The sequence below is a fragment of the Undibacterium sp. Ji49W genome (genome assembly GCF_049340205.1).
Classification (GTDB): domain Bacteria; phylum Pseudomonadota; class Gammaproteobacteria; order Burkholderiales; family Burkholderiaceae_D; genus Undibacterium.
Map to the genome: position 1 here is coordinate 55,270 of NZ_JBMPOW010000025.1, position 41,063 is coordinate 96,332.

Annotated in this window: 44 protein-coding genes (1 of these 44 running past the window's edge); 33 read left to right on the forward strand and 11 right to left on the reverse strand. The window is 51.2% G+C overall.

Annotation, left to right across the window (positions count from 1 at the left end):
* The 9 genes from ACO0LK_RS24480 to ACO0LK_RS24520 all read left to right on the forward strand — a co-directional run.
* Positions 1-1,244: the 3' portion of a hypothetical protein gene (locus tag ACO0LK_RS24480; protein ID WP_422979757.1), read on the forward strand. It extends 1,390 nt beyond the left edge of the window; 1,244 of the gene's 2,634 nt are visible here — the last part of the coding sequence; the start codon falls outside the window, past its left edge; its stop codon occupies positions 1,242-1,244.
* Positions 1,241-1,675, forward strand: coding sequence for a hypothetical protein (locus ACO0LK_RS24485; protein ID WP_422979759.1), 435 nt, complete (start codon positions 1,241-1,243; stop codon positions 1,673-1,675). The genes ACO0LK_RS24480 and ACO0LK_RS24485 overlap by 4 nt, the downstream gene beginning before the upstream one ends.
* 1 nt (position 1,676) lies before the next feature.
* A complete protein-coding gene (locus ACO0LK_RS24490) occupies positions 1,677-2,690 on the forward strand; it encodes a hypothetical protein (RefSeq protein WP_422979761.1) in 1,014 nt (337 codons plus the stop codon).
* Positions 2,690-3,157: a hypothetical protein gene (locus tag ACO0LK_RS24495; RefSeq protein WP_186948412.1), complete on the forward strand. Its 468-nt coding sequence runs from the start codon at positions 2,690-2,692 to the stop codon at positions 3,155-3,157. The genes ACO0LK_RS24490 and ACO0LK_RS24495 overlap by 1 nt, the downstream gene beginning before the upstream one ends.
* Before the next feature lie 381 nt (positions 3,158-3,538).
* The gene (locus tag ACO0LK_RS24500; RefSeq protein WP_422979763.1) at positions 3,539-4,834 is read left to right on the forward strand and encodes a transglycosylase SLT domain-containing protein; all 1,296 of its coding nucleotides are present in this window, start codon (positions 3,539-3,541) and stop codon (positions 4,832-4,834) included.
* Positions 4,835-5,154: 320 nt separating this feature from the next.
* Positions 5,155-5,307: a hypothetical protein gene (locus tag ACO0LK_RS24505; RefSeq protein WP_422979765.1), complete on the forward strand. Its 153-nt coding sequence runs from the start codon at positions 5,155-5,157 to the stop codon at positions 5,305-5,307.
* A 31-nt stretch (positions 5,308-5,338) separates the two neighbouring features.
* Positions 5,339-7,198, forward strand: coding sequence for a hypothetical protein (locus ACO0LK_RS24510; RefSeq protein WP_422979767.1), 1,860 nt, complete (start codon positions 5,339-5,341; stop codon positions 7,196-7,198).
* 3 nt (positions 7,199-7,201) lie between these two features.
* Positions 7,202-7,588 carry a hypothetical protein gene (locus ACO0LK_RS24515; RefSeq protein ID WP_422979769.1) on the forward strand — a complete coding sequence of 129 codons (387 nt, stop codon included), beginning with the start codon at positions 7,202-7,204 and terminating at the stop codon, positions 7,586-7,588.
* A 270-nt stretch (positions 7,589-7,858) separates the two neighbouring features.
* A complete protein-coding gene (locus ACO0LK_RS24520) occupies positions 7,859-8,284 on the forward strand; it encodes a hypothetical protein (protein WP_422979771.1) in 426 nt (141 codons plus the stop codon).
* A gap of 2 nt (positions 8,285-8,286) precedes the next feature.
* Here the strand turns inward: ACO0LK_RS24520 and ACO0LK_RS24525 are convergent, their stop codons facing one another.
* Positions 8,287-8,559, reverse strand: coding sequence for an RNA 2'-phosphotransferase (locus ACO0LK_RS24525; protein WP_422979772.1), 273 nt, complete (start codon positions 8,557-8,559; stop codon positions 8,287-8,289).
* 115 nt (positions 8,560-8,674) lie between these two features.
* Between ACO0LK_RS24525 and ACO0LK_RS24530 the strand changes: the two genes are divergently transcribed.
* The 3 genes from ACO0LK_RS24530 to ACO0LK_RS24540 all read left to right on the forward strand — a co-directional run bounded on the left by ACO0LK_RS24530 (position 8,675) and on the right by ACO0LK_RS24540 (position 10,812).
* Positions 8,675-9,103, forward strand: coding sequence for a hypothetical protein (locus ACO0LK_RS24530; protein WP_422979774.1), 429 nt, complete (start codon positions 8,675-8,677; stop codon positions 9,101-9,103).
* A gap of 259 nt (positions 9,104-9,362) precedes the next feature.
* Complete coding sequence (locus tag ACO0LK_RS24535) at positions 9,363-10,052, forward strand: hypothetical protein (RefSeq protein ID WP_422979776.1); 690 nt, start codon at positions 9,363-9,365, stop codon at positions 10,050-10,052.
* Complete coding sequence (locus ACO0LK_RS24540; RefSeq protein WP_422979778.1) at positions 10,045-10,812, forward strand: hypothetical protein; 768 nt, start codon at positions 10,045-10,047, stop codon at positions 10,810-10,812. The genes ACO0LK_RS24535 and ACO0LK_RS24540 overlap by 8 nt, the downstream gene beginning before the upstream one ends.
* A gap of 68 nt (positions 10,813-10,880) precedes the next feature.
* On the opposite strand, the gene kynA is transcribed toward ACO0LK_RS24540, so the two are convergent.
* The 3 genes from kynA to kynB are packed head-to-tail and all read right to left on the reverse strand — an operon-like array spanning position 10,881 to position 13,664.
* Positions 10,881-11,732 (reverse strand): tryptophan 2,3-dioxygenase, encoded by an 852-nt coding sequence (gene kynA, locus ACO0LK_RS24545; RefSeq protein ID WP_422979780.1) that lies wholly within the window; start codon positions 11,730-11,732, stop codon positions 10,881-10,883.
* Positions 11,733-11,763: 31 nt separating this feature from the next.
* Positions 11,764-13,017 carry a kynureninase gene (kynU, locus tag ACO0LK_RS24550; protein ID WP_422979782.1) on the reverse strand — a complete coding sequence of 418 codons (1,254 nt, stop codon included), beginning with the start codon at positions 13,015-13,017 and terminating at the stop codon, positions 11,764-11,766.
* Entirely contained in the window at positions 13,017-13,664 is a 648-nt protein-coding gene (gene kynB / locus ACO0LK_RS24555) for an arylformamidase (protein ID WP_422979784.1), read from the reverse strand. The genes kynU and kynB overlap by 1 nt, the downstream gene beginning before the upstream one ends.
* Before the next feature lie 371 nt (positions 13,665-14,035).
* Here kynB and ACO0LK_RS24560 point away from each other — a divergent pair, with 371 nt between their 5' ends.
* The 3 genes from ACO0LK_RS24560 to ACO0LK_RS24570 all read left to right on the forward strand — a co-directional run bounded on the left by ACO0LK_RS24560 (position 14,036) and on the right by ACO0LK_RS24570 (position 16,515).
* On the forward strand, positions 14,036-14,515 hold the full coding sequence (locus ACO0LK_RS24560; protein WP_422979786.1) for an Lrp/AsnC family transcriptional regulator: 480 nt from the start codon (positions 14,036-14,038) through the stop codon (positions 14,513-14,515).
* 211 nt (positions 14,516-14,726) lie between these two features.
* Positions 14,727-15,485 carry a hypothetical protein gene (locus ACO0LK_RS24565; RefSeq protein ID WP_422979788.1) on the forward strand — a complete coding sequence of 253 codons (759 nt, stop codon included), beginning with the start codon at positions 14,727-14,729 and terminating at the stop codon, positions 15,483-15,485.
* A gap of 76 nt (positions 15,486-15,561) precedes the next feature.
* Positions 15,562-16,515, forward strand: a complete 954-nt coding sequence (locus tag ACO0LK_RS24570) for an MBL fold metallo-hydrolase (protein WP_422979790.1) — start codon at positions 15,562-15,564, stop codon at positions 16,513-16,515.
* Between the two features lie 173 nt (positions 16,516-16,688).
* On the opposite strand, the gene ACO0LK_RS24575 is transcribed toward ACO0LK_RS24570, so the two are convergent.
* Positions 16,689-17,687: a type II secretion system F family protein gene (locus ACO0LK_RS24575; RefSeq protein ID WP_422979792.1), complete on the reverse strand. Its 999-nt coding sequence runs from the start codon at positions 17,685-17,687 to the stop codon at positions 16,689-16,691.
* A gap of 390 nt (positions 17,688-18,077) precedes the next feature.
* Here ACO0LK_RS24575 and ACO0LK_RS24580 point away from each other — a divergent pair, with 390 nt between their 5' ends.
* The 10 genes from ACO0LK_RS24580 to ACO0LK_RS24625 all read left to right on the forward strand — a co-directional run bounded on the left by ACO0LK_RS24580 (position 18,078) and on the right by ACO0LK_RS24625 (position 26,971).
* Complete coding sequence (locus tag ACO0LK_RS24580) at positions 18,078-18,797, forward strand: hypothetical protein (RefSeq protein ID WP_422979794.1); 720 nt, start codon at positions 18,078-18,080, stop codon at positions 18,795-18,797.
* Positions 18,798-19,020: 223 nt separating this feature from the next.
* Complete coding sequence (locus tag ACO0LK_RS24585; RefSeq protein ID WP_422979796.1) at positions 19,021-19,542, forward strand: glycine zipper 2TM domain-containing protein; 522 nt, start codon at positions 19,021-19,023, stop codon at positions 19,540-19,542.
* Between the two features lie 467 nt (positions 19,543-20,009).
* Positions 20,010-21,077 carry a ribosome small subunit-dependent GTPase A gene (gene rsgA, locus ACO0LK_RS24590; protein ID WP_422979798.1) on the forward strand — a complete coding sequence of 356 codons (1,068 nt, stop codon included), beginning with the start codon at positions 20,010-20,012 and terminating at the stop codon, positions 21,075-21,077.
* Positions 21,078-21,220: 143 nt separating this feature from the next.
* On the forward strand, positions 21,221-21,982 hold the full coding sequence (locus ACO0LK_RS24595) for a polysaccharide deacetylase family protein (protein ID WP_422979800.1): 762 nt from the start codon (positions 21,221-21,223) through the stop codon (positions 21,980-21,982).
* A gap of 175 nt (positions 21,983-22,157) precedes the next feature.
* A complete protein-coding gene (locus ACO0LK_RS24600; RefSeq protein ID WP_422979802.1) occupies positions 22,158-22,553 on the forward strand; it encodes a hypothetical protein in 396 nt (131 codons plus the stop codon).
* Between the two features lie 369 nt (positions 22,554-22,922).
* Positions 22,923-23,756 (forward strand): helix-turn-helix transcriptional regulator, encoded by an 834-nt coding sequence (locus tag ACO0LK_RS24605; RefSeq protein ID WP_422979804.1) that lies wholly within the window; start codon positions 22,923-22,925, stop codon positions 23,754-23,756.
* A gap of 52 nt (positions 23,757-23,808) precedes the next feature.
* Positions 23,809-24,876: a serine hydrolase domain-containing protein gene (locus tag ACO0LK_RS24610; protein ID WP_422979806.1), complete on the forward strand. Its 1,068-nt coding sequence runs from the start codon at positions 23,809-23,811 to the stop codon at positions 24,874-24,876.
* Positions 24,877-24,941: 65 nt separating this feature from the next.
* Positions 24,942-26,069, forward strand: coding sequence for a serine hydrolase domain-containing protein (locus ACO0LK_RS24615; protein ID WP_422979808.1), 1,128 nt, complete (start codon positions 24,942-24,944; stop codon positions 26,067-26,069).
* A gap of 36 nt (positions 26,070-26,105) precedes the next feature.
* Positions 26,106-26,534 carry a YeeE/YedE family protein gene (locus tag ACO0LK_RS24620; protein ID WP_422979810.1) on the forward strand — a complete coding sequence of 143 codons (429 nt, stop codon included), beginning with the start codon at positions 26,106-26,108 and terminating at the stop codon, positions 26,532-26,534.
* Complete coding sequence (locus tag ACO0LK_RS24625) at positions 26,534-26,971, forward strand: DUF6691 family protein (protein ID WP_422979812.1); 438 nt, start codon at positions 26,534-26,536, stop codon at positions 26,969-26,971. Before ACO0LK_RS24620 ends, ACO0LK_RS24625 begins: the two co-directional genes overlap by 1 nt.
* A 71-nt stretch (positions 26,972-27,042) precedes the next feature.
* Here the strand turns inward: ACO0LK_RS24625 and ACO0LK_RS24630 are convergent, their stop codons facing one another.
* Positions 27,043-27,237 carry a hypothetical protein gene (locus ACO0LK_RS24630; protein ID WP_422979814.1) on the reverse strand — a complete coding sequence of 65 codons (195 nt, stop codon included), beginning with the start codon at positions 27,235-27,237 and terminating at the stop codon, positions 27,043-27,045.
* Positions 27,238-27,548: 311 nt separating this feature from the next.
* Here ACO0LK_RS24630 and ACO0LK_RS24635 point away from each other — a divergent pair, with 311 nt between their 5' ends.
* From ACO0LK_RS24635 to ACO0LK_RS24645, 3 genes are all read left to right on the forward strand, one after another.
* The gene (locus tag ACO0LK_RS24635; protein ID WP_422979816.1) at positions 27,549-28,076 is read left to right on the forward strand and encodes a hypothetical protein; all 528 of its coding nucleotides are present in this window, start codon (positions 27,549-27,551) and stop codon (positions 28,074-28,076) included.
* 102 nt (positions 28,077-28,178) lie between these two features.
* Positions 28,179-28,301, forward strand: a complete 123-nt coding sequence (locus tag ACO0LK_RS24640) for a hypothetical protein (protein WP_422979818.1) — start codon at positions 28,179-28,181, stop codon at positions 28,299-28,301.
* A 9-nt stretch (positions 28,302-28,310) separates the two neighbouring features.
* Positions 28,311-28,700, forward strand: a complete 390-nt coding sequence (locus ACO0LK_RS24645; protein WP_422979820.1) for a hypothetical protein — start codon at positions 28,311-28,313, stop codon at positions 28,698-28,700.
* A gap of 86 nt (positions 28,701-28,786) precedes the next feature.
* Here ACO0LK_RS24645 and ACO0LK_RS24650 read toward each other — a convergent pair whose 3' ends face one another.
* The 4 genes from ACO0LK_RS24650 to ACO0LK_RS24665 all read right to left on the reverse strand — a co-directional run bounded on the left by ACO0LK_RS24650 (position 28,787) and on the right by ACO0LK_RS24665 (position 32,033).
* Positions 28,787-29,560: a hypothetical protein gene (locus ACO0LK_RS24650; RefSeq protein WP_422979821.1), complete on the reverse strand. Its 774-nt coding sequence runs from the start codon at positions 29,558-29,560 to the stop codon at positions 28,787-28,789.
* A gap of 23 nt (positions 29,561-29,583) precedes the next feature.
* The gene (locus ACO0LK_RS24655; RefSeq protein ID WP_422979823.1) at positions 29,584-30,147 is read right to left on the reverse strand and encodes a hypothetical protein; all 564 of its coding nucleotides are present in this window, start codon (positions 30,145-30,147) and stop codon (positions 29,584-29,586) included.
* 277 nt (positions 30,148-30,424) lie between these two features.
* The gene (locus tag ACO0LK_RS24660) at positions 30,425-30,874 is read right to left on the reverse strand and encodes a DUF5675 family protein (RefSeq protein ID WP_422979825.1); all 450 of its coding nucleotides are present in this window, start codon (positions 30,872-30,874) and stop codon (positions 30,425-30,427) included.
* A gap of 28 nt (positions 30,875-30,902) precedes the next feature.
* The gene (locus ACO0LK_RS24665; RefSeq protein ID WP_422979827.1) at positions 30,903-32,033 is read right to left on the reverse strand and encodes a hypothetical protein; all 1,131 of its coding nucleotides are present in this window, start codon (positions 32,031-32,033) and stop codon (positions 30,903-30,905) included.
* Between the two features lie 580 nt (positions 32,034-32,613).
* Between ACO0LK_RS24665 and ACO0LK_RS24670 the strand changes: the two genes are divergently transcribed.
* The 5 genes from ACO0LK_RS24670 to ACO0LK_RS24690 all read left to right on the forward strand — a co-directional run bounded on the left by ACO0LK_RS24670 (position 32,614) and on the right by ACO0LK_RS24690 (position 40,510).
* On the forward strand, positions 32,614-33,147 hold the full coding sequence (locus ACO0LK_RS24670) for an NUDIX hydrolase (protein ID WP_422979829.1): 534 nt from the start codon (positions 32,614-32,616) through the stop codon (positions 33,145-33,147).
* A gap of 704 nt (positions 33,148-33,851) precedes the next feature.
* Positions 33,852-36,164 (forward strand): hypothetical protein, encoded by a 2,313-nt coding sequence (locus tag ACO0LK_RS24675; RefSeq protein ID WP_422979831.1) that lies wholly within the window; start codon positions 33,852-33,854, stop codon positions 36,162-36,164.
* Complete coding sequence (locus ACO0LK_RS24680; protein ID WP_422979833.1) at positions 36,161-37,627, forward strand: hypothetical protein; 1,467 nt, start codon at positions 36,161-36,163, stop codon at positions 37,625-37,627. The genes ACO0LK_RS24675 and ACO0LK_RS24680 overlap by 4 nt, the downstream gene beginning before the upstream one ends.
* Before the next feature lie 55 nt (positions 37,628-37,682).
* Positions 37,683-39,986 (forward strand): RHS repeat-associated core domain-containing protein, encoded by a 2,304-nt coding sequence (locus ACO0LK_RS24685; RefSeq protein ID WP_422979835.1) that lies wholly within the window; start codon positions 37,683-37,685, stop codon positions 39,984-39,986.
* Complete coding sequence (locus tag ACO0LK_RS24690) at positions 39,968-40,510, forward strand: hypothetical protein (protein ID WP_422979837.1); 543 nt, start codon at positions 39,968-39,970, stop codon at positions 40,508-40,510. Before ACO0LK_RS24685 ends, ACO0LK_RS24690 begins: the two co-directional genes overlap by 19 nt.
* Before the next feature lie 233 nt (positions 40,511-40,743).
* Here ACO0LK_RS24690 and ACO0LK_RS24695 read toward each other — a convergent pair whose 3' ends face one another.
* Positions 40,744-40,950 carry a hypothetical protein gene (locus tag ACO0LK_RS24695; protein ID WP_422979839.1) on the reverse strand — a complete coding sequence of 69 codons (207 nt, stop codon included), beginning with the start codon at positions 40,948-40,950 and terminating at the stop codon, positions 40,744-40,746.
* Between the last annotated feature and the right edge of the window lie 113 nt (positions 40,951-41,063).

Below are 41,063 nucleotides of genomic sequence, written 5' to 3' on the forward strand. Positions count from 1 at the left end.
GTGGCAGTAGCGCAAACGGGACAGCCGGAACTTCTGCTGGTGCTGCTGGTACCACTGGTGCTGCCAGTTCAAGTGGCAGTGGCATCATTAACCGGGCTACCGGCAGTGCGACGCCCCCACCATCGGTAGGCCTGGGCGGCAATGGCACATCCAATGTGTATCAGGGTGCAAGCGGCGCGTATCAATACAATCCTGCGTCACTCGCCAACCCTGCAAACTGGAACATCACTACTGACCAGACCACGCAAGGGCAAATGAGCAAGATGATAGACCCGAACAATCCCTATTATCAGGTCTGGGCCAATGCCGGCGCACAAGATGCGGCCGCCAGAGGTTTTACCGGCAATAGTACGATACGTGACAGTGCGATCCTGGATGCCGTCATGCGCAATGCCACCCCGATCGCATCGGCTGATGCAGCAACCTATGCCAAGGCGGCAGGCTACAACACTGATCAGTTGAACCAGAATGCATTGCAGAACTTCAATGCAGCCAATGTGGCGAATCAGTTCAATGCCGGTCAGAGCAATACACTGCTGAACAATATTCTGGGCATCAATTCCAACCAGTCCATTGCCAGGCTCAATTCTGATACGACCCTGGGTGTCGCTGGTATCAATGCCGCCACGTCCAAATACAACACTGACAGCAATGCAGCCACATCCAAATACAACACCGACAGCAATTCGGCGGCCCAGAAATACAGTAGCGACAGCAGCGCCAATACATCGTTGGCAACGGCCAATCTGTCTGCCGCAACACAAAAATATATTGCCGAGGTCAGTGCAGCCAGTCAGAAGACCATTGCAGGCATGAACAACGCCAGCCAGCAAACCTTGAACGCTGCACATGATGCCAATTCTGCCGCGATTGCTACAAGCCAAAGCACAGCAACAGCCTGGAATAATTACCTTAATGGTATCGCGAATATTCAAATGCAGCCGAATATGGATGCAGCCGCAAAACTTGCTGCGGTGGCAAATCTGACAGACACAGCACGTGCAGCAGGCTTAAATGTGACGCTTACGCAAGATCAGAAAAACGCTTTGTCTGGAACGGGAAATTACACCGGTATTGATGGGCTTACTACATCAACTGGTGGAACATCTGGCGGCACATCAGGAGGAAGCAACGTAACGGGTCCTACTGGGCCATTTGGTCCAGTAACACCGACGCCAATCCAGCAACAGGCAATCTCTCAAGCAGGTGTTGATGTCAGTCACTTGGTGAACTTTCAACCATGAACGATATCTTAGACCACAAGCCAATCACCCGGCAGAAGGTCAATGACCTTGAAGCTGTCATGAAGAAACTGCCGCAGGTGGAATTGAAAGTGATTAACCATTTCGCCCGCGGCGTCTATGCACGTGAATTGCATATCCCTGCCGGCATCACCCTCACTGGCCGCATCCACAAATACGACAACCTCAACATCCTGTCGCAAGGCGAAATGCTGGTCACGACCGAGGCCGGTCTGGTACATGTCAAGGCGCCGTTCACCGTCGTGTCACCGGCAGGCACCAAACGCATTGCCACCACGCTGACAGACTGCATCTGGACCAGCATACACGGTACCGATGAAACCAACATCGACAAGATAGAACAACACTTCACCGCTGGGGACGAACAGGAATATCTGGCCCACTGTGAAACATTAACACTGGAAGGAAAATAATATGGCATGGGTTGTAACAGCCGTCGTAGCGGCATTTGAAGTAACAACCGTCGCCACCGTCTTGACAGCGATATCCGCCGTTGGCATGGCCACCACTGTCGTGGGGGCTGTCACCGGCAATAAAAACCTGATGAAGATAGGCGGCGAGATCAGCATGGTTGGTGGCATTGGCAGCCTGGTCAATGCCGGGATAGGTGCTCTGGGGGCAGCCGGGGCAGATGTGGCTGCCGGGCAGATAGCGACAGATGTGGCCAGTCAGACAGCGGGGGATGCAGTGGCAGACGCTGCGGGTGATGCGGTAAGTAATGTAGCGACCGATGGTCTTGTTGCTGATAGTGTCCCCGGCCTTGCAGGTACCGTAAGCGATGCAAGCACGATGGCAGGTGGAACGCCGGCATGGACATCGGCCGGCACGGGAAGTGGTGGTGGCTTTGGTCTGAGTTCGGATGTGGCGGGCAGTGACTGGATCGGAAGTCAGCAAAACAGCATGGGCATGAGCACGGATATTACTGGTGCGGTAAATCCGCCGAATAATTTTATGCAGCCGGTATCACAGACGGTGCCAATGCAGGGGTACGCAACAAATGCCGTTGAAAACAGCATTCCCACAACGGGATTTGATACTCGATACGATACTGGAATTGTGTTCAATCCTGACAACTCAATCGACACGACAACCGGTAACAAGTTTGCTGTGGCTGCGGAAGATGTTGGTGCTGGGCTGGATAAAGAAGGCATTGTTCCTGCAAATGATTTGGGAAAATTCATGGGGTCATCAACATCGTCCTCATCAGCTTCTTCGTCGTTTCTCGACAAACTCGGCAGCAAATGGGACAGCCTCACCGATGCCCAAAAACTGGAATTTACCAAGACAGGTCTGGCACTTCCGTTCAACATCCTCAATCAGCGCAACCAGCAGGCGGCGCTTGAATTGCAACGTCAGAAACAGGCTCAGACCAGCTACGGCAGTGACGTGCCACGTTTCGGCATCATCAACTCAGTACGGAGAACATAATGCTCGGCCAAGCTTCCAATTCCATGCTCGCACAGGCCGAGCAAGGTATTCAGTCCAAAGTACCACCACAATTTCAAAGCGCACTGTCCAAAGTCGTCAATGCCGGCTTGACGATCATGTATGCACCACAGAATAAAGAAATGCGTCTGCAACGTATGGCACAGGCCGGCAACCCAGCCAGAGATGCCGGTGCAGGGGCCGCCCGCATGATCAGCAACCTCTATGCCCAAAGCAACAAACAGATGCCGCTGGAAGTCGTCGTCCCGGCCTCCATGATCTTTGCGTTTGAATACCTCGATCTGCTGGTCAAAGTCAAACGCCTGGCGATCACACCCGACCTGATCGCTGCCACCACCCAGGCCGTGGCAGACGCCGTGCTGCCAATGTTTGGCGTCAGCAAAGACCACATGACACAACTGGTTGCTTATGCCAAACAGCAGCGGGCCAGACAGAACAGGGCACGCTAGTTCCCATTTAGCAAACGCAAGAGGAAACACACCATGTACACAAACTACAGAAGCCCATATTCGAACGACCCCTATGCGAATGACCCTAATGCCGACGATGAAAATGGGGATACAGATCAAATGCCCGACCAGTCGCAGGATGCAGATCCACAATACGACACAGAAGGGCAGGGTCAGCAAGATCCACTGACGCAAAACAAAACAAATGCCATCGACGAATTGATGCGCACGCTTGCCCTGAACATTCCAGTTGGTGAAGGCATTATTTCCCGGGCTCCGGGCACTAATTTGCTGTCACTGGTCAATGACAGTGACAGCAGCTATCCATCATCTTCCGATACTGGCTATGACAGTCCCGACGATGCGCAAAACACTGATCCTGTGCCTGAATCGCAACAGCCGAGTGAGCCGCGCGCCATCAGCCCGGCCATGCAGAAAGAAATTGAACAGGTAAAAGGAGCATCCTCTGCCTCGCTGAAAGACAGATACGCGGCTTATCTGTTGGCGACCAGAAACCAGGATGAAATCAATCATATGCAGTCCGCAGGCATACCAGATGACGAATTGCAGAACGATGTTAATACGCCAGGGTTTGCCGCCTTCAATCGCCAGCTTGACGCCGGCAATGTGAATATCAGTGGCCTGTATGACAAAGCCAAAAAAATCGCTGATCGCCTGAATGCGCCACCAGACTCCAGAGAATTTACAGATTCCCGCTACGAAGCAGCTCAACAACGTACGCCGGAAGAAGCCCAGGCATTCAAAGAAGAAATTGCTGCTGCAACAGCCCGACACTTCTTTGATCTTTTGAAGCCAGAGACGCCAAGAGATACGGATTTTAACGACAGGCGTTATGACAGCCGGGGTGAACCTGATGCCGAAGAACTGGACAGAAGAAATACGAGAAAGCTGCATGACGACATCAGTAAAACTGTCCAGAAAATTGATCAATTGTCGTTGCCCAAGAATGATAACGCGAAGCCGCTACCGTCAATTGAACTAAGTAAATTACCTAATTCCAATGGAGACGGCTTTAAAATAATTGACGGATATAGATCTTATTTTGACTCTGCCGTAGAAAAAACTGACGTTGACGGAGCGAGTCTTAGAGCCATGGCCAAGGTAGAGTCAGGAGGAACGAACGATCCTGCCACATCCCGCGCAGGGTCAAGCCCAGGCGCAGCGAGTGGAGTCATGCAGGTGATAGGAGATACATGGAAAGGGACTGTAAAAAAACACAAGGAGCTGAGTCAATACAGCGACTTTGCCAAATACAGATCAGACCCAGAGGTGAATATCCTGGTTGGTGCCTATGCTTTCCAGGACATCCGAAAAGCAATCAATATTTCAAGCAGTGATCCGAATTTTGAAAAATTATCTTTTGCTGCCTATAACGCCGGCCCGGGCACGATCAACAAAGCCATTGCCAATGCGAAAGAAGACAATCAAAGTGACCCGGCAGCAACTGCACTGAATCCCAAATATCTTGCGCCAGCTATAGAGGATACCGGCATATACAGCTATTACCTGAAAGGTGGGGGTAGTAAATATAATCCCTATCTCCCTGGCAAGCCTGGTGCTTCAGCAGAAAAAGCGGAACAGTGGGCAATTGATGCCAAGTTGAAAGAAGTTTCTGAATATGCGAAGAAGGTGCTGGGCTATAGAGAAAAAGAGTAATAGCCCTTTTCCCTTGCTCAATTAGACTGCTGTGAACCCCTTTCTTCAACATCTTACCAAACAAGTATTTTCATGATTATATGAAGCCCTCGCTCCCCATGCCCGTATCATCGGGCAGGGGAGTAGTCACCCAGACTTCATACCGATCTCCCTACCACCACAGGCTTGCATTGCCTCGTTTGTTCATAGGCGCGCTGGTGGGTATATCCATGCATCACTCGCTGACATCACTCGCTGCAACAATAGCGACTACCCATTAAACCGCGCCAGACAAAGCAAGCTGCGGTAGTCACCGGTTGAGAAAACGCTAGAGAAAACACATGATGCACGCAAACCACAGCGTCCCTTATTTCATTGACCCTTATGCCTTCGATGACAACGTCGGTACTGAACAAATGCCAGAACACGCCTATCCACAAACAGATGTCAATGCGCAAGACCAGCAAGAGGCACTAGTGGACTGTAACAATTGAAAACAGAGTGTCTGCCACGTGCGCGCCGACCATGGCTGTGTTGCAAATGCTCGCGATAGTCCCACTATCGCTGTGCTTTGCGCCTTGCCCTGATCGCCGGGCACGCGCCATTCACTTCTTTTTCAACTGTTACAGTCCACTGACCCAGAAAACAAATGTTATCGACGATTTTCTACGTCAGCTTGCCATGCACATTGCGGGCGGTACCGGTATTATTTCACGCCCATCGGGTGCAGATCTGCTGATCCGCGACTATGCAAGTCCTGGCACCTCCCTCACTTCATCCGAAGATGATTCTGAAGATGCGGGTGACAGGCATAACGCCTCTGAAGATAAACAAACACCAGAGGAAATATCTGACACTCCGCAGGCAAATAGAGCACGCATCATCAGCCCAGAGCTACGCAATGAAATCGACAGAGTAAAGGGAATCAAGCCTGATGAGATGAATATCTACAATGGGGCTAGCGTTGACGAGGTACTGAACAGTTTGCCAGCTATCAATGCGGCCAACGGTGACAGTAATGTTGCCACGACCAAAGATGATCTGATGCGTTCAGAAAAAGCGTCCGACCAGGCTGGCAACTTTGATGGCCGCGATGTCACCGAATCAGGCGATACCCTGACCGACTTATTCAAACGCAATTACGGCTACACCCCAAGTGAAGATGAACTGATCCAATACGCCAATTACAACAACCTCAGCAGCGCGCACGACCTGTCGGTCAATCGCGTTATCGAGAGCCCCAGTCTGGATATACTCAGACAGGCAGACATGACAGACCAGCAGAAGAATAATTACCTGGCAAGGGATGCACAATATCAAGCATTGTATGCATCAAAGGCAGAAGAAGCAGCACGCCAGTCCCGCACCGTGAGCCAGGAAGAAGTCGACGGGTCGCGCAAAAAGATGGGTGGTCGCAATTCAGAAGCAACAGGACCAATTACTTACCGTCCTGACGGAGGGAATGATACCCCAGCAATGGCATCGCGCCCAATCTATGATGCGATGGGTAACTATTCAGGTACTGAGTGGGTACCGGTAGACAATACCCCTGTGCGTGATCCGGTTGGCGAAGCCATCGTGCGCGCATCCAGGGCCGCTGGTAAGGCCCCACTGGAAGCGGGTAAGGGATCGTTGAAAAGCATCTTGAATGTAGGTCCTGGTCTAATTAATTTGCCCATCGCGGGTACCAAGTTGGCTACCGAAGGATATCTGGCAATTGGCAATCAATTCGGACTGGTACCAAATGACATCTATCAAACCTTCCGCGATTCGCAACCATGGCAAATGCATACCTGGACGCCAAGCAATGATGCGCAACGCTTCGGGCAGTATGGGACCGATGCAACCATGGCAGCAGCAGGGGGGGCTAATGCGTGGAGTAATGCTGGTAAAATAAGTGCTGTGCGTGATGCGGTGCAATTGGCAACCCTTGAGCAACAAGCAGCAGACTTAACTATGTTTAATCAAAAGTCTACAGCACCGGCTAGTGGGTCAGTTCAATTTGGGCAAATTGGTGTTTCACCTGAATTCAGTAATGCCGGTCGTTTTAAAGGGGCGTTAGTTAGTGATGTCGCTAAATCCATCCGATCTGGAGAGATTGCCGTTAGCGATATTCAAATCAATACCATTCGGTGGGGTGGACAGAGGGTAGCTGTCAACAATCGCTCACTTACTGCTTTAAGTGAAGCGGGTCATTCGCCTACAAATATAGTTGATATTACGAGCACGATCAGCAAAGATTTGGGAAATCCAGATAGTATTTTTGCAGTGATACAAAGGTTACGTGAAATGAATTTCAAACCATCCCCGCAGATTGGAGTAAGACCTCTTGGTAGTACGCGGCAAACACCTCCCGCCTATATCGTGAAAATTCTTGGAGAATAAATAATGAACGAAATCACATATCCATTTGAATTGATTCCGAGTGCTTATGGAACAAAATTGAAATTTTATGGTGAAGAAGAAGGGCGGTGGACTATTGACTTAAATGTACAAATGCAGAAAGATGTTTCCGAAAAACGGATTCAGCTTACATTTATCGGAGTGACGCAAGCTAGGGTAAACGATGATTCTGATCGACGTACTTCAGGTAAATACTTACTTATGCAGATTGGCAATAGCTCATGGGTGGACTGTTTTCTGGATTCTTATGTTCAAGAATTCGGAAAGAGCCTTCTTCCTGTCGTCAAGAACATGCAACACTTCATTGTACGGGGTCATGAGTCATCCATTGGTATTTTAGCTAGAAAAGTTGAGTGTACGACCATCAATTGATAGGATGTAGAATTTGAACCGATATATTTCTTTGATAATGCAGAAGATGTAAATCGTTTGTTGAATGAGGAATTAAATAAAAAATAAACGGCCCAAACACCCGAAGCACTGAGGCGTACTGTCAATAGCGGATACTCATGTTCTAAGCTGTCTGAGATTGCTGATTGAAATTTCAGCAATCAAGGCTGGCGATAGATTGCCAAGACGCGAGTGACGCACTGCAAATCCACACGGTTCCCCTAATTCGCCTCGCATTAAAGGAAAACCATAATGAGTCAGTTATTTTTTTACGATTCACCTATTCTCCCCGCCGGATTCAGTTTTCCGAAGCATTATTTGGAGTTGGCTCAAGGTCATGATATTCCCGATCTTGAGCCATGGGGATTTTTGTTCTTGAATATGCCTGGTTCACTAAATTACTATGGTGCTATGCTTCAGAAATATCCGGATAATCCATTGATCCCCTTCGCAATCATCAATGATAAGAGCGGTTTTTATAACGGCGGGTACGTGGTGTTGGCGTGTTTTGACGGCGATGACAAAAGCGGGAATCCGAAGGTCTATTTCCACGATTATTCAAATCCAAAACGAGTTGATTGGGCTGATAGGTATTTTCTGCCCAATTTTTCCGAGTGGCTGCGCGTTGCGGGAGAGGAATCCGCACGTTACAAAGCGGAACGCGCGGAGGAAGATTAATTTTATTCGATGATAAAGAGAGTTGGTACGGCATTGGTTAGCCAAACATCATTCTCAGCCTGAAAAAAATGAAGGCCTTGTTCATACTTGAGTAGGGCTTTAATTTTTAGCACCACTGATTTGCCATGCCTCTGGCCAACGGCAAGCGCGGTCTGTTCGTCTTGCGACAGATGCACGTACTGGCGAGAGCCGGGCAGCAGTCCGACTTTTTGAATAGATTCCATAAAACGCGTGGCGGTGCCATGGTAAAGAAATTCGGGTGGCAGCTTCGCCACCGAACGGTGAAAGATATTTATACGATGCCCAAACTGGTAAGACGATGAGTTGGGAAGAAATGCTTAAGACTTATAGTGGCGGTGCCAAAACATTTCTTCTTAAGGGGAGTTAAGTATGAAAATAATTTGTGATATTTTTGGTAAATATTCAAAAAGCGATATGACCTGCACAAATTGCGGTAGTGTAATTGTTTCTGAAGACGAAATTCCTCACTTAGCGTTACCTGTCCGATGGGGGTGGGCATCTTTTAGATTTGATATGGACAGCTTATTACTCAAAGAGGAAGCAATAAATTATTTGCGCGAAAAATGGATTGCACTCGAAGAGTTTACGGTGATGCATCTTTTAAATTCACAGGTTTCGAGATTTCGTTCTGATGTTAATGAGATCAAAGTTATGGTGAGAGAGGATTTTTTTTCTTCAATATCGCAAAACGTTTCAAATAAGTTTGAAGGCGTATCTGCAGAATTTGAACCGACATATTTCTTTGATAATGCAGAAGATGTAAATCGTTTGTTGAATGAGGAATTAAATAAAAAATAAACGGCCCAAACACCCGAAGCACTGAGGTGTACTGTCAATAGCGGATACTCATGTTCTAAGCTGTCTGAGATTGCTGATTGAAATTTCAGCAATCAAGGCTGACGGTAGATTGCCAAGACGCGAGTGACGCACTGAGTTTTTGATACCTTGCATCTTGCCAAAAAAGTATTTTCATGATTACATGAAGACCTTGTTCTTCATGCCTGCGTAGTCATGGCGGGGAGCAGCAAACCTGTTCACTTTATTTTGCCCGGACTTCATGCGCCCCATCCCTCATATCAGGATTTTCCTGTCCCATTTATTCGCCAGCTTGCTGGCGGGCATATCCGTGCCATCAGTCGCTGACAATAGCAGCAGTGATCAGGCCAACGTTCCAACTCCCATTACTCCGCATTTGCGCCATCTGGTGACAGGTTCACTCACACGTGACCATATCGCCGCGCTCGATGCTGCCCTGGCCGCACATCCTGATTTGAAAGAAATTGAACTCATCGACATCCCCGGTGCATCCGACATCGCACCAGAGATCGCTTACCAGTTTCAGTGGCGCATCAATCAGCATCAGTTGCACACCTTTGCCCGTGGCGAATGCGCATCCACCTGCGCCTATATTTTTCTGATGGGGCATGAACGCACCTTATTACCCGCCAGGATTGGGGGCGAAACCGTGTTGCTCATGCATTCCATCCATTCTGCTGCCACAGGTGCCTTTGTACGCACCTACAATGATGATTTGATTTCCATCGTGCATCAGCGCAGCCAGGGCAAACTGCCTTTGGATTTGCTCAATAAAATGTATGACACCACTGACAGAAGCGGCGGCATTTATATTTACCGCAAACCCATCAGTACTGGCGGCCACGTCTTCTTTCAAGCGCAATACGGTGCCAAACGCATCAAGATCAGTGATGCCACACCCGCAGATTTAGGAATCAAGGTCGATGAATAAGCATACGCATATTTCCAGCCATCAGGAACATCACCTGTCTAAACATATTGCCAGCCTATGTCTGGCAGTCAGCATGTTCATATTCAGTAGTGGCGCTTTCTCGCAAACACCATCGCCTGTATTGGCATCAAAAAACTCAGAAAATACTGCACAAACTACGACGCCTGCCCCAGTGTCATCAGTGATATCATTGACACCGGCGACGACCCAGCGCTTTCGCATAGAAAACAAAATCGACCAGGCCGTGCTGGAAAAATTCGATGTTGCCATCAAAGCCAATCCTGCCATAACGGTACTTGAATTCGATGGAGTGATGGATTTCTCTGGCATTGATATCGACGCCATCATGGGTTTGCATGACAGAATAAAACAACATCATCTGTCCACCACTGCCCGCGGTTTGTGTGTTGGCTCCTGCGCATTACTATTCATGACCGGGTACACGCGCACGATATTGCCCGCAGCGAATAATCGTTCCACCCGAGTGGTGTTGCGGCCCATTACCAACCAATATCATGAATTTCTTGTTGAACAGACCGACACACTGATAGAAGAAATCATCACACGCAGCGACGGTAAAGTTACTAAAGACTTCATCCGTAAAATATACCTTGTCCGTGATGACGTTGCCAGCATCATGATTCAATACCTTGCCGGCAAGAACGATATTCATGTCAGTTTTCTTGAACGTGCAGGTGAAAAAACACAAGCGCTAGAACTATCAACGGCAGAAGGGTTGGGGTTGAAGATAGGGGAATGAATTATTCCTATACAGATTGACGCCACGTGCAATAAAGGCTGACGTCAATACTCTATTTGATCATTCGCTTACAACGCCGTCCTCAAAGCAAACAATTCCGGGAACAGGACTACGTCCAGCATCTTGCGCAGGTAGCTGACGCCGGCGGTGCCGCCGGTGCCGGTTTTGAAGCCGATGATGCGTTCTACTGTGGTGACGTGGCGGAAGCGCCAGATGCGGAAGGCGGTTTCCATGTCCACCAGTTTTTCTGCCAGCTCATACAATGACCAATATTGTTCTGGTGTTTGATACACCTTCAGCCAGGCAGCCTTGACGGATTCATTGGCGGCGACGCCTTGTGACCAGTCGGCTTGCAGGCGTTCTGCGTCTATCGCAAAACCCTGACGTGCCATCAGCATGATGGCTTCATCGTAGATGGATGGTGTGCGCAGTGCGGCGTCCAGTGTGGCGTGGATGTCGGGTTTGTTTTCATGTACCGCCATCAGGGTGGCTTGTTTATTGCCCAGCAGGTATTCCAGCTCGCGGTATTGATGTGACTGAAAACCGGATGACGCCCCCAGGTAAGGGCGTATGGCCGTGTATTCGCTCGGTGTCATGGTGGACAGGACATCCCATGCATGCACTAGTTGATCCATGATGCGGGCCACGCGTGACAGCATCTTGAATGCCGGCGGCAAGTCATTGTTGCGGATGTGCTGGCGCACGGCATGCAGTTCATGCAGCATCAGTTTGATCCACAGTTCACTGGTCTGATGCTGGATGATGAACAGCATTTCATTGTGGTTGGGCGAACGCGGGTGCTGGGCTGTCAAAATCTGGTCCAGACCCAGATAATCGCCATAGCTCATGGATTCGCTGAAATCCAGTTGCGCACCATGCCAGGACATAGGACATTTACCAGCTTGCTCGTTATTACTCATGATGTTTCCTTAAAATTCTTTGCATATCAAATCAAGTCACCGCATTCCGTTGCGCCGTCGTATCGTAATCCTTGCTGTCGAGAATATCGCGCAGGCCTTCGGCGGCGTCCCAGACATCGACGTAGCGGGTGTAAAGAGGCGTAAAACCAAAGCGCATGATGGCGGGTTCACGGTAATCGCCAATGATGCCGCGCTGTATCAGCGCCTGTATCACGGCATAGGCATGCGGATGTTTGAAGCTGGCCTGGCTGCCGCGTTGCTGGTGCGGGCGGGGTGTCACCAGTTCCAGCGGATGCGTGGCGCAGCGGGTTTCTACCAGGCTGATGAACAAGTCAGTCAGTGCCAGTGATTTTTTGCGTATGGCTTGCATGTCGGTCTTGCCGAAGGTATCCAGACCACAGCCTACCATCGCCAGCGAAGTAATTGGCTGGGTGCCGCACAGGGCACGGCGTATGCCTGGGGTGGGGGTAAAGCCGGGGTTCATGGCAAAGGGGCTGGCATGGCCCCACCAGCCGGATAATGGGTGGTGAAACGCCTCCTGATTGCGTGCCGGGACCCAGATAAACGCGGGTGAACCGGGGCCACCATTCAGGTATTTATAGGTGCAGCCGACGGCAAAGTCGGCATTCGCCGCATTCAACTGCACAGGTACGGCACCGGCAGAATGCGCCAAATCCCACAATATCAATGCGCCATGCTGATGAGCGAGGGCGGTGACGGCAGTCATGTCATGCAGATAGCCGGTGCGGTAATTGACATGGGTGAGCATTACCAGCGCTGTGCTGTCATTGATGACTTGCGGCAGTTCATCTGGCGAATCGATCAGGTGAATCTGGTAGCCACGATCCAGCCAGCGGGTAATGCCTTCCGCCATATAAATATCGGTAGGGAAGTTACTGCGCTCGGTAATGATGGTCTTGCGCCGGGTCTGTGGCGCCTGTATCTGCAAGGCCGCAGCAATGGCCTTGAACAGGTTGACCGATGTGGTATCCGTTACCACGACTTCATTTGCTTCGGCACCGATCAGTGGTGCCAACTGGTTGCCAAGTGTAGATGGCAAGTCAAACCAGCCAGCGGTGTTCCAGCTCTTGATCAGGTCGGTGCCCCATTCTTTGGTGATGACATCCTGTGCTCTTTGCAGTGCCGCTTTGGGGCGGGCACCCAGCGAATTACCGTCCAGGTAAATCACACCGGTGGGTAAATCAAATTCTTCACGCAGGGCGGCCAGCGGGTCTTGCTGATCCAGTTTTTCGCAATCGCTACGGGTGATGGTGGCTTGTGTCATTACGGCAGACTCCTCAGTATGGCGCGTACCGGGCTGGCATCCAGGCCGGCAAGTTTTAGTGGCAGGCAAATCAATTCATAATCCCCGGCGGCGATGTCATCGAGGACGATACCTTCCAGTATCGCCATCTCATGCGCTTTCACGCGCAGATGGGCATCCAGGGTCTTGGATTCTTGCGGGTCCAGCGAGGGGCTGTCTATGCCTATCAGACGCACGCCGTGCCGGGCCAGCAAATCAATGGTAGCTGCCGCCACGCTGGGGAAATCGCTATCCCATGCCATCTGCGGTGCCTGCGTGTAAGTGCGGAACAATACTCGCTGAGGTAAGGGCGTCAACTGCGCTAAAAATGGCTGCACATGTTCCGGCAAGACCTGGGCCACGCCTATGCAATGGATGACGCGGCAAGGGCCGATATAGGTGCTGATCGCCACTTCATCGATGGATTTGCCAGCCGCATCGTAATGTGATGGGGCATCGCAATGCGCGCCGGTATGGGTTGACATGGTGATCTTGCTGACCTTGACCGGGCAACCATCGGCAATTTGCCAGGTGGTTTCGGCGCTATAGGCACTGTCACCCGGCCAGACTGGTATGCCAGGCTGTATGGGCGGGGTGATATCCCAGATTTGTGGGGCGGGTAGAGACATGCTGACTCCTGTAAAAACATGCAGAGATTTTATGCCGTTTTGCCTGAATAGTTCTTGCAAATTGCCAGTTTAAAAACTATATTTGTAGAATAAACTGCGTAAAAATAGTGAAATATTGGTGAATAATGCAGGATTGTCTTTGTGCATTGCGCTAAAGCACCATATTGTTTATGTTTTTGTAATTATTGGGCAGACTGATATCTGGTAATCATAATAATAGAAAAAACCTCTCACCACAGAGGCACGGAGGAAGGAAAGGCTGCTTGCAAGCAGCCTTTCCTCTTTGCTTTTCTCTGTGACCCTCTGTGCCACCTCTGTGTCTCTGTGTTGAGAGGTCTTGCACTTAAATCCCCAAATAACAGGAGACACTGATGCAACTCGACGCAACCGACTTGAAAATCCTCCAGCAATTGCAGGCTGATGGCCGTATCAGCAATCAGGATCTGGCTGACAAGGTTTTCCTGTCACCTTCGTCTTGCCTGCGCCGCGTGCGTATGCTGGAAGAGGGCGGCATCATTCATCACTATTGTGCCGTGATAGATGCCGCTGCCGTTGGGTTGGAAGTGGATGCCTTTGTCCAGGTCACCATGCGGCGCGATGTCGAACAATGGCATGAGAATTTTTCGCAGGCCCTGCAACAGTGGCCGGAAGTCGTCGGTTCTTACATCATCACCGGCGACGCCAATTACCTCTTGCGTGTGCGGGCACGTAATCTCAAACATTATTCTGCCTTTGTGCTGGAACGTCTGTACAAAACCACAGGCGTACTTGATATACGTTCCAACATCGTCTTGCAGACGCTCAAGGATACGCAGCAGATCGCCACCAGCCTGCTGGTAGTGGCAGAGTAATTTCAGGCAGCAAAAAGCAAGTAAATAGAACTCATTTCATCAATAGGGATGAATAGGGATGAATTCTGGATATTCGTCCTTCTGTTTTTGCCTGTGCCTGGGCGGGCTTACTACACTATCCGCAATCTGAGAATGAACACACCGCGTAACATATTGTGCGCCGCGAAGCTGAATGATACCCTTTCTATAATTCAAAAAGGGTGAGGTAGGGATGGTCATCGTCTGGGGGAAAAAACATGTTTTCAGCAAGCTTGGCTATGTGGCTGATTTTTGTCCCATCTGCCGCAAGCCCAGGGCATTTGAAGTCAGGCGGGTGGGTCTGGCCGGGCATGTGTATTACATCACCGTCAGTCAGGGTGATTTGATCGGCTATGAGCGTACCTGCCTGAAATGCAAGACCATCCTCAATGCGGAGCCTACGGACTATGCAAGCATTCCCAAGAAGAATGAACCCTTGCCCGCCCTGGTCAAGAAGTCGAACCCGCACATGCTTGAAGTATTGAAGGACAGATTGGCGCTCGAAGAACGCATACGTAAAGCACCTGAATCCTTAAGGGACGAAGACCGGTTTGCACTCATCAAGACGCCTTTCTATCTCTTGTCCCCGATGGTCGAGAGGCGACTTGCCAAGGTCACGCTCGATCTCGAATTCTGTCTTGCGGTTGGTGCCAGCATTGTGCTCTTCAAGACCGTGCCCAATCTGGCAGAGAGGTACATTCCGCAATATGCCGACAAGGCGCTGCTGGTAACCATGGCGGTCAGTCTGCTGCTGGTGTTTTGGCAGATACTGACATCCGGTAGCCGCTATGTGCGAAAACAGATCGTTCCCGTGTTGGCGATATCGCTGAAACCTTTGCGTCCCAAAGTCAGCGAATTGAATGTCATCGTGCGTGAAATGAAAGCGCAGAAACACAAGTTGGGGCGCAAGATCAGGGTGGCGGATTTACAGCACTATCTGAAGCAAAATTAAGGGCTGATAAAACAGGGCAAAGAGCGACTCCATGGCAATCTGATGGCAAGCATTTGCTGCGACAAGGGATAAAAAAATGCGTCGAAAAAATGGATTGCAAAAAGCGGGCATTGCCCTGGTCATTGCCTGTAGTTTGTTGGGCTTCGGTTCGGCTGTCATGGCAGCCGTCTGTCAGCCAGGCAAACTTGTAGTACAGGTATTGGGCTCGGGCGGGCCAGAACTGAGTGACCAGCGTGCTTCCACTTCTTACCTGGTCTGGGTCGATCAAAAGGCCAGGATACTGATCGATTTTGGTAGTGGTGCAGCACTGAATTATGAAAAATCCGGGGCCAATCCGGCTGATCTGGATGTGGTCTTGTTTTCGCATTTTCATGTGGATCACACGGCGGATTTTCCGGCCCTGGTCAAGGGTTTGCCATTTACAGGCTATAACAAGGAATTGCGCGTCTTTGGCCCCGCCAAACGCGGCGTTTTTCCCGGCGTCAAAGAGTTTGTCCATGCACTGTTCAACCGCGACAGCGGTGCCTATGCCTATCTGGCAGACTATGCTGACCCCGATGTCAGCAGCCAGTTCAAGATGGAGCTGGAAGAAGTCGTTGCCAAAGACAAGGAAGTCAAACGCTATACTATTGGCGACGACGTGCGTGTCAGTGCGGTCGCGGTCTTGCATGGCCCGGTGCCGTCACTGGCCTGGCGCGTAGATAGCAAGGATTGCAGTGTCACCTTCAGTGGCGACACCAGCAATAGCGACCAGGCGCTGGATCAACTGGCGCTGGGCACTGACGTACTGGTTGCCCACAACGCCGCCCGCGAAAATGATCCCGATGAAGTCGCCCGCCTGCTGCACATGATGCCAACAGAAATCGGCCGCATTGCCGCTGCCGCCAGGCCAGGCAAGCTGGTCCTGTCACACCGCATGAAGCGTACGCTGGGTCATGAAATGGAAAGTACCGCCGCCATACGCAAGAATTATGCAGGCACTATCTTGTTTGCGAATGATATGCAACGCATTATCGTTGGTGGTAAATAAATCCTTCAGCGAAGAACCTGTTTACGATCTGCAGCGAGCAAGCATCAGCGGGGTCAGGGTAACCAAGCACAGCGCAAAAAGCGGACTGTACTTGTAGTACATGAGCATTTTTAGCAGGACATGAGCCCCGCGTGGAATCCAATCGCGCTCGCGCTTAAGATCGTAAGCAGGTTCTAAGGATTCAAAGGCGCATGCGGCATGAATGCCCCGCTTTTGAAAATGCTGTAGGCAATCATTGCGGCGATCATGCTGTAGATGACGCGCGGTATCCATTCTGCCACCAGCCTTTGCTGCTGTTCCAGTTGGATGCTTTCTGTTTTTGCATAGCGTGTCAGCATTTCGGGCAAGCTACCACTGGCTTCGCCGGTATGCACCATGCCAAGCAGCGTAGGGTTAGCAATAGATGGCAGGCCGCGCAAGGCGTCGCTCAGTGTCATGCCTTGTTGCATCAGCGGCAGTATGCGCGCCAGTTCTTGTCGTATCAATACATTATCGGCCGCCTGCATCGCCAGTGGCAAGGCATCAAACATAGGCAGGCCAGCCTCCAGCAACAAGGCCATGCTTTGCCAGAAATCGCCCAGGTTACGGCGTCTGTGCATGGCGCCAAATACCGGCAGGCGCAGCATAAAATGATCTGCCCAGGATGCAGATGCATCCACAGACCGCATCTGAAAGCGCCGCAAGCCATACTGCCCAGCCATGATTACCGCTGCCACCAGGCCCAGCGCCCGCAGCGCCTGCCACAGATAGGCACCCATCGTCAGCGTCCCGGCCACCAGTTGGGGCAAGGGTGTCACAAATAAAAACATCACAAATGTAAATGCCGGCATCATCAGACGTGAGCGTATGCCGGATAGCTGCCGGGCCTTCTCTGTGTAATAGTCCGCCATGCGGCGGTACATCGGTGTCGGGTCACCGGCGGCCAGTGCTGCGCCCAGCAGGCCTGCCTCCAGTGGCGTCCACAGGCCATGGCGCAATCCGGCCTGGGCAATATTCTGCCCATTCTGCATGGCGCGCCGTGTGCCATCCATTCTGGCCTGATACCTGCCCGGCAGCCTGATCATGGGCATTGCCTGGGCTGGTGCGATACCGGCTTTGCTGAGGGCGGCCAGTTGCTGCAGCATGTCGGCACGCATGCCAATTGGCATCGGTAGGTGAGGGGTGCTAGTCATAGATGGCATTGTGCCATGAAACAATTTTTTGTAAGCAATGTCTTTTGTGGCAGACGCATCGTAAAAACACCGAATAATCATGGTTTCGCACAAAGAAGGCTTGATGCAGGGCTACAAGCTAGTAAAATGATGCCTGAAAGATATTTTAGGACTTACGCAAAACCGCCCCAAAGCGTTGCAGCTCCAGCATTTAGCAAGATTCGGTACTAAAGTACTGTCTTCGTCGCTGTGGTGCAGTCGGGGTTTCAGGCAACATGTTGCCTGCCGACGTAACGAACCTCCCTTGCAAGGGAGGTTTCCTAAAAGCGATAGCCTTGCTGGGACAATTTTGCGTAAGTCCTATTTTTGCTGTCTTATTCTGCTAATAAACTGTGTGCGACAGAATTCAGTATGACTGATGTATTCATACAGCAAATCGCCGGGGAACCCACCATGTCTATATCCAGATTATCCATCCTTACGCTTTGCGGTGCTCTGTGTGCTGCCTGCTGCGGGTCAGCGGTTGCGGGAGACATCCTGGAACTGCAAGACTACCATGCCTCCGAAGCCAACACCGACAGCAAGGGCCCTTGGCTAGGTTTGCAACAGGCCGATCATGGCTGGCGGCTGGTGACGGTCAAACCGCGTTTCAAAAAAATCCCTGACCCCATCACCAAATCCGGCATACGCGTATCGGCCAATATCAGCAATGCCCGCATGATCCTGTCTGCCCCCGGGCTAAAACCCGGCGCGGTTACCTTGTCGGATGAAGCCAAGGTCGTCAATGGTTCCATCGACGAAGAATTTGAATTGTCTACCTTGCCACCACTGGGGCAAGAAAGGCTCATGCATTTGCAGGGCAATGAATACCACCTGCAAAACCGCGAAGGCCGCATTTATCTGGAATTGAATGGCGTAGCCCAATACCTGTTTGATTACACCGAAAACAAAGAAGACAATAATGCCAAGATCATCTGGGTGGGTGATCTTGATCATGACGGCAAACTCGATTTCATCTTCGATGCATCAAGCCAGTACAACGTCACCGAATTGCGCCTGTACTTGTCCGGCAGCGCTGCCAAAGGCGAATTGTTGAAGCTGGTTGCACAAAGAAAAGCAACTGGCTGCTGAGCAGGTCATTTGCCTGATCCGCCTTTGACGGATACGTTTTGTGATTGAAGCGTTAGAGCCTGTTTACGATCTTACCGCGCGGACTTTGGTTGCGTTTGCGCTTAAGATCGTAGCCAGGCTCTTACAAATGCTTACTTCTGTAACACTCTGCCCGGTCTCCTTTTTTGCTGGTCCATGCGTTAATGGAGCAAGCACTACTTTTTTCCATCATCAGGAGATCAACATGGAACAAGCACAAACAGGCAAGCAAATTCATCCTCTGGTCGCTGGCGCAGCCTGCTCGGTCATACTGGTCAGCTTACTGGGTGCAGCCGCCATCACCGGTATTTTGCCCAGCTCGCACAGTACAACAGCACCAGCAGCCACCACGGTTGCTGCTGCTGACAATCTCAATGGCATGAATGGCAGCAGCCTGGCCAGCAATGGCAACGGTACATCCGGCATGAATACCATGCAGCCAGCACCGCAATATGCAGCACCAGTCAGCCACCCTAAAGTGGCGCAGAGCAGCCACAGTAGCCAGCCAAGAACCTATTCCAATGGCAATAGCTACCCTGCCCAGGCACCTGTACAACCGGTAGCCCGCGCCAGCCAGAACAGCCCGGTCGGCATTGGTATCGGTGCTGTTGTCGGTGGCTTGCTGGGTAGCCAGGTCGGTAACGGCAACGGCCGTACCCTGGCCACGATCGCCGGTGCAGTCGGTGGCGGTTATGTTGGTAATGAAGTGGCCAAACGTAATCCTTAATCTCTAAATTGATCCGTTTTGATCGGTTCGATTCTGTGTGATTATGTTTGATTATGTGTAGTATTGGGGGAGCCAGGCTCCCCCTAATCTTTTATGCTTCCTGAATCGCTTTCCCCCCCAATCTGCAACACAGCCATCGCCGGGATTGACGTGCCAAGCGTCTGCTGGCACACTCTGCCTTGCGGCGAATACACGTGATTACACGTCGTCAAGCACCCGCCATCCACTTATCAACCATCCACAGGAGACAACACCATGCATACCAATGATATTGCCACCCTGTCGGCTGCCTGATCCCGCTACACCCCATTTCCTGTATCTCCGTATTTGTCGATACTGATGTGCTGAGCTGCGGTTGATCCCGCGCCGACCTCCATTTTCTTTTTAAGTCCCTGCATGTTTAGCGTGCGGGAAGCTATCGTGCGTGCCCAGGCATTGCATGATCACCGGATTTGGATATTCACATCATGATCGATTTCGATTTTGCAGCACTGCGCCGTATCGGCCTGACACAAGTCATCGCCAACCAGCTTTACACACTCTCACTAACCCTGCCCGACACCATTGCATTGCAGGCAGGCCGCATTACCGAAGTACACCGCGACTGGTTCACCGTTCACCAGGGCGTGACCCCACTGCATGCGCGTTGTCAACCCAGCCTGTTGCAGGCACTCGATGACAACGACACCAGTCTGGCCGTAGGCGACTGGGTATTGATGGACCAGCATGAACCGCCACGCATCATCGCCCGCATGTCACCGCTGAACCACCTGGCACGCCGCAGCAATGACGGGCGGCGACAGGCGCTTGCCAGCAATGTAGATACCGCATTGCTGGTCATGGGCCTGGACCATGATTTCAATCTGCGCCGTCTTGAACGCTATCTGGCACTTGTCCATGCGGCAGAGGTGGCCCCTGTCATTATCCTCACCAAGGCAGATGTCAGCCCGCAAGCAGAAGCGCATCTGGCTGAAGTGAATCAGCGCCTGTCCGGCAACGTGCCGGTGTTTGCCGTCAATGGGCAAAGCGCAGCAACGGCAGAGCTGCTTGCACCCTGGATGGGGGTAGGGCAGACGTTAATCTTGCTGGGTTCATCCGGTGCTGGCAAATCCACCCTGACCAATACCCTGGCCGCCAGCACGCAAGACACGGGTGAAGTACGTGCCGGTGACAGTCGGGGTCACCACACTACCACGGCACGCTCATTGCACCTGTGCCCGCATGGGGCCTGCATCATCGACACCCCGGGTTTGCGCAGTCTGCAACTGGATCTGGATGAAACTGCCCTCAGCGCCAGTTTTGAAGACATCGATGCGCTGGCAACGCAATGCCAGTTTCGCGATTGCAGCCATCAGGCCGAACCCGGCTGTGCCGTGCGGGCAGCGGTGGATGAAGACCGCCTGCATAACTATCAAAAACTACTGCGCGAAGCGCGCCGTAATCAACAAACGCCACTGGATAAAATCGCCGCCCGGTCAAAGTGGAAAGTGCTGATGCGATCCGTCAAGGAAAGGGACAAACAAAAGCGCGGATAGTGTCATTTCCAGAATAAGCTGCACGGCGCTGTTGATCGCAACGCCGTGCGGCCATCATCCAATTTTTACCAAATGTAATTGCGCTATTTATTCGGCATGCAAAATGTATACTGGAACACAATTCTGGAACCTTAAAGCCATTGATGATTTTCTCCACGCGCCAGCTTTCTATTTTTGCCAGCACCAGCCTGCTTTTCTGCCATGCCACCACCCATGCCAAACCTGTGGAAGTGCATGCGCGGCTGGCACCGCAAGCCAGGGCAGAAAACAAAGTGGCCCTGACCCTGGATGCCTGCTCCGGCCGTTTTGATGAAGACTTGCTTAGCTTCCTGATACGCAAGCGCATCCCCGCCACCATCTTTGTCACCAAAAAATGGCTGGATAAAAATCCCCGTGGCGTTGCTGTCATCAAATCTAACCTGGATTTGTTTGCTGTCGAAGACCATGGCGAAAAACATATTCCCGCCATCATCGGCAGCGGCAGAACCGTTTATGGTCTGGCTGGCGAACCCGATGTCGCCCACCTGCAACGCGAAGTCACCGAAGGGGCCAAAGCCATCACCAGCACCATAGGTATTGCCCCACAATGGTATCGCGGTGCCAGCGCCAAATATGATGCAGAGGCGATTACAGAAATTAATCGCCTTGGCTACAAGATCGCAGGCTTCTCGTTCAATGCCGACCACGGTGCTACCCTGCACAAAAAAGCCATTGCCGACAAATTCAAACGCCTGCAGCCAGGCGATGTCATCATCGCTCACATGAACAAACCCCAATCCGATTCCGCCCAGGGACTGTCATCCGGATTGAACGACGCCCTGAAACAAGGCTTTGTCTTCGTACGCCTGGATCAGGTGGAAATGCAAAAAATGCCGGATCAAAAAACAAAGCGCGACAAATCCTGAGTGCTGCTTATAATACCGTGTACCGTAGGGGGCGCCACGCGCACCGAATGCAACTATGCGTTTGAAAAATAACGGTGCGCGTGGCGCACCCTACGCGGTTGCGGTGTGCATAAAATATTTCATGTTTTGGATTACAAGTCCTGGATGTCAGGACATCTATACGGGGCATTAATTCATGTATGCGTTGAAAGTTAGTATTAATGGTGGCACACCAATTGTCGCGGGTGGTGAAGATCTGGTCGTGCTCAATACCATCATTGACGGAACGGGAAAATTAGGATCTCAGACGAATTCGCGTCGTGGTGACGATACCTATGATTTTGCCGTATCTGTCGGCGGCCTGACAGCGAGAAAAGAAGATCAGCCCGATGAACATCTGCGCTGGATATCCCGGATGCCGCTTCAGGTCGGCGATACAATTCAGATCGAAATTGTAGAAACCACAGTCGTCGACCCTGTCATTAGCGGTAGCGAGGCAAAAAAAATGGAAGATGACGAACGCAGCTATTTTGAACACTGCAAAAAAGCATATTTAAAGATGCGTGATAAGTATGAATCTGCGTCAGAATAGCTGGTACGTATCATGTAATATTTCTTGTTCTGCCACGATCAAACATCGCTGATATCCTTCTGATATGTAGATCCCTGGTAGGGTGCGCCACGCGCACCATCCATGTAAAAAAGGTTCGGTACCCGGTGCGCGCGGCGCATACCCTACGTGACGTTCTCCGGTGCGGAGAGCAAACGGTTCTCATTTTTTTGCCACTATCAAACATCGCTGATATCCTTCTGATATGTAGATTCCTGGTAGGGTGCGCCACGCGCACCATCCACGCAAAAGGGTTCGATATCCGGTGCGCTCAGCGCACCCTGCGCGGCATTGTGTGGAATGCATAGACACAGTGCATTTCATTTAACTCAACCGGAGCAAGCAGCCACCATGGTCATTCGCCGTACCCGTACCGAATTCTGGGGCGCTGGTCCGCAGGGGCGCGAAACACCTGGCTTCAGCTTTCACCTGCTGGCAGCCAATCCGCCTGAAGATGAAGTGCAGACCCATATGCATGAAGAGGCGCATTTTGTGCTGGTACTGTCTGGCGCATATATGTCGTCGGCCAGACATGCGCCCGCCATGTCCAATACACCGCTGCTGATCTTCAATCCTGCAGGCACCACACACCGTGACCGGTTTTTGGGTGGACGTGGCCGCTTCCTGGCCATATCCGGCGGTGATGCCGCAGGTTTTGGTTTTGCTACATCCCTGCGTGATCTGTATGCCTTGCAGGTAGCGACACGCATCGCTGCCGATTTTCAAAGAAAAAATCTCAGCCAGTTGCAACTCGAAGGTGGCGCGCAACAACTGCTGGCCGCCTGTAGCCCGTTGACATCGGATGAAAGCCGTCACGCATCGCAGCCACCAGCCTGGCTCAAACAGGCATTTGAAATGATCTTCACCAGCGACGACCCCGGTCTGAGCGTTGCCGATGTCGCCGCCTTTGCCGGCGTGCATCCGGTTCATCTGGCGCGGGTGTTTCGCCGTTATCTGCATTGTTCGCCAGGCGATTATTTGCGTGGCAGACGCCTGGAAAGAGCGGCTGCCGTGATCGGTGCTGCCAATGCATCCCTGGCTGATGCCGCCTGCGCGACTGGCTTTGTCGACCAGGCCCACCTGACCCGCAGCTTCCGCCAGACCTTTGGCCTGACGCCCGGTGCCTGGCGATCCAGGACGGTCGGACGAGCAGGGCAGGATGTTGCGCCGATACAATCCAGTTAGGTAAATAGATTCCATAATCAGGGTTTGCCATTTTATTGTCTGGAGACCTTCCATGCGATTACACCTCTGTACACGAGCGATGTACCTGCTCGCAGTTGCCAGTGCCATGCTTTGTCCCCTACAAGCACAGGCACAAGCACAAGCCTCCCAGCCCGATAACAAACTCAACACCATACTGGCGCAATGGGATCAGGATGAGCATAAAGATTTACGCAGCGTGCTAGTGCAACAACACGGCAAAATCATCGCTGAACGTTACTACAACGGCGCAACGGCAGATGGCTTGCATGATGCCCGCTCGGTCGGCAAAAGCATTACGTCCCTGTTGCTGGGTGCCGCGCTGGACCGTGGCAGCATACGCAGCACCAGTGACCCGGTGTGGCACTACTGGCCAGCAAGCAAAGGCAGCGCCGCAGGTGAAGCCACCCTGGCCCAGGTGCTATGCATGCGCTCTGGCCTGGCTGCCTTTGATGAAGATGCTGCTTCGCCTGGCAATGAAGACAAACTCGATGTCGCCTCCGATCCGCTGGCCTTTTTGCTATCGCTACCCAGCGATGCCAAGCCCGGCACAAGTTACCGCTACAACTCCGTCACCGCCTATCTGGCGGGCATCGTCGTCGAAAAAGCGACCGGGCAGGACCTGGAAGTATTCGCCCGCACAGCCTTGTTCCAGCCACTGGGTATCAGCCACTGGCAGTGGGGGCGTGATGTAGCGGGGCATCCCAAAGGCCAGGGCAACCTTTCGCTGACTGCGCGTGACCTTGCCAAAATCGGTCAACTGGTGCTGGATAAAGGCATGTTTCAGGGCCGGCGTGTCATCAGCGCCGCCTGGATAGACACCATGCTGGCACCGCAGGTAAGCATTGCTGCTGTAGATAATTATGCCGACAGCTATGGCTATTTTTGGTATGCCAAAGTGCACACAATTAAAGTGCCGACGACCAAGGAGCAACCCATCCACGTCTTTTTTGCATCCGGCAACGGGGGCAATAAAATTTATGTCATTCCCTCTCTGCATGCCGTCGTCGTTGTTACTTCCAGCGCCTATGGAAAAGCTTATGGACAGCGCCGTTCAGAAAACCTCCTGAAGGCTATCCTGGCAGAAAAAATGAACCAATGATGCGGATGGCGGTCAGTATGGCAGTCACTATCACATCGCCGATTGATTTCACCATAGGGTAAGCCATGACACACTGGACCAGACGCCACTTCATGATAGGCAGCGCCGCCGCGCTATTGGGCAAACATGCTTTTGCCGGTAGTGGCTATAGCACTGGTAATGGCATTGGCAGCAGCGACGTGATCGGTGCCGATAACCCCGTCGTCGACGCCTTCGTCAAAGCCCAGCCATTCTATGGTGTCGTCATGCTGGGCAAGCGTGGCAAGCCCACCTATGTACGTGCAATAGGCATGGCCAATATCGAAGAACAAAAGCCGCTGCGGGCAGACACCCCGTTTGCCATCGCCTCTATTTCCAAATGGCTGACATCGGTCACCGTGCTGCGGCTGGTCGAAATGGGCAAGCTTGATCTGGATGCGCCTATCAAACGCTACCTGCCAGCACACCGCGCCGATACCGGCAGCAAAGTCACGCTGCGGCATTTGCTGTCCAACGCCAGTGGCATTCCCAACCAGTTTATCAGCATGATCAAGGCCGATCGCAGCCTCTTCACCGCCAGTATGACTACCGCGCAGGCCATGCAGCAGTTTTGCCAGGGCGAATCCATCTTCCCGCCCGGCAGCAAGTTCGATTACGCCCTCACCAACTGGATCATCGTGGTGGGCATAGTCGAAGCAGTCACCGGCCAGCCGTTCCAGCAAGCCATGCGTAATATCACGCTTGATCCCTTGAAACTGTCTGCCACCCGTGCAGACCAGGCCTATGCCGACGATGCCGCCACCGCCGTGCCCTACGCCACCATCAACCCGCCAGCCCGTAAAACCGATGTGCGGCAGCCCTATATGGCTGCCGCCGGTGGCTATTACAGCACCGCAGACGATTTGATAAAGGCAGCACAAGCCATCTTCAACCAGGGCTTCATCACGCCTGCATCGCTGGCGCAACTGACCCATATCGAAGTCGACAGCGAAAGCTATGCCCTGGGTGGCCGCGTCAAGAATCTGCAAATCGCCGGCCAGACCCACCGCTTCGGCTGGGAAACCGGCCGCACCACCGGCTATCGCTCCGTACTCGGGCACAGGCTCGATGGAGAAGACACCGTCATCATCCTCAACAACACCGACATGTCACAAAAAACGATGGATGAATTTGCCTATAGTTTGCTGGGCGCCAGTCAGTTGCCAGCAGCGTAGCAAATAGATTCGAACGCAGAAGGTAGATATAAAAGAATGACTAACCTGGCTATGTATACTTCTTTGGCGGGCGGCGCATTGATAGGCATTTCTGCCGCTTTGTTGCTGTGGGCCACGGGCCGTATTGCAGGCATCAGCAATATAGCGGGCAATTTGTTTGCCGCCAGTTCTGGTGAACGCTGGTGGCGCGTCCTGTTTTTGCTGGGCCTGATTGGCGGCGCGGGTATTTACTATGTCGTCGCTGGCCATGCTCCAGCTGCACGGGAACATTTTCCATCCTGGTTATTGGCCGTTGCTGGCTTGTTGGTCGGCTTTGGCACCTCGCTGGCGAATGGCTGTACCAGCGGCCATGGCGTGTGCGGAATAGGGCGCTTGTCGACACGCTCATTCGTAGCGACACTCCTGTTTTTATCGACTGGCATTGTCACTGCGCTGGTCGTTCGCCATTTTTTCAAGGTATTTTGATGACGTCCTTAGTGTTCAACCTAAGCAGTCTGGTGGCAGGTCTCTTGTTTGGTTTGGGGCTGGCGATATCGGGTATGACCAATCCCGGGCAAGTCCTTGATTTTCTTGATCTGGCGGGCAACTGGAATCCGGGTTTGCTATTCGTATTGGGCGCTGCCGTCACCGTGACTGTCATTGTATTCAAGTGGATACTAGGCCGGAAAAAACCACTGTTTTCAGATCATTTCAATCTTCCAACACTAACTGCGATTGATCGCAATTTGGTCGCCGGGTCCATTATCTTTGGTATCGGCTGGGGGATCAGCGGGTATTGCCCCGGCCCTGCCATCGCCTCTTTGGCCAACCCCAATTGGGAGACATGGATATTCTTGCCAGCCATGTTGGTGGGTATGTTATTGCAGCGTCGCTTGCAGGCTGCCAAAATTAAAAAACAGTAGTGCTTATTTCATCCTGCCTGGGCTGGATAATCGACTTGATGCACCGCACATATCGTCCCAGTACATACCACTTACTGACTGACCGGAAACGCCAGCACCACATCACCCGCGCCCTGAATTTTTAACTGCTCTTCAAATTGCCACTGGCGGTAATAGTGGGCCTTTACCGGAATGATCGTTCTGGGATGTGGCAGTGCAACCCATACCGCATGGTTGCCCGACTGTGACATCTTCTTGTGAAACTGTGGTTCGAACTTGATGGTCATCATGTCTCCTCTGTTTTTAGCATCCCACTGTAGATGACAGCAGCTTCTGTGTTGCCGGTCAGCGAATACAGGCATGTCGAAAGCAGAAAATGGCCTGCCTTTGAAATAGCTTAGTTCATGCTTTCTTTTCTAAGAAGGAATAGTTTTACCTATGAAAATGCGCTATTTGCAGACATCAATGCAGGCATGGGCGTGGGATGAGGGCTTTACAATAAAAATATCAAATTAACATGTAATTTTCATTTTGATACTATAATGGCTCGTAACATCTTTCTAACGGCACGGTATTTTTCTTGGCAATGGAGACACACATGTCGGACATCAATCGCACAAGCTGGGATTTTTTGGCCGATACCTATTGGTACGTGACCTATCCAGATCTGCCCGCCCTGCAATTTTCAGCAAGCGACAATCTGCTGAGCTGGAAAGTCGATCAAACCGTCTGGCATATCACCGGCTATAAAAACGGCTACTTCTGGGGCGTATCTTCCGCCATCATTGTTGATGCTGGCGAAAGCAGCAGCGTATCCGCATCCCCCCAGCAACGCAGCATGGTGGGCACAGTCACCGCCAATGGCCAGGTACAGATCAGCTTTATCCGTGGCAGCGGCCTGCGCGAATCCATCGTCACCGGCTTTGGCCACATGAGCAAGCTCGACCAGCAATGGGTATTCCAGATGCAAATGGCCACCTCCGGCGGCGGCGACGAAACCCTGCACTGGGCCAATATGCTGGAAACCAGACAGGGTGACCCCAGTTGGGACAATTTACCAGGCGTGAATTGCTCGGTGCCGTCTATGTTGGAAGGGGCTAGTTATCCGCAGTTTGGGGAGGGGTAACATGGTACTTGAACAGTGCTGAAGCTCAGGTTTTAGCTACGTTATTTGCTGTAGTATGGCCAATTTTTCCGACAAGCTGGAGGCGAACTGGTACAACAGGGCTTGATCGAGAACTACAGCGTAGAGCATGAATATGAGGGGGACGATTTTGTCGCCAAACGCATACGCATACGCATACAAGCTAGCGGTAAAAATAGCCTGAGTTTTGATATAGACCCCTACTGATCGCGTTTGATGCCAAAAACTGTGCGCTACTTCAAATGTTTTACATTGATAACCCTGCTGGCAGGCAGCAGCCAGCTTTGGGCATCTGGCGGCACCGGCGAATATATGCTCGATTGGCCGGTACGTGGAGAGCAACTGGCTTATCATTCAAGCGGCTGCGCAGATGCCTGCTGGGTGGCTGAGGTGCGCAAGAAAACCACCCGCCAGTTAAGGGCGCGTTTACGCTGTGACGGTGAGCAGCTGTATTTTTCGCAAACTGGTAAAAGCATTGAACAACTGCTGCCTGAGCGCTGCGCAAGCTACAATGACAGCGACGACAAACCCAAGCTCATCGCTGCGACGCTCACAACGCTGCTTCAGAACCAGCATGGCCAGCCCAAGAGACCATTGCGAAAATAAAATAATCAGGCATAGCCGACTTAGTCAGTACTTTAGTACAGCAAGCATAGGCAACAACTGTAATTCAACTTCGCAACAGACTAGCCTCACTCCCCACCCCAAAACCTCACCCACTTCGACACCTCATCATCCGGCCCCACGCTGCGGTTTGTGCAGATGTTGGATTTGCCCCAGCCGTTATCTTTCAGCAGGCCGTCGTCGGTGATGTAATACGCGGTGTGGTAGTACTCGGTTTCTTTTTCGAAATTGGGTTTGTGGATGATCATGGTTTGTAGCATGGTCGGCATGTTGCGGCCGTCCTTGGTCTTGCAATTCCATTTCACGGCAGAACCGCTGTCATCTACCCGCATGGTGCCGCGATCATTGCTTTTGGGTTGATCCCATTTGATCTGGTACACCGCATACGGCAATTTGTCGGCAACGGCCTTGAACTGCGGGTTGTTCTGGTCTGCGGGTACGGTGTCGACCACGATCAGGGCCAGGTTTGCATTACGGCGAAACGGCATGGAGCGGTAGGCGCGGCTTTCTTGCACCCAATAGCTGACATAGTATTTACCTGCACGGGTTTCATATACCTTGCGCAGCGAAGGTTTGGCATACAAGGCGGCGCGCGATTCCAGCACCAGCTCATAATTCAGTTTTTCACCCCTGACGTTGATGGCATTGTAGGCAAATTCACGGAATTTTTTGTCCGTGGCCATGCGGCTGTAGATGGGGCTATCTGCGCGCTGGGTGACGACGTTGGATTTGGTGTCCATTGCTGGCATGTCCGTCCAGGTCTGGGCGTGGCAGGTGATGGTTACACTGGCAAAGCCGATGCTGGCCAGCGTCGCGCACAAGGCAAGGCGTAAAGTCTTCATAGGGTTATCAGGGTAAAAGAAAATCAGACGATGGCAATATTGTTGACCAGCGAAAAATGCTTAAGTCTGTTGACGATCTTTTCGGAAGACACGGCCACGGTAAACACATGATAAGCGCCGCCGTTAATCCAGAAAGTGACATGGGATACGCCGCCCTGTTTCACAACGACCTGCGCGCTGCTTGGGGTGTACTCGGTGGCAGAGGTAAGTGTGGTTCTGATCTCATCACGGGCCATGCCGATCTCCCAGCGCAAAATCTGTTCTGCTTGCAGGGCGATTTGCCCTGTTTTATTGATCAGGTAAATGGTTTTGCTGTCATAATCCAGCGCCATGGCATTGCCTTCATCGATGTCAAGGCAATTTTCATCTGTGAACTTACAAAAGGCATGCACTCTTTTCTCAAACTTCTTGCGCTCGCGCCGGTTATGCCCCAGACCATAAATGACATTACCCGCTATCCACAACAGCACCGGCAACGCCAATATATTTTTAATGTACTGGAAGCTGATGGTTTTTTCTATCAGGTAAATCAAAAAACAACCGATCAACACGTTCCTGACAAAATTCAGCTTTAGTAAAGACAACATCTTGTATAGACCTCGCGTTTGGTTCAAAAAAGGGCAGCAACCGACACAAGCCTGGCCCAGCACTTGCATTACGAGGGGATATTATAATTGTAAGGGCATGTTAATTATTCAATCATCGTTGGTGATTGTGTAATTAAACGTTACAGGTGGATGGGTATAGCAGGGCGGGTGAATAAAAACGGTCTGCATGGGTTGATGCAGACCTGTGGCTTAATGGTATCTTAACTCCACCTTGGCAGTATCTTAACTACAGCCAGTACGAAGACCGCAGACGTGCTTAGCGGTCGTTATCAATCAACTGAATTTCCAGCGTGTCCTTGGCGGCGGCGTCCACGACGATGGGATACAGGCGCTTGTAGGCAGGGCGACTGGCACCGATGGACATGTTGTGTTTGTCCGTGACAGCACTAGTGCCAACCAGCAGGCAACCAGACGTATCTGCCTGCGTATTGCCGCAGTGGATCAGGATATATTCAAAGCCAGGCACGTTCTGGATATGCAGCATGCCGCGATGGATATCCGGGAACAGTACTTTGTACTGCTCATTGTGCTTGCCATCGGTACGCAACTTCACCTTGTAAGTACCGGCAGGGATGCGGGTTTCATTCACCAGTTTGGTGACGCGGTATTCATCTTCCAGGCCAAAACAGACAAAACGTCCATCCACGGTGATATGGCTGATGGTGGTTTCATCGTCAGAGATGAAACGGTCGACTACTATTTTCATGTAAATCTCCTCAATGATTGTAAATCAGTTAGAAAAATGCATAACCCAGTTCAATCGCTATCCAGGGTTTGCCATTGTCTTTGTATCCCGCATCTGTGTTGACGCGGTCGGCTCCCAAAATAAAACCCATGTGGAACTTGTCTTTTACAGTGCCGATTATGCCTAAGCCATAACTAAGGCCTGTCAAGTTCTGCGTTTTGTCTTGCCCGTTGACGCTTTGTGTTACTGGTATCTGACCAGCGCCTACGAAGCCAACAAATTGTAAACCCAGCCCCAATCCGGATTTTTCTTGACGATAGCCCATATAACCACCCACTGAAGTGCCGCCGCTGAAGTTCTTGGAGCCTACATGATATTTATAAGGCACCATGAGTGTTCCATATGTTAAACCGTAGCGATCGGGCGGAAGGGTGACAAGGTCTGGCGACGGAAAGACCACGACTTCCCCCAACTTTACAATTTTGGACTTATCTTTACATAGGGATGTATCGTTGTCTGTAGGCGTATCGTTGGTGACCACAAATGCGCTCTCAAGCTGACTGTCTTTTGCCTGATTAAGCTTGACGTTTATTTTTCCTATACCCCTCAGAGTAAAAAACTGCGGTACACACGCCAAGGCCGCGTCTTTGCTATTCGACGTCATGTCGACTTTGTAGGCAGATCGGGTATATCCAGATTTGATACGGTCGCCCATATAATTGCTTGCATCATTGTCTGCCACCACAAAAACAACTTTTGATGAATCCCCTTTGGGTTCTTTATCCTTGTTTGGGGTTGGCGCGTCGGCTGGCGTTTCAGGCGTTTCAGGCGTTTTCGTTTCGGCCGCAGGTGTCTTCTTGGCTAGTGCAGCAGGCGTCTTTGACTGAGTTTCTGTAGCTGCCTGGGATTCTGCGACAGTTTTGTCGGGCGCCGTAGCTACGTTGCTTTTTGCGACCAAAGTAACCGGCGTCTTGCATGCAACAGCCAACAGTTTATCGATATCTTCTGGCGAGTATTTCTCTTTCAAAAACATGGGCAGCCATTTTTCCATGCAGGTTACGGCAAGACAATTTTGCGCCGACACAGCCAATGCCAGAAAAATCAGGCTCTTTTTGATGACCGTAAATTGGCCATTTTTTTTGCGTGAGACAAACAGATTTTTGACACAATTGATCAGCACAATACTCTCCCTTTTTTAATTTTATAAGTCGCAGATTGTTTTCTTGAAAGCAAATACTGCCTGCTGGTCGTGCTTGTAAAATGCATCTATCCGTCCAACGCCCTGTCGATCGGGGGCGCAGACAATTTCCCCCAATTAATGCAGGCACCTTCCAGCCAATTATTCAATTGAAATTGTGTTCGTCCATGAAGATTCTCTAATTTGTTAACAAATTAAGCATTAAATTTGTTAACATAAATTACATCACCTAAATGCATGACATGACCAGAACTTTTTTCTAAAAAATGATTTTTTGTGCAATGTTTTCTATACGGGAATGAATTTCTGTGCGTATCACATGCGGCTACACAGAATATAAAGGTAGATCCTGAATACCTATTACGATCGGGGTAACGATAGATTAATGGCTCAGCTTATTGCGCATTTCTATGAGGCTATATTGTCCCCATGAATCATGGAATATCGGCCTTGGCCTGTGCTGCAAAATAGCAGAACTCAATTTACAAAAACGATGCGTTCCCATACCGTCAACGACAGGTGTTTTACAATCTGCTGTATCTTCAGATAGAAAGCGATCAACATGAACCCATGGCGTCAGTTAGCCAGCAAATCTATTATCGATGACCGCTGGCTCAGCCTGCGTGCTGATACCTGCCAGTTGCACAATGGGCAGATCATTGCACCGTATTACGTCGTCGACGAACCCGAATGGGTGCATGTGTTTGCCCAGGATGCGGACGGGAAAATTCTCGTAGTCAGGCAATACCGTTATGCAGCGAATGTGGTCTGCACAGAATTGCCCGGTGGCGTGGTAGATGCAGGCGAGTCGGTACTGCAAGCGGCACAGCGCGAATTGCTGGAAGAAACAGGCTACGTAGCATCAAGCTGGACCCCGGTTGGAAAGTACTACGCCAATTCGGCACGCCAGACAAACAGCATTCATTTGTTCATTGCACGCGGCCTTCGGCGGCAGGCTGACAAAACACTGGATGCCAGCGAAGACATCATTGAGTCGTTTGCGCATCCATCCGAGGTTAAAGCAATGATAGCGAGTGGCGAGTTTTCGCAATCACTGCATATTGCTTCGTTTTATATGGCGTTGGATAGGGTGTGAGATAGAACGATGAACATCATGCAGCATGTTCATCGGCTTTCCTTTTTCACTGATTCTTGTTGACGCAATTTCTTACTTCGTCACGATCACGGTCTTCAACACCGGCTGTCTGGCATCGGGCAGGGCGGCGAATAGCCTGGCCACGCATGTGATATCCCGATTTTTGAGCAAGCAAAAATGAGTGCATATTTTTGCAAAAATACCCATCTATCCTCATTTCAAACTCTCCTCCAGGCAAACCAGGCTGCCGCTGGCAAGTCAAGCTAGCCACCAATTCTTATCCAAATTGTGTCTTGACGACGCATATTCAAAACTATACGAAATAGTGTTGATGGTAATACGAATCCGGCTAAAAATAGAGAAACGGCTTTGTGTGAACGCACCCTTAATTCCTTCCTTTCTGCGTTGATGGCACTGACCACCTCTGCGATATCGCACACAGCCTAAAAGCGCATGCATCCCTGATGCAGGCGTCCCTTCTCGTGTCAAATTTTTTAAATTCTATTATGCGCAAACTATTATTTTTAATGTCCTTGCTGCTGCTACAGTCAGTTGCAAATGCATTTGATGGACGAGCCCCTGGCCCAAAGATCGGCTGGGCAGATTTAGATGCTCACGACCCACTCTCTAATACGGCAGATCAGTACTGTGCCTACAAAAATAGAGACAATACAAATCCTTTTCGTGTATTTGGCATTGCTCCCGTGGGTGGCCCTTATCCCAATAACGATGAACAAAAGACCTGTGTCGGACATGACATAGATGCCCAGGGCAATCCCGTTGATTTGGCATTTTTTATGTACTATGTGTATAAACATAGACTATGTTCGGGCGGCAGCCATCTGAGCGAAGATAAAACCGCCTGCAACTGCAGTACCGGCGATGTGTGGGCCAAAGATCAATGCGCGACCCGGGATCCGAATAAACCAGACCCAAATAAACCGCCACCACCTATTCCATGTTGTGGTAACCCGATTGTGCCGGCAAACGCCAGCAAAATCCAAATTGAAACCGACATCAAAGCAAGCGGTGCGCTTGGGTTTGACCGCTATTACCACGGCGACATGCTCAATATAGACGAGGCAACGGTACGTCTGTTTGGTCGTCATTGGGTGATCCCTTTTGATTCAAAAATATTACAAGAATCTGTACGCATCAATAGAGGGCCGAACGCAGTCTGCTTTGCCAGTGCGGTTGACGCCCGTTCATTTTGTGTGGACCAGTCGCAAAAATTGACAGGCCTGGTTGTTCCGGACATTGTTTCAGTCACACGCCCAAATAGTGGCCGTCACTTGTTCAGTATGGTCAATGGCGTCGGCACACCAGATGCGGATATCAATAGCCGGCTTACTGCGACCACAGACAGCAACAATAAAATCGTCTGGACCTATACCGACGGTGACACTGAAGATGTTGAAAAATACAGCGCAGATGGCAAGCTTTTGTCCATCACCTCTCGTGCTGGTACGACACGCACGCTGACCTACAGTAGTGGCACCAGCAATGATACGGCAACAGCCAGATGGCCAGCCGATGCGCCTGTTTGTGGCAACGTGCAGTCTGGCGCGCTGTTGCCAGCAGATCGCTTGCTCTGTGTTACCGATAACTGGGGCAGGCAGATCCAGTTTGAATATGACACAGTGGGCCGCATTGTGAAGCTTATCGCCCCAGATAATGCAGTAACGACATACCAATATGACGGTGCTTCAGGTGGTTGTGTTACTCCGGACGATACCAATCTGGCTTGCAGTGCAAATAATCTCACGGGCGTCACCTACCCTGATGGCAAGCAGCGTATTTATCATTACAACGAAAGTGCATGGATTAATGGCGGCTCTTACTGCCGTGGTAGCAATGTAGGTAACGGTTTTGGTGTGCTGCCAAATGTGCTGACCGGCATCACAGACGAAAATGGCGTGCGTTTTGCGACCTGGGGTTACGATTGTGCAGGTAACGCTGTCATGTCGCAACATGCGGGAGGCGTAGAAAAGGTCACCATAGACTATGGTTTCAGCGCTATTCAAAGTGCGCATTATGTGAAGTATTTTGGTGGAACCAATGCCAATCCGACGATCAGTGGAGCTACTTACGCTTATGGCTGGGAAGTAGGTGTTCCTAAATACCGTGGCACCTATGACAGATGTGCCGGTTGTCCCCCAGCCAAAGGCCAGGGGTATGACGGCAATGGCAACCTCGCCGGTAAATCTGACTGGAACAACATAGTCACAACCTATGACTACGATCTGACCCGTAACCTGGAAATCCGCCGCACAGACGCATTCAATACCTCACAGCCCTTAACCACAACCACATCCTGGCATGCAACGTATCGCCTGCCAGCACAAGTCAACGAACCATTGCTGCGCACGACCTACGCTTATGACACCAAAGGCAATCTACTGACCAAAACCACGCAGGCAACCACAGATGCAAATGGTAGCCAGGGTGCCAATGCCAGCGTGACAGGTAGCCCCCGTGTCTGGACCTACACCTACAACAATGTAGGCCAGATCTTGACAGCGACCGGCCCGCGTACTGATGTCGTGGATCAAACCATCTACACCTATGACACCAAAGGTAATCTCAGCAGCATGACCAATGCGGCTGGCCATGTCACCACATATGCCAACTATGACGGCAATGGTCGCGTCGGTCAGATCACTGATCCCAATGGCCTGGTCACCACACTGACCTACACACCACGCGGCTTGTTAAGCCAACGTGTAAGCAATGCTGACGGCGTGTCAGAAACTACCAGCTATCAATACGATGGTACAGGCCAGATGACCAAGGTCACCCTGCCAGACAACAGCAGCATCAGCTACATCTATGACGATGCCCATCGCCTGACAAGAATCAGCGACAGCCTGGGCAACAGCATCAACTACACCCTCGACAACATGAGCAACCGCATCAACGAAACCGTCACCGACAGCAGTGGCAACTTAACGCGTCAGGTCAGCCGTGTATATGACATCTTGAATCAATTGAAAACAGTGACAGGAGCAGCGCAATGAACCACTTCCTGAATCCATCCCTATCAACCGTGATACATCGCCCGGCCATCCGTGCGATGGCGCTGGCCGTGGCCGCCCTGTGCGTTGCGGCACAGTCCCAGGCACAATCCACCGTCTATCAGTACGAGTACGACAACGTCGGCAATGTCACTAAAATCACCAATGCCAACAACGTCGCCACCCTGCAAAATTACGACGTACACAACCGCCTGCAAACGCAGACCGATGGCAACAACAAAGTCACCGGCTATGACTATGACGGCCAGCATCGCCTCATTAAAGTCACCGATGCCCGCAGCCTCAGCACCCTCTACAGCATTGATGGCCTGGGCAATCAGCTCAGCCAGACCAGTCCCGATACCGGCACCACTACGACCGTCGTTGATGTCGCCGGTAATATCCTGACCCGTACCGATGCCAAAAACCAGACCACCAGCTATGTCTACGACGTGCTCAACCGTATTACCCGAATCACCTATCACGATGGCAGCGTCATCAACTACAGCTATGACCAGGGTGTGAATGCCAAAGGCCGCCTGACCCAGATCACCGACGCCAACAGCACCATTCTGTACAGCTACGACAGCCGTGGCCGCGTCCTGACTGATACCCGCAGCATCAATGCCGTCAGCTACGTGACTAGCTACCAGTACGACACTGCTGGGCGCGTCAGCAGCCTGACTTATCCCAATGGCCGCCAAGTCAGCTACACCCGCGACGGCTTAGGGCGCATCAGCCAAATTGATACCACTAAAGACGGCATCACCATGACCGTCCTTAGTCAGGCAGTGTATCGTCCCTTTGGTGGCGTACAAAGCTATCACAACAGTGCAGGGCAGACCTATAGCCGCACCTTTGATGGGGACGAGCGTATTACCAGCTACACGCTCAACAACAAAGTGCAGGCCATCACCTATGATGCAGTCAATCGCATCACCTCCATCAATGAAGTCAATAACCCCAGCCGTCAGATAAGCCACGGCTTTGACAATCTCGACCGCCTGACCAGCTACACCACCCCGCAAACCAGCCAGACATTTACTTACGATGCCGTAGGTAACCGCAGTACTAAAACCACCGGTGCCGCCAATACCAACTACACCTACGCCAGCACCAGCAACCGCCTGACCCAGGTTGCCGACAGCCAAAGCAAAGCCATCAGCACCGATGCCAACGGCAGCATCACCAGCAATGGCAATACCCAGTTCACCTACGATGCCCGGGGTCGCATGACCACAGCCACCACCAGCACCGGTGTCGTCCAGTACACCATCAATGCGCTGGGGCAGCGGATACAAAAGGCAGTACCGGCAAATGGCAGCAATGCCGCGATCAGCACCCTGTATCACTACGACAGCGGCGGCAAACTCATCAGCGAACGCAGTGTACAAAGCGGGCAAAGCGCACAAAGCGATGTCGATTACATCTACCTCGGTGATATTCCTGTGGCAGTCATCAAGTAAGACAGCGCATTGCTGTCTATGACCATCAGACCAATCAATGAGAAAAAGCAAAACCATGAATTCAAATTTACGACCCATGCGTAAGGCATGGGGCAGCTTACTGCTGTCAGTAAGCAGTGCAGCCCTGTTAAGCTGCGTCACCGCCCCAGCCGCCGCTCAGTCCACCCCAACCACGCCCAGCGTTTTCAACGTCTTCAGCGGCGGTAAAATCACCCTGGGCGACACCGCCAATACCCAGGCATACTGCAACCCCGATTTTTTTGACAGCCCCCAGATCAATGTCACCGCAGCCAACCTGTTGGGTACCCAGCTGTGTAAAAACAGCAGTAGTACCAACAGCAGCAGCACAGCCGCAGCCACGACCATTGCCACCAGCGGTGCCAACGTCAGCCGCCTGACCCTGCCAGCCTACCTAAGCACCGCCAATCTGCTGGATGTGAATTACGCCAACAGCGCCCAGGTCATCGTCAACAACGGCAGCACCAGCACCACACTCAATGGTGCAGGGCAACTGACTGTCACCAGCAATAGCGGTGGTGCCACAGCATCCCAAACCCTGACCCTCAACGTACAGGGCGGCACCCTCAGCTTACCCGCTGGCGAATACGCCAAAGTCACCACCCAGGCCGGTGGTGTCCTGCACTTCCGTGGTGGCAGTGTGGCCACCCGCATCAAACAACTCACTATCGCCAACTGCAATGGCAGCACCATGGAGTTTGAACCGGGCGATTACTATATTGAAACCGCCAACTGGCAACAAAGCTGTCACCTCACAGTCAGTCCTGCTGCCAGTGGCAATACCGCCACCAGCGTCAAGCTGTATTTTAAAAATGCCTTCACCCTCAATGCCGGCCCCACCTGTTGGAACATCAGCGGCACCTGTGGCAGCAGCATGGGCAATACCCAAATCCAGGCGCAACAACCACAAAAGCTCAAGCTCTACGTATATAACGGCAACTTCACCACCGTACAAGGTGCACAGATAGCTGCCGGTATCTATGTAGACCAGGGCGATGTCAACCTCACCAGCGCGAATAACTTCGCCATCATCGGTGAAGTCTTCGCCAACAACATCAGCAGTACCAATGGTGGGCCTGCTGTGTTTGCGTATCATCAGGTGCTGAGTACTGCAACGGGTAGTGGAGCAGGAAGCAACACCCCACCCAGCATCAGCTTAACGGCCAACCCAGTCAGTGCAATAGCACCAGTCACCATCAACCTGAATGCGACAGCAACAGACACCGATGGCACGGTAGCCAAGGTGGAATTCTTCAACGGCACAACATCTATTGCGACCGTGACTACAGCACCATTCAATATCAACTGGACCAATGTCGCACCAGGTAATTACAGCATCACTGCCAGGGCCACAGACAACCTGGGGGCAGTAAGTACATCAGCGTCAGTACTTGTAAATGTGATAGCGAATGGTCCGAAGGTGTATGATATTCAGACAGATCACATCAACACACCGAGAGTGATTACGGATGCAAGTGGTAATGAAGTCTGGCGTTGGGACAGTGCACCGTTTGGGGAAACGGCACCGAACGAGCAGCCGACGACAGCGACAAATAAATTCACGTTTAACTTCCGCTTTCCGGGGCAGTACTTTGATGCGGAGACGGGTCTGCACTACAATTACTTCCGGGATTATGATCCGCAGGTGGGGCGGTATGTGGAGAGTGATCCGATTGGGTTGGGCGGCGGCGTCAATACGTTTAGCTACGTTGGAAATAACCCTGTTTCAGGATTTGATCCCTCTGGTTTGGTCGTGGTATGTAGCAGTGATGGCAAAACCTTTTCCTGTAATATTCCGGCCGGGCCAAGTTTTGGACCAATACCAGCACCACCAGGCTGGCCAAGGACTATTGACTCCAAAGACAAGAATTATCACTATTACAGTAAAATAACTCGTGTGCCAGGTTGTTCATATGATGACATGTGGCCCAATCTCAAAGATAATCCCACTCCTTGGGATCCAAATCCAGCTACTCCGGATGGAAGTCCTAACAATGCCACACCAACTTGGATGCAGGGTATGGCAAACGGGATGTCTGCTGCTGGGTCTTTTGGGACAGCACCAGCTGGTCAACAGAATTGGATGAATCCGGTAATTTCATATGTTACTGTTGATCACAATACAGGACAGGAAATTGTTGTCAATGTAACAGAGCCAGGCCATACACTTTGGCCTGGTATAACAGCTCGTATTTCTCCTAATGATTTTATGTCAACTTACGGGGTCGGACTTGGTACTGAGCAGGCAGACCAAAATCGCTATCAATGGTATCGAAATATGATAAACAACGTTTGGTACGACGCACAGAAAGGGATCATTCCATGCAAATGTCGCAAATAGTGACTAATTTTTTTGACGCATGTGTGTTTTTTCCAAGGATTATTTTTTTTTCCGGACTTTTGTCCTTGTCTGGTTGCTCAAACGCTGTTGAATTTGTGCAGATTTTTACGGGAAATAACGGACCAACAGGGCCTAATTTGTACCACTTTGAAAATAAGGAACAACTTGATTTATCATGGGTAAAATCTGCGATGAGTCGCTCCGACTATGAAAAAGTTCTGTCAAGAATTGATTTTAAACGACAAGTATTGATTGCTGTTTCAGTAGGAGAAAGAGATTCTGTTAGCGAAAATGTCCAGATTTCGAGAATTAGCTTAGTCCCTGTTGCAGATGACACTATTGTTGATGTTTCTGTTCGGGTAGGTATGGTGAGCAAAGAATGTGAAAAAAATCTAACTTCATATGTTTTTGTTTTAGGTACATTCGAAAAACCAAAGAAAACATTGAGCTATGGTGGTTTTGATATGGACAATTTCAATGCAGGATGTATAGCTGAGTTGTCTGGGCAACCTAATGGACCTTAGCAATTAAGAAAACCGGGGGCAGGTCGTTCAGTCACGCATTTCCGTGACGCGGAATTGTTGTAGTGTGAGACTTGCCCTTGTTTTTTCACGCGCCGTCAATGCCATTAGCCATGTAGCCAGCTACCAGTACGACAATGTAAAGATGGGGTCAGGTCTTACATTCATACATTTCCTTAGCGCGGAATTGTCGTAGTGTGAGACCTGATCCCTTTTTTCAAGCACCGTCAATGCCGTCAGCTCAGTAGCCAGCTAGCGGCGGTAAAATCACCCTGGGTGACACTGTCAATACCCAGGCATACTGCAACCCCGATTTTTATGACAACCCCCAGATCAATGTCACCGCAGCCAACCTGTTGGGTACCCAGCTGTGTAAAAACAGCAGCAGCACCAGCAGCACAGCCGCAGCTACCACCATTGCCGTCAGCGGGTAATCCCCCCATTTTTAACCACAGCTAAAAGTAGCACTATGCTGCAATGGCGAGTTTTTGTTTGGGAGTAGCCCCTCCCAAGGCCATGTTAGGCCGTTCGTGATTGTACGTCCAAAGCCATCGTG

Coding starts and splice junctions, on each gene's coding strand:
- ACO0LK_RS24485 (WP_422979759.1), top strand. CDS start 1,241: ATGAACGATATCTTAGACCACAAGCCAATCACCCGGCAGAAGGTCAAT.
- ACO0LK_RS24490 (WP_422979761.1), top strand. CDS start 1,677: ATGGCATGGGTTGTAACAGCCGTCGTAGCGGCATTTGAAGTAACAACC.
- ACO0LK_RS24495 (WP_186948412.1), top strand. CDS start 2,690: ATGCTCGGCCAAGCTTCCAATTCCATGCTCGCACAGGCCGAGCAAGGT.
- ACO0LK_RS24505 (WP_422979765.1), top strand. CDS start 5,155: ATGATGCACGCAAACCACAGCGTCCCTTATTTCATTGACCCTTATGCC.
- ACO0LK_RS24510 (WP_422979767.1), top strand. CDS start 5,339: ATGGCTGTGTTGCAAATGCTCGCGATAGTCCCACTATCGCTGTGCTTT.
- ACO0LK_RS24515 (WP_422979769.1), top strand. CDS start 7,202: ATGAACGAAATCACATATCCATTTGAATTGATTCCGAGTGCTTATGGA.
- ACO0LK_RS24520 (WP_422979771.1), top strand. CDS start 7,859: ATGAGTCAGTTATTTTTTTACGATTCACCTATTCTCCCCGCCGGATTC.
- ACO0LK_RS24530 (WP_422979774.1), top strand. CDS start 8,675: ATGAAAATAATTTGTGATATTTTTGGTAAATATTCAAAAAGCGATATG.
- ACO0LK_RS24535 (WP_422979776.1), top strand. CDS start 9,363: ATGCGCCCCATCCCTCATATCAGGATTTTCCTGTCCCATTTATTCGCC.
- ACO0LK_RS24540 (WP_422979778.1), top strand. CDS start 10,045: ATGAATAAGCATACGCATATTTCCAGCCATCAGGAACATCACCTGTCT.
- kynA (WP_422979780.1), bottom strand. CDS start 11,732: ATGAGTAATAACGAGCAAGCTGGTAAATGTCCTATGTCCTGGCATGGT.
- kynU (WP_422979782.1), bottom strand. CDS start 13,017: ATGACACAAGCCACCATCACCCGTAGCGATTGCGAAAAACTGGATCAG.
- kynB (WP_422979784.1), bottom strand. CDS start 13,664: ATGTCTCTACCCGCCCCACAAATCTGGGATATCACCCCGCCCATACAG.
- ACO0LK_RS24560 (WP_422979786.1), top strand. CDS start 14,036: ATGCAACTCGACGCAACCGACTTGAAAATCCTCCAGCAATTGCAGGCT.
- ACO0LK_RS24565 (WP_422979788.1), top strand. CDS start 14,727: ATGGTCATCGTCTGGGGGAAAAAACATGTTTTCAGCAAGCTTGGCTAT.
- ACO0LK_RS24570 (WP_422979790.1), top strand. CDS start 15,562: ATGCGTCGAAAAAATGGATTGCAAAAAGCGGGCATTGCCCTGGTCATT.
- ACO0LK_RS24575 (WP_422979792.1), bottom strand. CDS start 17,687: ATGACTAGCACCCCTCACCTACCGATGCCAATTGGCATGCGTGCCGAC.
- ACO0LK_RS24580 (WP_422979794.1), top strand. CDS start 18,078: ATGACTGATGTATTCATACAGCAAATCGCCGGGGAACCCACCATGTCT.
- ACO0LK_RS24585 (WP_422979796.1), top strand. CDS start 19,021: ATGGAACAAGCACAAACAGGCAAGCAAATTCATCCTCTGGTCGCTGGC.
- rsgA (WP_422979798.1), top strand. CDS start 20,010: ATGATCGATTTCGATTTTGCAGCACTGCGCCGTATCGGCCTGACACAA.
- ACO0LK_RS24595 (WP_422979800.1), top strand. CDS start 21,221: ATGATTTTCTCCACGCGCCAGCTTTCTATTTTTGCCAGCACCAGCCTG.
- ACO0LK_RS24600 (WP_422979802.1), top strand. CDS start 22,158: ATGTATGCGTTGAAAGTTAGTATTAATGGTGGCACACCAATTGTCGCG.
- ACO0LK_RS24605 (WP_422979804.1), top strand. CDS start 22,923: ATGGTCATTCGCCGTACCCGTACCGAATTCTGGGGCGCTGGTCCGCAG.
- ACO0LK_RS24610 (WP_422979806.1), top strand. CDS start 23,809: ATGCGATTACACCTCTGTACACGAGCGATGTACCTGCTCGCAGTTGCC.
- ACO0LK_RS24615 (WP_422979808.1), top strand. CDS start 24,942: ATGACACACTGGACCAGACGCCACTTCATGATAGGCAGCGCCGCCGCG.
- ACO0LK_RS24620 (WP_422979810.1), top strand. CDS start 26,106: ATGACTAACCTGGCTATGTATACTTCTTTGGCGGGCGGCGCATTGATA.
- ACO0LK_RS24625 (WP_422979812.1), top strand. CDS start 26,534: ATGACGTCCTTAGTGTTCAACCTAAGCAGTCTGGTGGCAGGTCTCTTG.
- ACO0LK_RS24630 (WP_422979814.1), bottom strand. CDS start 27,237: ATGACCATCAAGTTCGAACCACAGTTTCACAAGAAGATGTCACAGTCG.
- ACO0LK_RS24635 (WP_422979816.1), top strand. CDS start 27,549: ATGTCGGACATCAATCGCACAAGCTGGGATTTTTTGGCCGATACCTAT.
- ACO0LK_RS24645 (WP_422979820.1), top strand. CDS start 28,311: ATGCCAAAAACTGTGCGCTACTTCAAATGTTTTACATTGATAACCCTG.
- ACO0LK_RS24650 (WP_422979821.1), bottom strand. CDS start 29,560: ATGAAGACTTTACGCCTTGCCTTGTGCGCGACGCTGGCCAGCATCGGC.
- ACO0LK_RS24655 (WP_422979823.1), bottom strand. CDS start 30,147: ATGTTGTCTTTACTAAAGCTGAATTTTGTCAGGAACGTGTTGATCGGT.
- ACO0LK_RS24660 (WP_422979825.1), bottom strand. CDS start 30,874: ATGAAAATAGTAGTCGACCGTTTCATCTCTGACGATGAAACCACCATC.
- ACO0LK_RS24670 (WP_422979829.1), top strand. CDS start 32,614: ATGAACCCATGGCGTCAGTTAGCCAGCAAATCTATTATCGATGACCGC.
- ACO0LK_RS24680 (WP_422979833.1), top strand. CDS start 36,161: ATGAACCACTTCCTGAATCCATCCCTATCAACCGTGATACATCGCCCG.
- ACO0LK_RS24685 (WP_422979835.1), top strand. CDS start 37,683: ATGAATTCAAATTTACGACCCATGCGTAAGGCATGGGGCAGCTTACTG.
- ACO0LK_RS24690 (WP_422979837.1), top strand. CDS start 39,968: ATGCAAATGTCGCAAATAGTGACTAATTTTTTTGACGCATGTGTGTTT.
- ACO0LK_RS24695 (WP_422979839.1), bottom strand. CDS start 40,950: ATGGGGGGATTACCCGCTGACGGCAATGGTGGTAGCTGCGGCTGTGCT.